Source organism: Niveibacterium sp., assembly GCF_041909475.1.
Taxonomy (GTDB): domain Bacteria; phylum Pseudomonadota; class Gammaproteobacteria; order Burkholderiales; family Rhodocyclaceae; genus Niveibacterium.
Genome location: NZ_JAYRDJ010000015.1, coordinates 57,301 through 105,918 on the forward strand (window position 1 = coordinate 57,301; position 48,618 = coordinate 105,918).

46 protein-coding genes and 1 tRNA gene (1 of these 47 only partly in view) are annotated in these 48,618 nt (G+C 63.9%); 21 read left to right on the top strand and 26 right to left on the bottom strand.

Annotation, left to right across the window (positions count from 1 at the left end; translation table 11 throughout):
* Together rlmM and ACE3P0_RS11510 are read left to right on the top strand one after the other, a co-directional pair.
* Positions 1-178 carry the 3' portion of a 23S rRNA (cytidine(2498)-2'-O)-methyltransferase RlmM gene (gene rlmM, locus ACE3P0_RS11505; protein WP_374402763.1) on the top strand. The gene continues 893 nt to the left of window position 1, outside the view, so only the last 178 of its 1,071 coding nucleotides appear in the window; the start codon falls outside the window, past its left edge; the stop codon is at positions 176-178.
* Positions 175-558 (top strand): YchJ family protein, encoded by a 384-nt coding sequence (locus tag ACE3P0_RS11510; RefSeq protein ID WP_374402764.1) that lies wholly within the window; start codon positions 175-177, stop codon positions 556-558. Before rlmM ends, ACE3P0_RS11510 begins: the two co-directional genes overlap by 4 nt.
* A gap of 358 nt (positions 559-916) precedes the next feature.
* Here ACE3P0_RS11510 and gltX read toward each other — a convergent pair whose 3' ends face one another.
* The gene (gene gltX / locus ACE3P0_RS11515; protein WP_374402766.1) at positions 917-2,314 is read right to left on the bottom strand and encodes a glutamate--tRNA ligase; all 1,398 of its coding nucleotides are present in this window, start codon (positions 2,312-2,314) and stop codon (positions 917-919) included.
* Positions 2,315-2,432: 118 nt separating this feature from the next.
* Between gltX and ACE3P0_RS11520 the strand changes: the two genes are divergently transcribed.
* Positions 2,433-2,507 (top strand) — tRNA-Val (locus ACE3P0_RS11520).
* 120 nt (positions 2,508-2,627) lie between these two features.
* On the opposite strand, the gene tal is transcribed toward ACE3P0_RS11520, so the two are convergent.
* From tal to xylB, 4 genes are all read right to left on the bottom strand, one after another.
* Positions 2,628-3,695 carry a transaldolase gene (tal, locus tag ACE3P0_RS11525; RefSeq protein WP_374402767.1) on the bottom strand — a complete coding sequence of 356 codons (1,068 nt, stop codon included), beginning with the start codon at positions 3,693-3,695 and terminating at the stop codon, positions 2,628-2,630.
* Positions 3,692-5,689, bottom strand: a complete 1,998-nt coding sequence (gene tkt, locus ACE3P0_RS11530; RefSeq protein WP_374402768.1) for a transketolase — start codon at positions 5,687-5,689, stop codon at positions 3,692-3,694. The genes tal and tkt overlap by 4 nt, the downstream gene beginning before the upstream one ends.
* Before the next feature lie 181 nt (positions 5,690-5,870).
* Positions 5,871-7,184: a xylose isomerase gene (xylA, locus tag ACE3P0_RS11535; RefSeq protein WP_183632858.1), complete on the bottom strand. Its 1,314-nt coding sequence runs from the start codon at positions 7,182-7,184 to the stop codon at positions 5,871-5,873.
* A 36-nt stretch (positions 7,185-7,220) separates the two neighbouring features.
* Positions 7,221-8,687, bottom strand: coding sequence for a xylulokinase (gene xylB / locus ACE3P0_RS11540; RefSeq protein ID WP_374402769.1), 1,467 nt, complete (start codon positions 8,685-8,687; stop codon positions 7,221-7,223).
* A 250-nt stretch (positions 8,688-8,937) separates the two neighbouring features.
* Between xylB and ACE3P0_RS11545 the strand changes: the two genes are divergently transcribed.
* Complete coding sequence (locus ACE3P0_RS11545) at positions 8,938-10,047, top strand: AIR synthase-related protein (RefSeq protein ID WP_374402770.1); 1,110 nt, start codon at positions 8,938-8,940, stop codon at positions 10,045-10,047.
* Between the two features lie 11 nt (positions 10,048-10,058).
* On the opposite strand, the gene ACE3P0_RS11550 is transcribed toward ACE3P0_RS11545, so the two are convergent.
* Positions 10,059-10,847 carry an NAD-dependent deacetylase gene (locus ACE3P0_RS11550; RefSeq protein ID WP_374402771.1) on the bottom strand — a complete coding sequence of 263 codons (789 nt, stop codon included), beginning with the start codon at positions 10,845-10,847 and terminating at the stop codon, positions 10,059-10,061.
* 3 nt (positions 10,848-10,850) lie between these two features.
* On the bottom strand, positions 10,851-11,585 hold the full coding sequence (locus ACE3P0_RS11555) for an MgtC/SapB family protein (RefSeq protein ID WP_374402772.1): 735 nt from the start codon (positions 11,583-11,585) through the stop codon (positions 10,851-10,853).
* A gap of 168 nt (positions 11,586-11,753) precedes the next feature.
* Between ACE3P0_RS11555 and ACE3P0_RS11560 the strand changes: the two genes are divergently transcribed.
* From ACE3P0_RS11560 to ACE3P0_RS11590, 7 genes are all read left to right on the top strand, one after another.
* Entirely contained in the window at positions 11,754-12,443 is a 690-nt protein-coding gene (locus ACE3P0_RS11560) for a DnaA regulatory inactivator Hda (protein ID WP_374402773.1), read from the top strand.
* Positions 12,440-13,105 carry an HAD family phosphatase gene (locus ACE3P0_RS11565; RefSeq protein ID WP_172199179.1) on the top strand — a complete coding sequence of 222 codons (666 nt, stop codon included), beginning with the start codon at positions 12,440-12,442 and terminating at the stop codon, positions 13,103-13,105. The genes ACE3P0_RS11560 and ACE3P0_RS11565 overlap by 4 nt, the downstream gene beginning before the upstream one ends.
* A gap of 58 nt (positions 13,106-13,163) precedes the next feature.
* Positions 13,164-14,522 carry a polynucleotide adenylyltransferase PcnB gene (gene pcnB, locus ACE3P0_RS11570; protein ID WP_374402774.1) on the top strand — a complete coding sequence of 453 codons (1,359 nt, stop codon included), beginning with the start codon at positions 13,164-13,166 and terminating at the stop codon, positions 14,520-14,522.
* Positions 14,519-15,007: a 2-amino-4-hydroxy-6-hydroxymethyldihydropteridine diphosphokinase gene (gene folK / locus ACE3P0_RS11575; protein WP_374402775.1), complete on the top strand. Its 489-nt coding sequence runs from the start codon at positions 14,519-14,521 to the stop codon at positions 15,005-15,007. The genes pcnB and folK overlap by 4 nt, the downstream gene beginning before the upstream one ends.
* A gap of 94 nt (positions 15,008-15,101) precedes the next feature.
* Positions 15,102-15,737 (top strand): deoxynucleoside kinase, encoded by a 636-nt coding sequence (locus ACE3P0_RS11580; protein WP_172199173.1) that lies wholly within the window; start codon positions 15,102-15,104, stop codon positions 15,735-15,737.
* Between the two features lie 114 nt (positions 15,738-15,851).
* Positions 15,852-16,667 carry a 3-methyl-2-oxobutanoate hydroxymethyltransferase gene (gene panB, locus ACE3P0_RS11585; protein WP_374402776.1) on the top strand — a complete coding sequence of 272 codons (816 nt, stop codon included), beginning with the start codon at positions 15,852-15,854 and terminating at the stop codon, positions 16,665-16,667.
* Between the two features lie 16 nt (positions 16,668-16,683).
* Positions 16,684-16,833, top strand: coding sequence for a hypothetical protein (locus ACE3P0_RS11590; protein ID WP_374402777.1), 150 nt, complete (start codon positions 16,684-16,686; stop codon positions 16,831-16,833).
* 139 nt (positions 16,834-16,972) lie between these two features.
* On the opposite strand, the gene ACE3P0_RS11595 is transcribed toward ACE3P0_RS11590, so the two are convergent.
* From ACE3P0_RS11595 to glpD, 4 genes are read right to left on the bottom strand one after another with little or no spacing between them, the layout of a single operon-like run.
* Entirely contained in the window at positions 16,973-17,725 is a 753-nt protein-coding gene (locus ACE3P0_RS11595; protein ID WP_374402778.1) for a sulfite exporter TauE/SafE family protein, read from the bottom strand.
* 1 nt (position 17,726) lies between these two features.
* Positions 17,727-17,942, bottom strand: coding sequence for a hypothetical protein (locus tag ACE3P0_RS11600; protein ID WP_374402779.1), 216 nt, complete (start codon positions 17,940-17,942; stop codon positions 17,727-17,729).
* Positions 17,939-19,426, bottom strand: a complete 1,488-nt coding sequence (gene glpK / locus ACE3P0_RS11605) for a glycerol kinase GlpK (protein WP_374402780.1) — start codon at positions 19,424-19,426, stop codon at positions 17,939-17,941. Before glpK ends, ACE3P0_RS11600 begins: the two co-directional genes overlap by 4 nt.
* A 15-nt stretch (positions 19,427-19,441) precedes the next feature.
* Positions 19,442-20,971: a glycerol-3-phosphate dehydrogenase gene (gene glpD / locus ACE3P0_RS11610; protein ID WP_374402781.1), complete on the bottom strand. Its 1,530-nt coding sequence runs from the start codon at positions 20,969-20,971 to the stop codon at positions 19,442-19,444.
* A 315-nt stretch (positions 20,972-21,286) separates the two neighbouring features.
* Between glpD and pabB the strand changes: the two genes are divergently transcribed.
* On the top strand, positions 21,287-23,107 hold the full coding sequence (pabB, locus tag ACE3P0_RS11615; RefSeq protein ID WP_374402782.1) for an aminodeoxychorismate synthase component I: 1,821 nt from the start codon (positions 21,287-21,289) through the stop codon (positions 23,105-23,107).
* Positions 23,108-23,266: 159 nt separating this feature from the next.
* Positions 23,267-24,682: a DEAD/DEAH box helicase gene (locus tag ACE3P0_RS11620; RefSeq protein ID WP_374402783.1), complete on the top strand. Its 1,416-nt coding sequence runs from the start codon at positions 23,267-23,269 to the stop codon at positions 24,680-24,682.
* Positions 24,683-24,745: 63 nt separating this feature from the next.
* On the opposite strand, the gene ACE3P0_RS11625 is transcribed toward ACE3P0_RS11620, so the two are convergent.
* Genes ACE3P0_RS11625 through ACE3P0_RS11635 form a run of 3 tightly spaced genes read right to left on the bottom strand, consistent with a single transcriptional unit; the run spans position 24,746 to position 27,558 of the window.
* Positions 24,746-26,125, bottom strand: coding sequence for an NAD(P)(+) transhydrogenase (Re/Si-specific) subunit beta (locus tag ACE3P0_RS11625; protein ID WP_374402784.1), 1,380 nt, complete (start codon positions 26,123-26,125; stop codon positions 24,746-24,748).
* A complete protein-coding gene (locus ACE3P0_RS11630; protein ID WP_172199144.1) occupies positions 26,122-26,424 on the bottom strand; it encodes an NAD(P) transhydrogenase subunit alpha in 303 nt (100 codons plus the stop codon). Before ACE3P0_RS11630 ends, ACE3P0_RS11625 begins: the two co-directional genes overlap by 4 nt.
* 12 nt (positions 26,425-26,436) lie before the next feature.
* Entirely contained in the window at positions 26,437-27,558 is a 1,122-nt protein-coding gene (locus tag ACE3P0_RS11635) for an NAD(P) transhydrogenase subunit alpha (protein ID WP_374402785.1), read from the bottom strand.
* Positions 27,559-27,789: 231 nt separating this feature from the next.
* On the opposite strand from ACE3P0_RS11635, the gene corA reads away from it, so the two are divergent.
* Together corA and ACE3P0_RS11645 are read left to right on the top strand one after the other, a co-directional pair.
* Positions 27,790-28,896, top strand: a complete 1,107-nt coding sequence (gene corA, locus ACE3P0_RS11640; RefSeq protein ID WP_374402786.1) for a magnesium/cobalt transporter CorA — start codon at positions 27,790-27,792, stop codon at positions 28,894-28,896.
* Positions 28,897-29,062: 166 nt separating this feature from the next.
* Positions 29,063-30,151: a trypsin-like serine protease gene (locus ACE3P0_RS11645; protein WP_374402787.1), complete on the top strand. Its 1,089-nt coding sequence runs from the start codon at positions 29,063-29,065 to the stop codon at positions 30,149-30,151.
* Positions 30,152-30,229: 78 nt separating this feature from the next.
* On the opposite strand, the gene ACE3P0_RS11650 is transcribed toward ACE3P0_RS11645, so the two are convergent.
* The 5 genes from ACE3P0_RS11650 to ACE3P0_RS11670 all read right to left on the bottom strand — a co-directional run bounded on the left by ACE3P0_RS11650 (position 30,230) and on the right by ACE3P0_RS11670 (position 35,837).
* Positions 30,230-30,979 carry a PP2C family serine/threonine-protein phosphatase gene (locus ACE3P0_RS11650; RefSeq protein WP_374402788.1) on the bottom strand — a complete coding sequence of 250 codons (750 nt, stop codon included), beginning with the start codon at positions 30,977-30,979 and terminating at the stop codon, positions 30,230-30,232.
* A gap of 97 nt (positions 30,980-31,076) precedes the next feature.
* A complete protein-coding gene (locus ACE3P0_RS11655; RefSeq protein WP_374402789.1) occupies positions 31,077-31,937 on the bottom strand; it encodes an HDOD domain-containing protein in 861 nt (286 codons plus the stop codon).
* Between the two features lie 57 nt (positions 31,938-31,994).
* A complete protein-coding gene (glcF, locus tag ACE3P0_RS11660) occupies positions 31,995-33,236 on the bottom strand; it encodes a glycolate oxidase subunit GlcF (protein ID WP_374402790.1) in 1,242 nt (413 codons plus the stop codon).
* 7 nt (positions 33,237-33,243) lie between these two features.
* On the bottom strand, positions 33,244-34,326 hold the full coding sequence (glcE, locus tag ACE3P0_RS11665) for a glycolate oxidase subunit GlcE (RefSeq protein WP_374402791.1): 1,083 nt from the start codon (positions 34,324-34,326) through the stop codon (positions 33,244-33,246).
* The gene (locus ACE3P0_RS11670; protein ID WP_374402792.1) at positions 34,326-35,837 is read right to left on the bottom strand and encodes an FAD-linked oxidase C-terminal domain-containing protein; all 1,512 of its coding nucleotides are present in this window, start codon (positions 35,835-35,837) and stop codon (positions 34,326-34,328) included. The genes glcE and ACE3P0_RS11670 overlap by 1 nt, the downstream gene beginning before the upstream one ends.
* Before the next feature lie 559 nt (positions 35,838-36,396).
* Here ACE3P0_RS11670 and ACE3P0_RS11675 point away from each other — a divergent pair.
* The 4 genes from ACE3P0_RS11675 (at position 36,397) to ACE3P0_RS11690 (ending at position 41,686) form a co-directional block, all read left to right on the top strand.
* Positions 36,397-39,240, top strand: a complete 2,844-nt coding sequence (locus ACE3P0_RS11675; protein ID WP_374402793.1) for an alpha-amylase family glycosyl hydrolase — start codon at positions 36,397-36,399, stop codon at positions 39,238-39,240.
* A gap of 196 nt (positions 39,241-39,436) precedes the next feature.
* Entirely contained in the window at positions 39,437-40,480 is a 1,044-nt protein-coding gene (locus tag ACE3P0_RS11680; protein ID WP_374402794.1) for a LacI family DNA-binding transcriptional regulator, read from the top strand.
* 289 nt (positions 40,481-40,769) lie between these two features.
* Positions 40,770-41,018: a glycine radical domain-containing protein gene (locus ACE3P0_RS11685; protein ID WP_374402808.1), complete on the top strand. Its 249-nt coding sequence runs from the start codon at positions 40,770-40,772 to the stop codon at positions 41,016-41,018.
* A gap of 110 nt (positions 41,019-41,128) precedes the next feature.
* Positions 41,129-41,686, top strand: a complete 558-nt coding sequence (locus ACE3P0_RS11690) for a cob(I)yrinic acid a,c-diamide adenosyltransferase (RefSeq protein ID WP_374402795.1) — start codon at positions 41,129-41,131, stop codon at positions 41,684-41,686.
* Between the two features lie 29 nt (positions 41,687-41,715).
* Here ACE3P0_RS11690 and ftsB read toward each other — a convergent pair whose 3' ends face one another.
* The 6 genes from ftsB to gcvA form a co-directional block, all read right to left on the bottom strand.
* Complete coding sequence (ftsB, locus tag ACE3P0_RS11695) at positions 41,716-41,991, bottom strand: cell division protein FtsB (RefSeq protein ID WP_374402796.1); 276 nt, start codon at positions 41,989-41,991, stop codon at positions 41,716-41,718.
* 118 nt (positions 41,992-42,109) lie between these two features.
* On the bottom strand, positions 42,110-43,399 hold the full coding sequence (gene eno / locus ACE3P0_RS11700) for a phosphopyruvate hydratase (RefSeq protein ID WP_374402797.1): 1,290 nt from the start codon (positions 43,397-43,399) through the stop codon (positions 42,110-42,112).
* 178 nt (positions 43,400-43,577) lie between these two features.
* On the bottom strand, positions 43,578-43,871 hold the full coding sequence (locus ACE3P0_RS11705; protein WP_374402798.1) for a Dabb family protein: 294 nt from the start codon (positions 43,869-43,871) through the stop codon (positions 43,578-43,580).
* Entirely contained in the window at positions 43,868-44,707 is an 840-nt protein-coding gene (kdsA, locus tag ACE3P0_RS11710) for a 3-deoxy-8-phosphooctulonate synthase (protein ID WP_374402799.1), read from the bottom strand. The genes ACE3P0_RS11705 and kdsA overlap by 4 nt, the downstream gene beginning before the upstream one ends.
* A 90-nt stretch (positions 44,708-44,797) precedes the next feature.
* Positions 44,798-46,426, bottom strand: coding sequence for a CTP synthase (locus ACE3P0_RS11715; protein ID WP_374402800.1), 1,629 nt, complete (start codon positions 46,424-46,426; stop codon positions 44,798-44,800).
* 87 nt (positions 46,427-46,513) lie between these two features.
* Positions 46,514-47,419, bottom strand: coding sequence for a transcriptional regulator GcvA (gcvA, locus tag ACE3P0_RS11720; protein ID WP_374402801.1), 906 nt, complete (start codon positions 47,417-47,419; stop codon positions 46,514-46,516).
* An 86-nt stretch (positions 47,420-47,505) separates the two neighbouring features.
* Here gcvA and ACE3P0_RS11725 point away from each other — a divergent pair, with 86 nt between their 5' ends.
* Positions 47,506-47,796 (top strand): DUF2917 domain-containing protein, encoded by a 291-nt coding sequence (locus ACE3P0_RS11725; RefSeq protein ID WP_374402802.1) that lies wholly within the window; start codon positions 47,506-47,508, stop codon positions 47,794-47,796.
* Positions 47,797-47,803: 7 nt separating this feature from the next.
* Positions 47,804-47,929 (top strand): hypothetical protein, encoded by a 126-nt coding sequence (locus ACE3P0_RS11730; protein WP_256378349.1) that lies wholly within the window; start codon positions 47,804-47,806, stop codon positions 47,927-47,929.
* A 29-nt stretch (positions 47,930-47,958) separates the two neighbouring features.
* Here the strand turns inward: ACE3P0_RS11730 and ACE3P0_RS11735 are convergent.
* Positions 47,959-48,618: acyl-CoA dehydrogenase family protein (locus ACE3P0_RS11735; protein WP_374402803.1), on the bottom strand; the 660-nt coding region annotated here is incomplete at its 5' end.

Genomic DNA, 48,618 nt, shown 5'->3' on the forward strand with positions numbered 1-48,618 from the left:
CTCGATGTTCAACCTCAAGCTGCCGATGAAGAAGCGCCACGACGCGATCGAACAGGCACGCAACCTGATCTACAAGCGAATGTCGATATCCGGCCGCGACTGGACGCTGCGCTTCAAGCACCTGTATCACGACCGCGAAGAAGTGACCGGCTACCTCGCGTCGATCAAGCACGGATGAAACCAGCGCTGGACTGCCCCTGCGGCGGAGGCCGCTACGCCACCTGCTGCGGACGCTGGCACGCCGGCGACGCAGCCCCCGATGCAGAGGCCCTGATGCGTTCGCGCTACAGCGCATTCGTGCTGGGCTTGTCGGATTACCTGCTTGCGACCTGGCACCCCGACACCCGCCCCGCAACGCTCGACTTAGATGAATCGCCACGAGCGAAATGGGTCGGGCTCAAGGTGTGCTCGCATACGGCTGAGGGCGACAACGCACACGTCGAATTCATCGCGCGTTACAAAGCCGGCGGCCGCGCCCACCGTCTGCACGAGAACAGTCGTTTTCTCCGCAGCGATGGGCGTTGGTACTACGTCGACGGGGTCATCGACGAGCACTGAGTGCTGCCCCAAAGTGCATCAATGTAAGCCGCGGCAGACGGGGCGGACTATAGGGGGCACTACCCACAACTTACCCACAGACTCATGCACAACTTTTGTGGATAAGCCAAACGAATAGACTGCGAAACATTTCGTCACCTTATCGGACGCTAAAGTCGAGCCGGATACGGCCGTCAATGCACACAGGCAATCATGCATTGCCTGACAGAAATAGACGGAAACGGAAACGATAGAAGCCGGCTCGACCCGGTGAGCAGCAACAGAGCCGCGGCCAACCCCCGCGGCTCTTTCACATTTCGCCACCGCAAATGAAAAAGGGCCGCAAATGCGGCCCAGTCCAGCGTGATGCGCGTGCGTCTCAAGCGAAGCGCGCCAGGCGCGCCAGCACACGCTCGCGCCCGATCACTTCCAGCACTGCGTCGATCGCCGGCGTCTGCGCCACGCCCAGCAGCGCAACGCGCAGCGGGATCGCCACTTGCGGCATTTTCAAGCCATGCTCGGTGCATGTCTCCTTGATCGCTGCGCTCAGCGCTGCCTTGTCCCAGGCGACATCAGCAAGGCGAGCCCGCAGCGATGCCAGCGCGGCCTTCGCCGGGTCGGTGAAGTGCTGCGCCGCCAGTTCCGCCGAGGGCGTCACATCGATGTAGTACGGCTCCACCGAGTCGGCGAGTTGCACCAGCGTGTTGACCCGCTCGCGGTACAGCGCGACAACAGCCTCCAACGCCGGGCCGTCGGCCAGTGAGACGCCGCGCTTTGCCAGGCGACGGGTGGCATCGGCGGCGAGCGTCGCGATGTCGGCCTGCTTGATGTAGTGCGCGTTGAGCCAATCGAGCTTGTCGAAATTGAACTGTGCAGCGGACGGCGTGATGCGATCGAGATCGAACCATTCGACAAACTGCTCGCGCGAGAAGATCTCATCATCGCCGTGGCTCCAGCCCAGGCGTGCGAGGTAGTTGATCACCGCGTCGCGCAAGTAGCCATCGTCGTCGTACTGCATCACGCTGACGGCGCCGTGACGTTTGGAGAGTTTCTGCCCGTCGTCGCCCAGGATCATCGACAGGTGGCCGTACTGCGGCACCTCGGCGCCCAGCGCGCGCAGGATGTTGATCTGGCGCGGCGTGTTGTTTACATGGTCGTCACCACGGATCACATGCGTGATGCCCATGTCCCAGTCATCCACCACCACGCAGAAGTTGTAAGTCGGCGTGCCGTCGGGGCGCGCGATGATCAGGTCATCCAGCTCGGTGTTGTCGAATTCGATTTCGCCCTTCACGACGTCGGTCCATGCCACCTTACCGGATGTCGGGTTCTTGAAGCGCACCACCGGCTTCACGCCTTCGGGCGGTGTCGGCAGCACCTTACCCGGCTCCGGACGCCAGCGGCCGTCGTAGCGCGGCTTGTCGCCACGAGCGCGCTGCGCCTCGCGAATCGCATCCAGCTCTTCGGGTGTGGTGTAGCAGTAGTAAGCGGTGCCCGCTTCCAGCATCTGGCCGATCACCTGCTTGTAACGCTCCATGCGCTGCATCTGGTAGAACGGACCTTCGTCCCATTCCAGGCCCAACCAGTTCATGCCGTCCAGGATCGCCTGCACCGCCTCGGGGGTCGAACGCGCAACATCGGTGTCCTCGATCCGCAGGATGAAGTCGCCGCCGTGATGGCGGGCATAGGCCCACGAGAACAGCGCAGTGCGCGCACCGCCAATGTGAAGGAAGCCGGTCGGGCTGGGAGCGAATCGGGTACGGATGCGTCGAGTCATGGCAATGAATGGCCGGAATCGGAAAAGACCGCCATTCTACCGGAGCGGAGCTGCGCATCACGCAGAGTATTGACCTGCAAATTCGAGCACGGTATAGTCGCTGTCTTCGCTGCACGTTGGGCAGTTAGCTCAGCGGTAGAGCACTGCCTTCACACGGCAGGGGTCACTGGTTCGATCCCAGTACTGCCCACCACCAACTGCACGAAACGCAAAGCCCAGCCTCGCTGGGCTTTTTGCTTTTCTGGTCACCGTCAGCACAAAAGAAGAACGGCAGCGCGAACGCTGCCGTTCTTACGTTCGCGTCAATCAGGGATCAGGCGCCGACGGATCCGAGCAAGGTTTCGAAGGCCTGCTCGAACAGCACCAGCCCCTCGTTCTGCAACTGCTCACCCACGGCGTTGATGTCGACGCCAGCTTCCGCCAGCGCCTTCAGCGTCGCACGCGCCTCAGCCGGATCCTGCGCCAGCGTTGCGGCCGCATTGCCGTGATCACGGAACGCGTTGAGCGTTGCCTCGGGCACGGTGTTGACGGTTTCGGGCCCGATCAGCGTCTCGACGTACAGCACATCGGAATACGCCGGATTCTTGGTGCCGGTGCTCGCCCACAGCAACCATTGCGGATGCGCGCCGGCCGCCGCCAACGCGGCGAAGCGGTCGCCCGTCGCGCTCCAGTGCGCCTGCCAATCAGCGTAGGCGGCACGGGCGGATGCAATCGCCACCTTGCCCTTCAGGGCATCGTTCACCTGCGGGTCGATCTTGCTGTCGACGCGCGAGATGAACACGCTAGCCACCGAGCGGATCTGCGCCACCGGCAAGCCGGCTGCAACGCGATCGGCGAGGCCCGAGGCATGCGCCTGCGCCACGGCTTCCACATGGGCCGGCGAAAACATCAGCGTGACGTTGATGTTGATGCCGGCGGCGATCGACTTGCGAATCGCGACCAAGCCTTCAGGCGTGGCCGGGATCTTGATCATCACGTTTGGCCGCGCGATCGCGTTCCACAGGCGCTGCGCGGCGGCGAAGGTACCGTCCGCATCACGCGACAGGGTCGGCGACACTTCGAAGCTGACGAAACCCTTGTTACCGTGGCTCGCATCGAACAGCGGCAGGAAGGCATCACACGCGGCCTGGATATCCGGCAGCGCAAGCGCTTCGAAGCGGGCTTCCGGATCGGTCAGCGTTGCCGGCAAGGCGGCCTTGGCCGCCGCATAGGCTGGGTCCTTTGCCAGCGCCTGCTGGAAGATCGCCGGGTTGGAGGTCACGCCCGAGATGCCGTCTTCGGCAATCAACCGGGCCAGTTCGCCGCTTTCGATCAGCTTGCGCGAGATCGAATCGAGCCAGACCTGCTGGCCGAGGGCACTAATCGCTTTCAGACGACTCATGCTGCTTCCTTGACGAGTGAGAGCACCGCCTCGACCACGCGGGCCGAGGTAATGCCGAAGTGTTCGTACAAAACGGGCGCCGGCGCCGATTCGCCGAAGGTGTCGATGCCGATCACCGCCCCCTCAAGGCCGACATACTTGCGCCAGCCATCGGTGACACCTGCCTCCACCGCCACCCGCGGCACGCCGCGCGGCAGAACGGAGGCACGATAGTCTGCACTTTGCCGGTCGAACGCAAACGTTGATGGCATGGATACGACACGCGCAGCGACGCCTTGTTCCTTCAATTGCTGTTGGGCGTCGATCGCCAGCGCCACTTCGGAACCGGTTGCGATCAGCACCGCCTGCGGCGCGCCATCGCAATCGCTCAGCACATAGCCACCGCGAGCGACCGCCTCGATCTGCGCAGCGCTGCGCGGCTGATGCGGCAGATTCTGGCGCGACAGGATCAGGCAGGTCGGCGATTGCTTGTGCTCGACGGCCGTGCGCCAGGCAACAAAGGTTTCCACCGCATCGCAGGGGCGCCAGACGTCGAGGTTTGGCACCATGCGCAGCGTGGCGGTTTGCTCCACCGGCTGGTGCGTCGGGCCGTCCTCGCCCAGCCCGATCGAATCGTGCGTGAACACCCAGATCGGGTTGGTCTTCATCAGCGCAGCCATGCGGATCGCGTTTCGGGCATATTCGCTGAACATCAGGAAGGTGCCGGCAAACGGCCGGAAGCCGCCATGCAGCGCGATGCCGTTCATGATCGCGCCCATGCCGAACTCGCGCACGCCATAGTTCAGGTAGTTGCCGCCGGCTTCGCGCACCGGCACACAGCCCTTCCACATCGTCAGGTTCGACGGCGCGAGATCCGCGGAACCTCCGAGGAATTCCGGCAGCAGCGGCGCAAGCGCCTGGATCGCGTTCTGCGAGGCCTTGCGGCTGGCGATGGTTTCAGCCTTGGCGTCGATCTCGCGCAGCGCAGCGTCGGCACGCGCGCCGAAGTCCGCTGGCAAGGCGCCACTGGTACGGCGCAGGAATTCGGCGGCCTCGGCCGGGTAAGCGGCCTGGTAGCGCGCGAACAGCCCGGCCCACGCGCTTTGCGCTGCGCCACCCTGCTCCCGCGCGTTCCAGATCGCACGCACCGAATCCGATACCTCAAACGGCCCGGCGGTGATACCCAAGGCTGCACGCGTCGCCGCGATTTCGTCGGCGCCGAGCGGTGAGCCATGCACGTCGTGCGTGCCCGCCTTGTTCGGCGAGCCCTTGCCGATCACGGTCTTGCAGCAGATCAGTGTCGGCCGTTCGTCCTGCGCGCGCGCCTGGCGCAGCGCAAGGTCCACCGCGTCGATGCTGTGACCATCCACATCGCGGATCACGTTCCAGCCGTAGGCTTCGAAACGCTTGGGGGTGTCATCCGAGAACCACGGCTCGACATGGCCGTCGATCGAGATGCCGTTGTCGTCGTAAAGCGCGATCAGCTTGCCCAGCTTCCAGGTGCCAGCCAGCGCACAGGCTTCGTGCGACACGCCTTCCATCATGCAGCCGTCGCCCAGGAACACGTAGGTGCGGTGATCGACGACCGGGAAGCCCTCGCGGTTGAATTCCGCCGCCAGCAGGCGCTCGGCCATCGCGAAGCCCACTGCATTGGCGATGCCCTGCCCGAGCGGGCCGGAGGTGGTTTCAACGCCGGGCGTGTAGCCGTACTCGGGGTGACCCGGCGTCTTGCTGTGCAACTGGCGGAAGCGCTTGAGCTCGTCCAGCGGCAGCTCGTAGCCACTCAGATGCAGCAGCGCGTAAAGCAGCATCGAGCCATGGCCGTTCGACAACACGAAGCGGTCGCGGTTGGCCCACTTCGGGTCTGCGGGGTTATGGCGCAGATGGCGGTGCCACAGCGCAACGGCCACCTCGGCCATGCCCATCGGCATGCCGGGGTGGCCCGAGTTGGCGGCCTGCACGCCGTCCATCGCGAGGATGCGAAGGGCGTCGGCGAGAGATTGGGATGTAATCATCGGGAGCGTCTTTTCAGGTTCGGCGTCAGAAGCGTAGCGCAGCCCCACCCGCCGGAAACGCCGCCCAGCCGGGATCAGCTTTTCCGTCCATCGATTCGGGAAAGGAATGCAGCCAACATCGTTGGCGGCGGGCCAAGGAACCCCGGCCCGCCCCTTCACGCGGCCCTTAGCCGCGTGCGACTCAGATGTAGCTGTTGAGCAGATTCTCGATCAGTTCCTGACGGCCAGACTTCGGCGCGACGTCGACATTGCGGTCGATCACGCGCTGCGCCACGGCATCCAGGCCCAGCTTGCCCGCCAGCACTTGCTGGCCGAACTCGTCGCGCCAGCCGGCGTAACGATCCTGGGTGATCTGCGCGAACTTGCCATCGGTGATCATCTTCTCGGCGATCAGCAGCGCGCGGGCCGACACGTCCATGCCACCGATGTGGCCGTAGAACAGATCCTCGGCATCGATCGACTGACGGCGCACCTTGGCGTCGAAGTTCAGGCCACCGGTCGTGAAACCACCACCCTGCAGGATGTAATACATCGCCAGCGCGGTTTCCGGGATGTTGTTCGGGAACTGGTCGGTATCCCAGCCGCACTGCATGTCGCCGCGGTTCATGTCGATCGAACCGAAGATGCCCAGCGCGATCGCGGTGCTGATCTCGTGCTCGAAGCTATGGCCCGACAGAGTGGCGTGGTTGGCTTCGATGTTGACCTTGACGTCGTTTTCCAGACCGTACTGCTTCAGGAAGCCATACACCGTCGCGGTATCGAAATCGTACTGGTGCTTCGACGGCTCACGCGGCTTCGGCTCGATCAGGATCGGGCCCTTGAGGCCAATCTTGTGCTTGTAGTCGACCGCCATGCTCAGGAAGCGACCCATCTGCGCCAGTTCGCTCTTCAGATCAGTGTTCAGCAGGGTCTCGTAGCCTTCACGGCCACCCCACATCACATAGTTGGCGCCGCCCAGCTTCACCGTGGCGTCCATCGCCTCCTTCACCTGCAGCGCGGCCATCGCGAAGATTTCCGGATCCGGGTTGGTCGAAGCGCCGGACATGAAGCGACGGTGGCTAAACAGATTAGCCGTGCCCCACAGCAGCTTCATGCCGGTTTCCTCCTGCTTCTGGCCGAGGATGTCGACGATGCGGTGCAGGTTCGAAACACTCTCGCGCGGTGTTGCGCCTTCCGGGGCCACGTCGCGGTCGTGGAAGCAGTAGAACGGCACGCCGACCTTGCTGAAGAAGTCGAACGCGACGTCGGCCTTCACCATTGCCGCTTCCATGGCGTTCGGGATCTGGTGCCAGGGGCGCTGGAAGGTGTCACCGCCGAACGGGTCAAGCCCGTTCCAGCAGAAGGTATGCCAGTAGCAGGCGGCAAAACGCAGGTGATCTTCCATGCGCTTACCCAGCACCAGGCGGTCCTTGTCGTAGTACTTGAATGCCAGCGGATTCTGCGAATCCGGGCCCTCGTATTTGATCTTGTCGATGTTCTGGAAGTAGGCAGCCATTTTGAGTCTCCTTTTGCTTTGGTGTAGGGGGCCGCGTCAGCGTGCGAAGAGGTCGCGAATACGCGGGTAGAGCTGAGTGAATCGTTGATAGCGTGGCAACAGGCGCGCGCGTTGGTCCATGTTCGAGGTATAGCGCGCACGGATCGCCGGCGCGCGGCAGACTTCCGATTCGGCGCCGCCGGCGGCAAGCCAGCCGAGGCGTGCCGCGCCGAGCGCCCCGCCCGTCTCGCTGCCTTCGAGCGTGACGATTTCAGTATCGAGCAGGCTTGCCAGCAACTGCGCCCATTCGGCACTGCGCGAACCGCCGCCGACCAGCGCAAGCCGGCCAACCTGGGTGCCAGCTGCTTGCAGCGCGGCAAGGCCATCCATGGTGCCGAAGGCCACGCCCTCGATCACCGAGTACGCGAGGTGCGCGGCCGTCGTGTCGTGATTGAGGCCGAAGAACACGCCCTGCGCCTGGGCGTCGTTGTGCGGCGTACGTTCGCCCGACAGATAAGGCAGGAAGATCGGTGCGGCGTCGCGCTGCGCATCGGTCAGCGCATTGGCCTGCGCGAGCAATTCGCCCTCGTTGGCCGCGCCCACCAGATGCGTGACCCAGCTCAGGCAGCTCGCCGCCGACAGCATCACGCTCATCTGGTGCCAGCGCCCCGGCACCGCGTGGCAGAAGGCATGCACGGCGGAGGCCGGATTCGGGCGGAACTTGTCGGTGACGACAAACAGCACACCGCTGGTGCCGAGCGACAGGAAACCATCGCCGGGCGCGACCGCGCCGATGCCCACGGCGCTGGCGGCGTTGTCGCCACCGCCGCCGGCAACGATCACGTCGCGCGACAGCCCCCAGGCTTCGGCCACTGCGGGCAGCAGTTTGCCGGAGGCCGCACTGCCTTCCACCAGGCGCGGCATCTGCGCGCGGGTCAGGCCGGTGACGGCGAGCAGTTCGTCCGACCAGTCGCGCTTGGCCACATCCAGCCACAGCGTACCGGCCGCGTCGGACATTTCCGAGACCTTCTCGCCGGTCATGCACAGCCGCAGGTAGTCCTTCGGCAGCAGCACGCTGGCCACTTTCTTGAATACGTCCGGCTCATGTTTCGCAACCCACAGCAACTTGGGCGCGGTGAAGCCCGGCATCGCGAGGTTGCCGGCGATCTGCGGCAGCGCCGGCAAGCGGCTCATCAGCTCGGCGCATTCAGCGGCGGAACGGGTGTCGTTCCACAGAATGGCTGGGCGCAGCACCTGGTCTTCGGCACCCAGCAGCGTCGCGCCATGCATCTGGCCCGACAGGCCGATCGCCTTTACCGCGGCATATTCGTTCGGCACGAGTTTGCGCAGCGCCGCCATCGCGCGGCCGGTGGCCGACCACCACTCCGCCGGATCTTGCTCCGACCAATGGGGTTGGGGGCGCGAGAGCCCGATCTTCTCGCCCGCTGTTGCGACGATGCGGTGATCGTCCGCCAGCAGCAGGACTTTCACTTCCGAAGTGCCGAGGTCAATGCCGAGATACATGGTCCAAGCGTCCTTTCATGCCGGTGCAACCCTGCACCGGTGCCGTTGATTGAAATCTAGACCTATTTTGTTCGACCGTCAAACTAATTGTTCGAGCATTTGTAAAAAGTCTGGAACAGCCGCTCAGAACCCGCCCCGATCTGCCTCAAAGCTCGAGTTAATTTGCATAGCCTAGCGCCATCCGGCGTGTTGCTGGCTGCGGCGGTGCCGGTCGCGATAGAATCGCGGCCTTATTTGCGCAGGACCCGCCATGAGCCAGACCCCCCTCGACTACACCGCCGCCGGCGTCGACTACAGCAAGATCGACCCGCTCAAGATTCTCGCCCAACAAGCCGCCAGTGCCACAAAGGGTAACCTCACCGCGCACGGCGTGAGCGAAATCCCCGCTTCGCGCGGAGAATCGGCGTACGTGATGGATGTTGGCGGCGTGCTGATCGCGTCGATCACCGAGTGCCTCGGCACCAAGGCGTTGGTCGCCGATGCGGTGCGCCCGATCACCGGCAAGACGCACTACGACTCCATCGCGCAAGACACGATAGCGATGGCGGTGAACGATTTGATTACGGTCGGCGCGACACCGATGTCGATCCACGCTTACTGGTCGGCCGGCGGCAGCGACTGGTTCGCCGACGAGCAGCGCATGCGCGATCTGGTCAACGGCTGGCAGCGCGCCTGCGACGTCTGCAAGGTGAGCTGGGGCGGTGGTGAAACCCCGGCGCTGGCCGGCGTCGTCGAAGCGGGCCGCATCGACTTGGCCGCTTCGTCCGTCGGTATCGTGCGCTCGCGTGAACACCTGACCCTGGGCGACAAGCTCGCCGACGGCGACGCGATCGTGTTCCTCGCGTCCAGCGGCATCCACGCCAACGGCGTGAGCCTCGCGCGCAAGCTGGTCGAGCGCCTGCCGGAAGGCTACGCAAGCAAACTGTCGGATGGCCGCCTCTACGGCGAGGCCCTGCTCGACCCGACCGCGCTTTACGTGCCGGTGACCGAGGCGCTGTTTGCCGCCGGCATCATCCCGCACTACTGCGCGAATATTACCGGCCACGGCTGGCGCAAGATCATGCGTCACCCGGGCAGCTTCACCTACCGCATCCACACCTTGCCGCCCGTGCCACCGGTACTTGCCTTCATCCAGGAAAAGGCCGGCATCGACGACCGCGAGGCCTACGGCAGCCTGAACATGGGCGCGGGTTTTGCGTTCTACGTGGCAGCCGCCGATGCCGAGCGCACCGCCGAAATCGCGCGCGCGGCGGGTATCGACGCTTGGGTTGCCGGCCGCGTTGAAGCCGGGCCGAAGCAGGTCGTCATCGAACCGCTGTCGCTGACCTACGCGGCCGACGAGCTCCACCTGCGCGCATAAGCGCGGAAGGCTCAGTCAGCCTCGTCAGATCCGGGGGCGCTGCGCGCAAGCAGCGCCCTCATTGCTTCTGCGGCCCGCAGCGGCAGCCGATACCGCACATACGGGCTGATCTGCGTCTCCTGCGGGTTGATCTCGACCGTGGGCACGCCGGCCCGTATCGCCCACGCCACCGGCTCGACGACGTACGGAAACGTACTGGTGGTGCCGATGCTGAAGACCAGATCGAAGCCCTCGACCAGCTCCGCATACAGCCGCTCCAGGTTGCGCTCGTCGAGCCGTTCGCCGAACAGCACCACTTCCGGCCGCATTAGCGCACCGCAACCGTGACACACCGGCGGCAGCGGCCGCCCGGCCAGCGACTCGACCTGCTCGCGCGTACCGCATTGCGTGCAACGCAGCCGGCGCAGATTGCCGTGAATTTCGATCAGGTTCCGGCTGCCCGCCGCGTGGTGAAGGCCGTCGATGTTCTGCGTCAGCACCAGTACCTGAGTACCACCGGACTCGATGTGGCTGAGTGCATGGTGCGCGTCGTTCGGCATGGCACCGCGGCAGGCGGCTTCGATCTGAGCCAGATACTTCCAGGTCAGATCCGGGCGTTGGCGGAGCATCTCGCCGGAGAGCATGTCCTCAATATCAAGGCCTTCCTCCGTCGCCTGATCCTCGTAAAGACCGTTGATGCCGCGATAGGTCGGCAGCCCCGAATCCGCCGAAATGCCGGCGCCCGTAATGAACAAAACGCGTTGCGCACGGCGCAGATGCGCCGCGACGGCGCCGAGTTCGGGTTCCAGGTTCGACAGCATGCGTCAGTCCCGCTGCGGCGAAAGCCGGAATTCCAGCACATCGGCGTTGGCGGCCAGATCGTGTGCCAGGTCCGCGCTGCGCCCCTTGCCATAGGATTTCAACGCAACCTGATATTCGAAGTAATTGCCGCCATCGCCTAGACGGTAGGAGGTTTCAAGCAGCGAGAAGCCGTGCCGCTCGGCGAGCAACCGCAAAGCCGTCTCGTCGGGAATGCGTGCGCGTGGGAAGCGGACGTTTAGGTGAGTCAGGGTCTGGCGCGGCAGGCGCCGTTCCAGCCAGTGCATGCCGCTGAGCAAGGACACCGTGAGGATCGCCGAAACCCCCGCGGCAAGGTGAAACCCCAGACCCAACAACACGCCGACGGCCGAGGTCACCCAGATTGACGCCGCGGTGGACAAACCCTTGATCGTCAGGCCCTCACGAACAATCATTCCAGCGCCCAGGAAACCGATGCCGGTCACGATGCCCTGGATCACGCGCGTCGGATCGCCTCCACCAACAAGGGGAAACTTGCCGCCGTACCAGACCTCGGGGAATCCCAACACCGCGGTCAGTGCCGTCGAGGCCAGGCACACCAGTGCGTAGGTGCGCATACCGGCCGCGCGGCCATGAAACGAGCGCTCGTAACCAATCAGCGCGCCAAGCAAACAGGCGGCAACAAGGTGCAACAGCACGAACACGTTTGCGCTGATAAATGCGGCCGACCAGTGATGACTAAGGAGTTCCATGCCCGTCATCCTAAACACTCGCAAGCGCGCTGGCGAAATGGCTCACTGTTTTCCGCGGCGATCCGCTGCGCGGCGAAGGTTCAGGTTGAGTCGGCGGATTCGCCCGTCTACAGTTACGGGTTTTCCGTCGCCAGCATCTTCCAACCTGTCGCGGCCTCGCCGCACCCTGCCCCTGCCGTGAGACAACTCACCCTGGATCTGCGCCCCGAACGCACGCAGCGTTTCGACAATTTTGTTGTCGGCGCGAATGGCGAAGCGCTCGACACTGTCCGCCTGCTTGCAAGCTATGGTCAGCCAGCGGCCGTGTACTTGTGGGGCGAGTCCGGCAGTGGTTGCAGCCATCTTTTGGCGGCAGCACTCGCCGAAACCCGCGCAGGCGGGCGCGAAGCAGCAATCGCCGGCCAGGTGGTCCAGGACGGCGACTTCCCGCTGCCCGAGCGCGGGCTGCTGTGCATCGACAACGCGCAGGACCTCGACGCCGCCGGCGCCGCCGCGCTGTTTCGCGCCTTCATCCGCGCCCCGGCCCGCCAATGCGCCTTGCTGATCGCCGGCAAGGTGCCGCCCTCGGCCCTGCGGCTGCGCGAAGACGTTCGAACGCGCATCGGCCAGTGCTTGATCTTCGAACTCAAGGCGCTCGATGACGGCCAGAAGCAAGAGATGCTGGCGCTCTACGGGCTGAGCCGAGGCCTGATGCTCGAGCCGGACCTGATCGGCTGGCTGCTGCGGCACGGGCGCCGCGATCTGCCCTCACTGCTCGCGGCCATCGATCAGCTTGACGACGTGTCGCTGGCCCGCCACCGCAACCCCACCCTGCCCCTGCTGCGTGACCTGATGCAGGGCGAGCAGTACCCGCCGGAGGATTCATGAATCTCGCGCTGTTCGATCTCGACAACACACTGCTCGCTGGCGACAGCGACTATGAGTGGGGTCAGTTCATCGTCGATCACGGTCTGGTCGACCGCACCGAGTACGAAGCGCGCAATGCCGAGTTTTACGAGCAGTACAAAGCCGGCACGATGAACATCTTCGAATACCTCGCGTTCGCGCTCGGGCCCCTTGCCAAGCGCCCTCGCGCTGAACTCGAAGTCTTGCACGAACAGTTCATGCGCGAGCGGGTCGACGGCATGTGGCTGCCCGCAGCCCAGGCGCTGGTCGACCAGCACATCGCCGCGGGCGACATGTGCGCGGTGGTCACAGCCACCAATGCCTTCGTCACCGGCCCGATCGTGCGCAAGCTGGGCGTACCGCACATGGTTGCCACCACGCCGGCCCAGGAAGCTGGCGAATTCACCGGCGCGCCGCGTGGCACACCCGCCTTCCAGGCAGGCAAGATCGAGCGCGTGGAACACTGGCTCGAATCGATGGGCCTGCACTGGGGCAGTTTCGAGCGCACCTGGTTCTACAGCGATTCGCGCAACGATCTGCCCCTGCTGGAGCGCGTCAGCGACCCGGTCGCGGTTGATCCGGACCCAACCTTGCGCGCACACGCCGAGCGCCATGGCTGGAAGATCCTAAGCCTGCGTGGTTAATCCGCCCCAGCTGTTACAATTAGTGGATTTTTCAAAGAAAAAGACGAATAGCCACCCAATGATCCGCAAGCTTCTGCGCCGTGTTTTCCGCCGCGACCCGGTGACCGCCACCGCGCTTCGCTCCATCGAACCGGCCATCATTCCGGTTGCCCAGCACGGCATTACGCGCGATCGCATTTCGCCGGCGTCCCGGCGTGTATGCGGCACGCTGCAGGAAGCGGGTTTCAAGGCCTTCGTTGTGGGCGGCGCAGTACGCGACCTGATCGCCGGCATCACGCCGAAGGATTACGACGTCGCCACCGATGCCACGCCCGATCAGGTGCGCGAGTTGTTCCGCCGCTCGCGCATCATCGGCCGCCGCTTCCGCATCGTGCATGTGATGAGCGGGCCAGAAACGATCGAAGTCTCCACCTTCCGCGCGTCGCAGAGCGAAGACACCAACACCGACGAACACGGCCGCATCCTCGCCGACAACGTGTGGGGCTCGCAGGCTGAAGACGCGACGCGACGCGATTTCACGATCAACGCGCTGTACTACGACCCGAGCAGCGAAACGGTGATCGACTATCACCACGGCGTCGGCGACCTCAAGCAGAAGACGCTGCGCATGATCGGCGACCCGGTCACCCGCTACCGCGAAGACCCGGTGCGCATGCTTCGCGCAGTGCGCATGGCGGCCAAGCTGGGCTTGGTCATCGACCCTGCCGCGCGCAAGCCGATCCTGGAACTGGCCGAGCTGCTCGAAAACGTACCGCCGGCACGGCTGTTCGACGAGATGCTCAAGCTGCTGACCAGCGGCCACGCCGTGGCCTGCCTGAAGCAACTGCGCGAGGAAGGCCTGCACACCGGCCTGCTGCCGCTGCTCGATGTGATCCTGCAGCAACCGATGGGCGAGCGCTTCGTGTGGCTCGCGCTGGAAAACACCGACGATCGCGTACGCGCTGGCAAACCGGTGTCACCCGGCTTCCTCTTCGCTACGCTGCTCTGGCATGAGGCCCTTGCGAGCTGGGAAGCACGCAAGGCACGCGGCGAGCCCTCGCAGGCCGCACTGTTCGATGCCATGTCGGAAGTGCTGGAGCAGCAAGCCGAGAAGCTCGCGATCACGCGCAAGATTTCCGCCGACATCAAGGAAATCTGGGCCCTGCAGCCACGCTTCGAACGGCGCGCCGGTAAGGCACCGCACCGCCTGCTCGAGCAACCGCGTTACCGCGCCGGTTACGACTTCCTGCGCCTGCGTGCGCTGAGCGGCGAAGTGCCGATGGAACTCGCGGACTGGTGGAACGATTTTGCCGACGCCAATCCGGATTCGCGCGAAACCATGCTGGTGCCGGACCGCGATGGTGCGGCCAAGAAACGCCGCCGGCGTCGCCGCAAACCCGGCGGTGGCGCCGACGGCGCAGCCTCGGGCACCGAATGATTCCGCTGGTGCGCGCCTGGGTCGCGTTGGGCGCCAACCTCGGCGAACCCCGCGCGGCGCTCGATCGTGCCTTCGAGTCACTTGCCCGCCTGCCGCAGAGCCGGCTGGTGGCGCGCTCCTCGCACTATCGCACCGCGCCGATCGATGCGCCGGGCCAACCCGACTACTGGAACGCGGTCGGCGCACTGGATACCGCGCTGGAACCGCTGTCGCTGCTGCACGCGCTGCAAGACATCGAAACCAGCAACGGGCGCGAACGCAGCTTCCGCAACGCACCGCGCACGCTCGACCTCGATTTGCTGCTGTACGGCGACATCACGCTCGACACGCCGGATCTGATCCTGCCGCATCCGCGCATGCATCAGCGTGCCTTCGTGCTGGTGCCACTGGCCGAAATCGACCCCGACCTGCGCCTGCCGGGCCACGGCCGGGTGTCAGCCTTACTGCCGTCGGTGCGGGACCAGCGGATCGAGCGGATCGAGTAAGCACGCCGCATGGCGCCAGCATGTCAAAGCAGCGAACGGCTGGCTTGTGTATGCTTGGCACGGTCTAGATAAACAGTTCAGGACGCAGGACAGCATGCTCGACAAGGCACGCCATATCGTCGTGGAAGGTCCGATCGGTGCAGGCAAGACGAGCTTCGCGCAACGCCTTGCGCGCCGGCTCGATGCCGATCTGATGCTCGAACAGCCCGAGCTCAACCCATTCCTGGAACGCTTTTACGACAACATGGATCGCTGGGCGCTGGCGACTCAGGTGTCCTTCCTGTACCAGCGCCACGACCTGCTGACGCAGTTCGCCAACCATCCGGCTGATCGCCGCGTGGTGTCTGACTTCCTGATCGAGAAAGATCCGCTATTCGCTGGCCTCACCTTGGGCGCTGACGAAGAGCGCCTCTACCAGCGGCTGTACGCCACCTTGCAACCGCAGATTCCGCGCCCGGATCTGGTGATCTACCTGCAGGCGCAGCCCGAGATCCTGATGGACCGCGTACGCAAACGCGGCGTCGGCGCCGAGCGAAACATCACCGAGAGCTACCTCGCCAACGTGTCGGAGCGTTACGCGAGCTTCTTCCATCAGTACGACGCTGCACCGCTGTTCATCGTTAACGCCGAAGTGCTGAACCCGGTCGATCACGACGATGATTTCGAACTGCTGGTCGAACGCCTCACGGCCATGCGCAGCTACCGCGAATTCTTCGGCTACGCCCAGTAATCCACCTACCGCCCTAACGCAAGGACGCAGGCTACCGGCCCGACCGGCGGGCAGCCCTCCGGAGCCGGCAATCCGCATCGCTTCGCACCGCGTCCGCAGCCAGGAAGTCCCACGATGACCTATCTCCAGAATGACCGCCCCGTTACCCTGCACGAGCTTGCGAAGATGCGCGCCGAAGGCCGCAAGATCGCGATGCTGACCTGCTACGACGCCAGCTTTGCCGCGCTACTAGAGCGGAGTGGCGTCGACGTTTTGCTGGTCGGCGATTCACTCGGCAACGTATTGCAAGGCCAGAGCAGCACGTTGCCGGTAACGCTCGAGCACATGGTCTATCACACCCAGTGCGTCGCGCGCGGCAGCAAACGGCCGATGATCGTGGCCGACATGCCATTCGGCAGCTACCAGGAGAGCCCGCAGCAGGCGCTGCGCAACGCGGTGCCGCTCATGGCCGCCGGCGCGCACATGGTGAAGTTGGAAGGCGGCGCCTACATGGCGGAAACCGTGCGCTTCCTCGTCGAACGCGGCATTCCGGTGTGCGCCCACATCGGCCTCACGCCGCAGGCAGTGAACCAGCTTGGCGGCTACCGGGTACAAGGCCGCACCGAAGAGAGCGCACGCCAGTTGATCAGCGATGCGCTGGCGCTGGAAGCAGCCGGAGCCGCCATGGTCGTGCTGGAAATGGTGCCGGCAAGCGTGGCAGCCGAGCTGACCGCGGCGCTCACCACGATGGCAACGATCGGCATTGGCGCCGGCAAGGACACCGACGGCCAGGTACTGGTGCTGCACGACATGCTGGGCATCTTCCCCGGCCGCAAGGCGCGTTTCGTACGCAACTTCATGGACGGCGCCACGACCATCGATGACGCCGTGGCGCGCTATGTGACGGCGGTGCAGGACGGCAGCTTCCCCGCACCGGAACACATCTACTGAGCGTTCACGGGTACTGATGCCCCAACAAAAAGGGCCGCAAATTGCGGCCCTTTTTGTTGTTGCGAAGATCAAGGTTCAACTCTTCTTCGCCTCGGTTTTCTTGTCCGCGGTTTTACCCGGGGATTTGGTCGCGCCGGATTTCTTCGTCTCCGCGCTCGCCTTGTGATCCGCCATGTCACCACCGGGGCAGGCAAATGCTGGAGCCGACAGCAGCAGCGCTGCAACGCAAGCAAGGGAATACATTGATTTCATCGGCTGGCTCCTCGGTGAACAAGTGTCCAATCTAGCAGGCCGGCGAGCCGAAGTCAGCCACCTGCGAAAAACAGCGCGGCCATCACGAGCCCGGTCAGCACGATCGCCGAGCGCAACATCACAGGCGGTATCCGCCGGCCGAGGCGCGCGCCGAGGTAGCCGCCGGCCACCGCCGCCAGCATCATCGGCAGCGCCTTGTGCCACACGACGGCACCGCCAATCGCGTAGAGCGCCGCCGCAATCGTCGTCAACACCGCGGACACCAGGTTCTTCAGCGCATTGGCGCGATTCAGGCTGCGCTCGCCCAAGAGGCCGTACAGCGCCAGCAACAGGATGCCGAGCCCGCCGTTGAAGTAGCCGCCATAGACCGACACCAGGGCAACGCCGGCCGCAGTGGTGGCAGTTCCCGCCTCGGCGTTGTGGCGCGACGCAAGCCGGGCCAGCAGCCAAGGCGCAAGCGCAAACAGCAGTGTGGCCGCCAGCAGCAACCACGGCACGATGCGCCGGAACACGGCGTTCGAGGTGATCAACAGCAACGCGGCCCCGGTCGCGCCACCCACAAGGCTGAGCGCCAAGGTCAGCAGCAGGCGCCGGCGGTCAATGCCGCCCAACTCATGGCGAAACCCAAGCGTGCTCGCCACATAGCCCGGCAGCAGCGCGAGCGTGCCGGATGCGTTGGCGGCAACCGGCGGCACGCCCGCGAACACCAGCGCAGGCAGGGTCAGGAAACTGCCTCCCCCCGCTACGGCGTTCAACGCACCGGCGAAGAATGCTGCCAGCAACAGCACCACCCACTGCAGGCTCATTTCAGCGCCCGCCTTCGTTGCCGCGACGGAAATTGCCCGTCGCTCGCGCCATCAGGCCTTGAGCAGTCGCCGAATCAGCACCTGCGATACGCGAGAGGAAGCGGCCGGCATCGATCCCAGCCAACACGGTGACGGTGCGACCGTGCCAGTCGATGAACACGCGATCGTCGGCCGTCTTGCGCCAGGAGAAGACTTGCCCGCTCTCGCGATCGCTCATTCCGCGCTGGCCCAGGCACGGCTACGCGAAACGGCCTCGCGCCAGCGCGCCATGCGCTGCGCCGCCTCGTCGCGCGAAATGGCCGGTGCAAAGGCTCGTTCGATCTCGCCAGTCGACGACCCGTGAGCTGCGTTGATGCCAACGAAACGCGCGGCAAGGCGTGCGGCACCGAGCGCGGTGCTCTCGGTGATCCGCGGCCGTAGCACCGGCACGCCGAGCAGGTCGGCCTGGATCTGCATCAGCAGGTCGTTGGCGCAGGCACCGCCATCAACCCTCATCGCGTCGATCTTCAAACCAGCGTCCGCTTCCATGGCGGCAAGCAATTCCGCCGACTGGAAGGCGATCGAATCCAGCGCCGCCCGCGCGATGTGAGCGCGTGTGCTGCCGCGCGTAAGGCCGAACAGGCTACCGCGAGCGAGCGGATCCCAGTAGGGCGAGCCGAGCCCGGTAAACGCCGGCACGAAGCAGACGCCGTCCGCGTCCGCCACGGAACGCGCCAACGCTTCCACTTCGGTTGCGCTGCGAATGATGCCAAGCCCGTCGCGCAACCACTGCACGACGGCCCCTCCGACAAAGACGCTGCCTTCGATCGCGAACTGCGGGCGCGCGTCGGTTTGCGCCGCCGCCGTCGTCAGCAGCCCGTTGCGCGAAGGCGTAGGGGTTTCGCCGGTGTGCATCAGCATGAAACAACCGGTGCCGTAGGTGTTCTTGACCATGCCCGGAGCCGTGCAACCCTGCCCGAACAAGGCTGCCTGCTGGTCGCCCGCCACACCGCCGATACGCACCGGCGCACAAAGCCACTCGGGCAGCGCCTCGCCGAAATCGGTAGCCGACGGCAGCACTTGCGGCAACACGGCTTGCGGCACGTTCAGATGGGCCAGCAAGGCGTCGTCCCAGCGATGTTCGCGGATGTTGTACATCAGTGTGCGCGAGGCGTTGCTGACATCAGTGGCATGCACGCGCCCGCCGGTGAGCCGCCAGATCAACCAGGTATCGACCGTGCCGAAGGCCAATTCGCCGCGCTGCGCCCGTTCTCGGGCACCGGGCACGGCATCAAGAATCCACGCGAGCTTGGTGCCGGAAAAGTAAGGGTCGAGCAGCAGCCCGGTCCGCTCGCGGAAAAGCGGTTCGAGGCCAGCCACTTTCATCCCTTCGCAGCGCGCAGCCGTGCGTCGGTCCTGCCATACGATCGCCGGGTGAATCGGCTTGCCGGTGTCGCGCTCCCACACCAGCGTAGTCTCGCGTTGGTTGGTGATGCCCATCGCGGCAATGTCGCGCCCGCTGATGCCCGCTTTGGACAACGCTTGCCGGGCGGTATCAAGCTGGCTTTGCCAGATCGCCTCCGGGTCGTGCTCAACCCAGCCGGCCTGCGGATAGCTTTGAGGAAACTCCTGCTGCGCCATCGCGATGATGGCACCGCCCTCGTCGAACACGATCGCGCGGGAACTCGTCGTCCCCTGGTCCAGCGCCAGCAGATACGCCATGCGTTCTTCTCCCCCTCAGGAGCCGCGATCGTACGCGGCAGTGGAGCCAGCGCCCAGCCCCTCTCCATGCAGATCAATCCAGCGTTGCAAGGCTGCCGCGGCTTCGCTGCTCTGGCCAAGGCCGAGCTTGTTGCGTCGCCACAGGATGTCCTCGGCCGTGCGCGCGAACTCTTCACTCAACAGATAACGCAGCTCGGTCTCGAACAGGCCGCTGACGATTTCGCCACCGAGATCCGCCATCGTTTCGACGCCGGCCAGCAGCGCGTCCATGCGGCTACCGTAGCTGCGGGCATAGCGTTCGACCAAGGCGGGCGCCAGCGACGGCCGCCGTTCCAGCTGGCGCCTGACAAACGCCTCGATATCGGCGTCGGGCAGATCGCCGCCCGGTAGCGGCACATGTTCAGTCCAGGACCCCGCCGCGCTTCCGAGCAGCGGCGCGACGTGCTCGAGCACCTCCTCCGCGAGCTTGCGGTAAGTGGTGAGCTTGCCGCCGAACACTGAGAGCAGCGGCGCGCCCGCCTTGTCGAGCTCCAGCGCGTAGTCGCGCGTCACGCTGGCGGCCTCGCCGGCGTCGTCGTCCAGCAGCGGACGCACGCCGGAGAACTGCCAGACGACCTCTTCCGGGCCAACCGGATCGCGGAAGTAGCGATTGGCCATGCGGCACAGGTAGCCCACCTCATCAGGTTCGATTGCCACGTCCGCCGGGTCGCCCTGGTAATCCAGATCCGTGGTGCCGACGAGGGTGTAGTCGTGTTCGAACGGGATCGCGAAGATGATCCGCCGATCCGGGTTCTGGAAGAGGTAGGCATAGGGGTGCTCGAAGCGACGGCGCAACACGATGTGACTGCCCTTCACCAGCCGCACGGTCTTCTCACTGCCGACGCGCAGTACGCGTTGCAACAAGCGCTCGACCCACGGGCCGGCGGCGTTCACCAGCACACGCGCGGCCACCGTTTCGCGCCGCCCATGCTGATCCTGCAGCGTCAGCAACCAGGCGCCCTCCTCGCGCTTCGCCTCAACCAGGGTGGTGCGTGTGGCTACACGGGCGCCGTGTTCGCGGGCGGCCATCGCGTTCAGCACAACGAGACGGGCGTCCTGCACCCAGGCATCGGAGTATTCAAAGCCGCGCGCAAAGGCGGGTTTCAGGGCCGCCCCTGCAGGGTGCTTTCGGAGATCGACGCCGCAGGAGCCGGGCAAACGCTCGCGCACTGCCAGGTGATCGTAGAGGAACAGCCCGGCACGAATCATCCAGGCGGGCCGCTGGCCTTCGTCATGCGGCATCACGAAACGCATCGGGCAGATGATGTGAGGGGCTGCGCGCAGCAAGATCTCGCGCTCCTGCAGCGCCTTTCGCACCAGGCCGAACTCCCGGTATTCGAGGTAGCGCAAACCGCCGTGGATCAGTTTCGTACTGGCGCTAGAGGTGTGCGCTGCAAGGTCGTCCTGCTCACACAACATCACGGACAGGCCGCGCCCTGCGGCATCGCGCGCAATGCCCGCTCCATTGATGCCACCGCCCACCACGAACAGATCGTAAGCTGCCAATTCGCCGCCCTCCGATATGCCGCGCCGCAGATCCACACAGGCCCGGCAGTTCTGCTGCGTGTAAGGGTTAACGGCCTCGGTCCGGCGATGCTGAGTACCCCGCGCGCCCCGACCGGCGGCAAAGCTGCGCCAGCGCAACATCCGCGCAAGCCACTGGCGAGCTTTGCGGTTTACCGCTACAGGATTGGCACTTTCGCAACAATCCCACCGCTACACGGCGCCAATCCTGCCGCACTGATTGTTGTGTAACAGCCCCCTCGGTAGAGTCGCCCGCACCCCCCGATCACCTCGGGACTCCAGCCACACAGCAATCCGGTGCCGACACCGATTTCATCCTCCCAGTCCGAACTCGCGAGCATCCTCGCCAGCAACGTTCCGATTGCGCTGTTCGAGAACAACCTCGACGCCGACGGCGTTACGCGTGTGTTTTCGCAGCCAGCAGGCATCGTGCTGGCATGGGACGGTGCGTCAGTACCCGGCGCGCTGGCTGCGATCGAGGCGGCCGTCGCGGCCGGAGAATGGGTCACGCTCGCGGCGGACTATGAGCTCGGCTACGCGCTGGAGCCCAGCCTGGCCGCGCGACACCCGCAAGCCGGGAGGCCCTTGCTGCGTGCCTGGCGCTGGCGGCGCTACGACGAACTGGACCGTGCTTCGACCGATGCGCTGATCGAGTGCGCGTTGGCGCTGCTCCCGCTCGACGCACGGGTGGCCGGCCTCGGCGAGCTGACGTTCGGCCTTGATGAACGCGAATATCGCGCTGCGCTGGAGCGTATCCGTCAGTTGATCGGCGCAGGCGACTGCTATCAGGTCAATTACACCTTTCCCGTCCATGCGCAGGCTTATGGCCATCCACTCGCGCTGTACAGCCGCCTGAGAGCGGCCCAGCCGGTACGGCACGGCGCTTACCTGCAGCACGCCGACGGCGCAATCCTATCGCGTTCGCCGGAACTGTTCGTGGCGCGCGAAGGCGAACGGCTGATCACCCGGCCAATGAAGGGCACTGCGCCACGCGGCCAGGCGCAGGCCCTGGCGGCATCCGACAAAGACCGCGCCGAGAACCTGATGATCGTGGACCTGATCCGCAACGATCTGGGGCGGCTCGCACCCAAGGGCGGCGTGCGGGTCGAACGTCTGTTCGAGATCGAGGACTACGCAACGCTGCATCAGATGACCTCCACCGTCGTCGCAGCCCCCGTCGACGCGGGCCTCGGCGAGATCTTCAGCGCGCTGTTCCCGTGCGGCTCGGTCACCGGGGCTCCGAAGATCCGCGCGATGGAGATCATCCGCGAACTGGAAACGGCCCCGCGCGGCCTGTACTGCGGCGCCTTCGGCTGGTTCGCGCCGGGTGGCCGTTTCAGCCTCAACGTGCCGATCCGCACGATGGAGCTCGACCACTGCGGTGCGGCCCACATGGGAATCGGCAGCGGCATCGTCGCCGATTCCGACGCCGCCGCCGAATGGGCGGAATGCCACGTCAAGGCGCGCTTTGCCACGCAGCTCAAACCCGACTTCGCGCTGTTCGAAACCCTGCGCTGCGATGGCGGAAAGCACCCGTACCCCCTGCTCGAACGGCACCTGCGCCGCCTTGGCGATTCCGCATCGGCGCTGGGGATTTCCTTTGATGCCGGTACCGCGCGAGTGATGCTTGCACGCACGGCTGCGGCACTCGCCGACGATGGCCCGCCCCATCGGGTGCGACTGGCCCTGTCGGCCGACGGTAGCCTGGCAATCACGCACGCGGCGCTCGATCCCTTGCCCGCGCGGGCAACGGTCTGCCTCGCCAAAGACACCCTGAGCGCCGACGACTACCTGCTGCGCCACAAGACGACGCGCCGAGAGCGCTACGACCTCGCCTTGCAGCAGGCAATTGCCGCCGGACATTTTGATGCGCTGTTCTTCAATGACGCTGGTGAGCTCTGCGAAGGCGCTCGCAGCAACGTGTTCCTGAAGATTGACGGCCGCCTGCTCACGCCATCGCTCCGATGCGGACTGCTTCCCGGGGTGATGCGCCAGACGCTGCTCGACGCCGGCGAGGCCACCGAAGCGCGGCTCTACCAGCACGATCTTGAACGTGCGGAAGCGATCTACGTCAGCAACGCTTTGCGTGGTCTCGTTGCTGTCAACCTCGTCGATTGAGAGCCAGACGTGGTTTGCGGCCAACGCAAAGCGGCGATCTGGCTTGACAAGCTGAAATACATCGGGCAATGCGCCCGCCTTCGGCCTATAATCGCGCCCTTCTTGAATCCGCGCGGCAAATCTGCAGGCACGTCCTGCTACTGCGCTTGATGGGTAACTATGTCGTTTTCCGAACTCGGTCTGATTCCTGAACTGCTTCGCGCCGTTGAAGAGGCGGGCTACAGCGAGCCAACGCCAATCCAGCGTCAGGCGATCCCTGTTGTACTGGAGGGGCGCGATGTCATGGGCGGGGCACAGACCGGCACCGGCAAGACGGCAGGCTTCACGCTGCCGCTGCTGCACAAGATCTCGCGCTGGGCCAACACGAGTGCATCACCCGCGCGCCACCCGGTGCGCGCGCTGATTTTGGCGCCGACCCGCGAATTGGCAATGCAGGTTCACGAATCGGTGCAGACCTACGCCAAACACCTGCCGCTGCGCGCGGCCTGCATCTACGGCGGCGTGGATATCAAACCGCAGCTCGACGAACTGCGTCGCGGCGTAGAAGTCGTGGTTGCCACCCCGGGCCGCCTGCTGGACCACGTCGAACAGCGCAGCATCGCGCTCGGCCAGGTCGAGTTCGTCGTGCTCGACGAAGCCGACCGCATGCTCGACATGGGCTTCATCCCGGACATCCGTCGCATTCTCGCGCTGCTGCCGTCGCAACGGCAAAGCCTGCTGTTTTCGGCCACCTTCTCGGACGAGATCAAGAAGCTCGCCGACTCGATGCTCAAGAGCCCGCAGTTGATCGAAGTCGCTCGCCGCAACATGGTCAGCGAAACGATCACGCACCGTGTTCACCCGGTGCCGGGCGCAGTGAAGCGCGACCTGCTGACCTGGCTGCTGCTTGAAGACGTTGCCGCGCCCCAGGTTCTGGTGTTCTGCAGCACCAAGCTCGCGTGCGCCCGCCTGGCGCGCCAGTTGCAGAAAGATGGTATCGCAGCGGACGCGATCCACGGCGACAAGAACCAGCAGCAGCGAACCGAAGCCCTCGAAGGTTTCAAGAGCGGCGCGATCCGCGTGCTGGTCGCAACCGACGTAGCGGCGCGCGGGCTCGATATCGACGACCTGCCCTGCGTGATCAACTACGAACTGCCGCCGACAGCGGAAGACTACATCCACCGTATCGGCCGAACCGGCCGCGCGGGCAAGCAAGGCAACGCGATTTCGCTGGTGTCACCCGACGAACACGTGCGCCTTGCCGCGATCGAAAAGCTCATCAAGCTGAAGATCACGCAAGAAGTCGTACCAGGTTTCGGCAACGACGCTACGGCCGACTCGGCCCGGCGGATCCTGCGTAACCAGAATGCCGATCGTCGCGCCCATTCGTCCCCCGATCGCGAACGGCCGCGCCACACGGCCCCCGACACGCTGGAGCGCAAGCCGAATCTTGCAGCGGATGGTTTTGACTTCAACCGCCCGTATTCCGAGAGCGACGCCGCGCAGGTCGTCGCCGGCAAGGCGATCAGCCAGCCGAGCGCGCCGCGCAAGGCAGGCCGCCCGATACCAGTGCTGCTGGGTGGCAACGGGCGCTGAACAAGCGCCTCAGTGCAAAAGAAAAGGCGCCTTTCGGCGCCTTTTTCATTGGCTCAGCGAAGATCAGCCAGCCATTTCCTTCACATGGGCGATCACGTCCGCCACGGCCTGCTGCGCGCTGCCGTAGAGCATGCGGCAGTTGTCCTCGTAGAACAGCGCGTTCTCGATACCCGAGTAGCCTGCGCCCTTGCCGCGCTTGATCACGATGACGTTCTGCGCCTTGTCGGCATCCAGAATCGGCATGCCGTAGATCGGGCTCGACTTGTCGGTGCGCGCCACCGGGTTCACCACGTCGTTCGCGCCGATCACCAGCGCCACATCCGCCAGCGGGAACTCGGCGTTGATCTCTTCGAGGTCGAAGATCTTGTCGTACGGCACACCCGCCTCAGCCAGCAGCACGTTCATGTGGCCCGGCATACGGCCAGCCACCGGGTGAATCGCGAACTTCACCTCGACGCCCTCTTTTTCGAGCAGCTGCGCCATTTCCCAGACCTTGTGCTGCGCGCCCGCGACCGCCATGCCGTAGCCCGGCACCACGATCACCTTCTGTGCGTAGCGCATCATCGCCGCCGCATCGAGGCCGGACACTTCCTTCATCGATCCGGCGATCGCGCCACCCGCCTGTGCCTCCCCGGTAATCGGCTGGAACAGGATGTTGGTGAGCGGGCGGTTCATCGCCTTGGCCATCAACTGGGTCAGCAACGTACCGGCAGCACCCACGACGATACCGGCGATGATCAGTGCCGGGTTACCGAGCACATAGCCTTCAAAGCCCACGGCAAGGCCGGTGAACGCGTTGAACAGCGAGATCACCACCGGCATGTCGGCGCCACCGATCGGCAGCGTCAGCACGGCACCGAGCAGCAAGGCCAGCGCAAAGAACAGGATGATGTGCAGCGGCGACGGATGGCCGCTCAGCACGATGGCGACGCCAAACCCAATCGTCACTAGGCCGAGCACCACGTTCACCGCGTTCTGCGCGGGCAGGCGGAAGGCCTTCTGCATCACGCCCTGCAACTTCGCCCAGGCAACGCAGGAACCGGAGAATGACACCGCACCGATCAAGGCACCGAGCGTCGCGAGCGTCGTGACAACCGGGCCGGTGACATGGCCACGAGCGAACTCAAGCGCAGCAATTGCCGCCGCGGCGCCGCCACCCATGCCGTTGTATATCGCAACCATCTGCGGCATGTCGGTCATCTTGACGACCTTGCCCGACCACCAGGCCAGCGAGCCGCCGAGCGCCAATGCCAAGACGATCAGCAGCATGTTCTGCATGCCCGGCGTCAGGAAGGTGACGACCGTAGCCAGCACCATACCGGCACCCGCCCAGACGATACCCTTGCGCGCCGACACCGGCGACGCCATCGCCTTGAGGCCCAGGATGAACAGGACCGCAACGACGAAGTACGAGATATTGATCAACCAAGTTGCGCCGGTCATTTGGCCGCCTCCTTGCGGTCATCGCGCTTGAACATGGCGAGCATGCGTTCGGTCACCACGTAACCGCCGGCCGCATTCGCCGCGCCGAGCACCACGGCAACAAAACCGATTGCCAGTTGCAGCGGATCATTCGGGTCAGCATTGCCAAGTGCCACCATCGCACCGACCAGCACCACGCCGTGAACAAAGTTGGACCCCGACATCAGCGGGGTATGCAGGATCACCGGCACGCGCGCGATGACCTCGTAGCCGGTAAATGCGGCCAGCATGAAGATGTAAATTGCCAGAAAGCCTTCCATTGCGGCGCTCCGTCAAAGTCCGAGAATCTTTTTCACGCCTTCGTGGCGCACCGCGCCGTCGTGCGTGAGACAGGTACCCGCGATCACCTCGTCGCTCCAGTCGATCGCCAGCGATGCATCCTTGATCATCGGCGAAACGAAGTTGTAGAGGTTTTTCGCGAACATCTCCGACGAGTGCGCAGCCATGCGACTGGGCAGATTGGTCGGGCCAACGATCAGCGCCGGGCCGACGCGCACCACCTCACCGGCGACCGTGCCAGCGACGTTGCCGCCCGATTCAGCGGCCATGTCGACGACGACTGCGCCCGTCTTCATCTTCGCGACCATCTCGGCCGAGATGATTTGCGGCGCCTTCTTGCCCGGGATCGCGGCCGTCGTGATCAGGGCGTCACACTGGGCGACTGCCTTGCCAAGACGCTCCGCCTGCTGGCGCTTCTCGTCGTCGGTCAGTTCGCGCGCATAGCCGCCGGTACCGGCAGCTGAAACACCGGTGTCAACGAACTTGGCACCGAGGGATTCGATCTGCTCCTTGGTCTCCGGACGCACGTCGTAGGCTTCGACCATCGCGCCCATACGGCGGGCGGTCGCGATAGCCTGCAGACCGGCGACACCTGCACCGATGACCAACACCTTTGCCGGGCGAATCGTGCCGGCAGCGTACGTGAGCATCGGGAAGAACTTGGTGCAGTGGCTGGCGGCTATCAGCACGCACTGATAGCCGGAACACGCTGCCTGCGAAGACAGGATGTCCATGCTCTGCGCACGCGAGATACGCGGCAGCAGTTCCATCGCGAAAGTCGTGATCTTGCGTTCGGCGAACAGCCGCGCACGATCCGCACTCTGGTAGGGTTGCAGGCCGGCAACCAGAACGGCACCCGGTTTGAGTTTGCCGATCAGTTCGTCGGAGGGCGGCTGGATCGCGAGCACCATGTCTGCCGCGAGCACTTCGTCGACACCCTCTGCCCAGCGCACCTCGGCGAAATCGCCCTCGGCGATGCTGGCAGCGTCGGCGGCGCCGCGTTGAACAACAAGCTCGACTCCGAGCGCCCTGAAACGTTTAGCCACCTCGGGGACCAGCGCTACGCGCCGTTCGCCGGTGACACGCTCGGCCAAAACGCCGATCGTCAGTGCCATGAAGCCTCCTGGTCAGATGTTGCCCGTGCAGGGCAATGGCGCAGTTGCGCCGGAGTTGCCGGAAGCCTCTGCCCGCAAACGGACGAGCGTCGCCATCCAGGGCGCGCCGAACGTTGGGGGGAGTGCTGCGGCAACGACGAGCCGGCATCATACTGACTGCTGCCGTAATCTGAGAAGCGGAACCGCGCGCGAGTCCGATTACCAATGAGTTGGATCAAACTGGAGCAGTCCATGCCGATCAAGTCAAAACCCGCCACCCGCCCCCGAAAGAAGGCGCGCCCGGATTACCGCAGAAAAATTGGCCAACCGCCTGGCTCGCTGATTCATCTCGGCGACATCAAGACGCCCTCACCTGCAATCACGCTGTTCGAATACGACGAAACCGGTTTCAAGGAATGTCGATTCGGCTCAGTCGCGGAGTCGCGCAACTTTGAGCCGGAACACCGGGTGCTATGGCTCAACGTATACGGGCTACAACAGCCTGAAGTGATGAGCGAGATCGGGCGCCGCTTCGGCCTGCACCCACTGACGCTGGAGGACATCCTGAACACGCATCAGCGCCCGAAACTCGACGACTACGGGAGCTACGTATTCTTCGTCGCGCGCGCGTGGCGCACGGCAGAGGACAGCGGAGAGCTGGTGTCCGATCAGGTCAGCGTCGTACTAGGCGAGCGCTTTGTGCTGAGCTTCCAGGAACGCCCGGGCGGCCTGTTCGATCCGATCCGCGAGCGGCTGCGGCAAGGCAGCGGCCTCGCGCGCGAACGCGGGCCGGACTACCTCGCCTACTCACTGCTTGATGCCGTCGTCGACCGATACTTCAACGTCCTTGAATCGCTCGGCGCCCAGATCGACCGGCTCGAAGACGAGATCGATCAACCTCGTGCGGCACATCTGATCACCGCGATCAACCGGCTCAAACACGATACGCGCGAACTGCGCCGCACCGTCTGGCCCTTGCGTGACGTCATCACCAGCCTGCAGCGTGTCGACGAGCGCTTCGTCAAACGCAGTACCGATATCTACCTGCGCGATGTCTATGACCACATCGTGCAGGTCGTCGAATCGCTCGACAGCCTGCGCGACGCAATCGGCGATTTGCTAGACCTGCACATATCGCTCGACAGCCAGCGACTGAACACGGAAGTACGCGCGCTCACGGTGGTGTCGATGCTGTTCATGCCGGCAACCCTGATCAGCGGCATTTTCGGCATGAACTTCCAGATCATGCCCTGGCTATCGCTGAGCAACGGTTTCTGGCTCGCACTCGGATTGATGCTCGGCATCGCCAGCTTCATGGGGCTGATTTTCTGGCGTCGGCAGTGGTTACAGAGCACTTAGATTTGTCGGCAGCTTTTACAGTCGCAAGCCGGGCATATTTCCCAGTTGTGACGAATTCTTTGCAAACAAGGCGATGCGTGAATTTTTCACGTACAGGCACGTTTCCTGCTGTCGTGGCAGTTGCGCCCATAAGGCGCGACCAACCCGACAACAGGAGCACTCAAGAATGACTTCAAGCAAGCTGTTCCGTGCGATCGCAGCAATCGGTTTCGGCGCTGCCGCCTCGATGGCTTACGCCGTCCCGATGTCCATCACACCCAGCATCACGCCGTTGATTGCCTCGGGCGCGCCGCCCGATAGCCCGGCCGCACGCGTTGATGCAAATGAACCGACCTCGCCGTTCTCGGGCGTCGTCAGCATCAACATCCGCTACAGCAATGGCGATAGCTTCATCTGCTCCGGCGCGATGATCGATCGCTGGCATGCGGTATCTGCCGGCCACTGTGTCGATTCCGACGGCAACGGTTCGCTGATCAACATCAACCAGCCGGGCAATGATGTTCGCGTTGTATTCAACGCCACCAGCGCGGTCGGAAGTGCCGGTCGCGCAATCATCACCGCCAACAAGGTCGATATGCATCCGGACTACGCCGGCTTCGGCAATTGCCCCTCGGGCGTGCCGGGTTTCTGCGTGAACGATGACGTCGCAATCATCCGCCTGTCATCCCCGGCGCCTGACGAGGCGAAGACCTACAAGATCTTCCACGGCCCGGTCAGCGAAGGCACCCAGTTCACCATGGTCGGCTACGGCACCAGCGGCGACGGGTGGGACGGCTACTACGTGAGCCCGGCCTTCCGTGTGAAGCGCAGCGGCAAGAACGTGTTCGACTTTGCTGAAACCGATGACGAAGCAGGCTTCAGCGCAGGCAGCTCGAAGGAAGTCTGGTACGCCGACTTCGACGGCACGCTGCGCGACGGCACGACGGTGGACACCTTCTGCGATCCGTCGGTACTTGGCGTTGCGGTTTGCGGTGCCAGCCTCGGTAACGACGTCGAAGCAAACATCGGCGGTGGTGATTCCGGCGGCCCGTCCTTCGTGCTGGTCGACGGCGAGTATCAGCTCGTTGCGAACAACACTTTCGGCTTTGCGATGGGCTACTCGCCGAAGGGTGGCTTCGGTGACGGCATGGGCGGCATTTTGCTCGACTCCTATCGCAACTGGATCGAAACAACGGCAGTGCCGGAGCCCGGCTCGCTCGCGCTTGCCGCGCTCGGTCTGGCAGGCCTCGTCGGCGTACGTCGTCGCCGTCGCTGACCGCAGAGCATCCCAAATGAAAACGCCCCGCAAGGGGCGTTTGTCTTTTTACGCTGCGGGTCAGCAAAGCGACAGCGGCTACGCAGCTTCGACCAAACGGATGATCGCCATCGAGATGTTGTCGCCAGTGCCCCGCCCGCGCGCACGCGCCGTATCGATCAAGCCTCGCGCGGCCTGACGCGCCGGCTCATGGCTGATCGAGCGCGCCAATTCCTGGTCGCTGCAGTGGCCCCAGAGCCCGTCGGAGCACAGCAGAAAACCGTCGCCGGCCTTGAGGCCTTCCACGCTGCAAACCTCGATCTTGGGCTCACGATCAGCACCCAGGCACGACAGCAGAAGGTTGCGATGGGGATAGGTCTCGGCCTCCGCTTCGGAAATCTGTCCGGTGCGCACCAACTCCGCCACGAGGGAATGATCGTTGCTGCGCAACGCAACGCCGCCGTCGCGGAAATGATAGATGCGCGAATCGCCGCAATGCGCCCAGTGCACTTTTCCCGGCTGCATCAGCAACACGCAGGCGGTGCTGTGCGGATCCTGTTCGCTGGTGAAGCGCGTCAGCTTGATGACGACGTGCGCCTCTTCGATGATCGCCCGAAGCAACTCCTCCGGCGACTCTGATGCGGGCGAGTAGGCCTCGAAGTTCTGTTTGGCCTTGATGACGACCTGCTCGGCAGCCATCGCCCCGCCTGTGTGCCCGCCCATCCCGTCAGCGAGTACGGCAAGCAGCATGCCTGGGCGCGACGGATGCGGAAACAGGCCCACGCGGTCCTGTTGCTCCTTCCGGTCCCCTTGATGCATTGCAACGACGGTATCGATTGTCAGGGCCACGTTTTTATCGCTATTAACACTTATGACAATTCTAGCGGTGTTTCCACATCACCGATAGCTTGATTCCGGAACGCTGCGGCGGCAGTTTTGCGGCCGCTCAATGTTCCAGAACATGGAATTGCTCAAGCACCTGCTCACACAACTCGCTCAACTCGTGCGCATTGATTTCCAAGCGTTCAAGAAGCATCGTTTCATCGTACTCCCCACTCGGTTCGGTCAGCCCCAACTCACACGCATAGAGGTGCATCGCGAGCTGCAGGATGCTGACCAGCATACTCGTAGGGCGGGAAGGGATACATACACCTTCATGGTGAAAGCGTACCGCTTGAGCAACAAAATCAGGAAGCCGCCAATGACGCGCAAGCAGGAAGCCGATCACGGCGTGATCGGAAGAGAAGAGCCGATCCTCGGTCCGGATATCGGCCCACTTGTTCATGTAGCCCTCGATGCCCGTGCTGCGACAGTAAGCCGGGAAGCGTTGCATGAGGATCGGAACGCCGCAGTCGTGGAACATCCCGGCAAGATAGGCCTGCTCACCACGCACTCGATGGGCCCCCGGCAGGTTGTTGGCAATCAGCATCGCGAGCTGCGCAATGGCTGTCGAACGTGCCCAGAAGCGCGCAAGCACCCGCGCATTCCCGGGCATGGAACGCTGCACGCACAGCGCCTGGGCCAGGGCCAGGGTGCGCGGCAAACCGAGCAAGAGTACGACCTGATCAACCGTCTGCGGCGGCGACGGCCTCGCGAACAGCGGCGAGCGCGCCATACGATAAAGCCCCGCAGTCAGCGCGGCGTCGCTGGCAATCACTTCTGATACATCCCGCATCTCGGGGTTTTCGGTCAACGCCAGCATTTGCAGCGCTTGCAGGGCCGCCGGCTGAGGCGGTAACTGCAAGCCGCGCGCAAGCAGGGCTTCGGGCTCGTCTTCCGCAGAGACTGTAAGGCCGACTTGGGTCATTCGGGCGTTAACGGCCCCGCCGTGAACAAGTTGAGCGTTTTACGTGTAGCGAGGCACTCAGTCGGCGAGTGCGTCGTCCAGCCACTCGATCCAGTGCCTTACCGGCACCGCCGCCGCGCCCGCAAGATGTGCGATGCAGCCCACATTGGCACTCGCGACCCCAGCGGGCCCACCAGCACTCAACGCGGCCAGCTTGTTGTCGCGCAAGCGCGCGGCAATCTCAGGCTGCAGCAACGAATATGACCCGGCGGAGCCACAACACAGATGCGCATCCGCGACGGGCGTCAGTACATACCCGGCAAGCCGCAGCAAACGCTCGACCACGCCACGGATCTGCAAGCCGTGCTGCAAGGTACACGGTGAATGAAATGCGATCGCGGTGCCGTCAGCGGACGGCCGTGCGGCGAGAAGCGCTTCCAGGGCATCGGCATGGCGCGATACGAGCCCTGCAATGTCGAACGTCTGTGCCACAACCTTCGCGGCCTGCGCGAGCATCGGCGCATCGTCGCGGAACAGGTGGCGGTAGTCACGGATGAAGCTGCCGCAGCCCGAGGCAGTGACTACCACGCCTTCAACCTCACCGCGCTCAAGCGCTGGCCACCAGTGCTGCAACAGGCGGGCCGCATCCTCGCGCCCGCCTTCGTGGTCGTTGAGGTGGCTACGCAGCGCGCCACAGCAACCGTCGCGCCTGATTTCGACGAGCGAGATGCCGATTCGGTCCAGCACGCGTGCGGCTGCGGCGTTCACATCAGGCGTCAGTGCCGGCTGAGCGCATCCGCCGAGTACCAGCCACTTGCGGGCGTGGCGAGGTTCCGGCCAGAGCCCACGCTGCCGGGCAGGCGCAAACTTGTCGGCGAGCGCAGCAGGCATCAGCGGACGCAGCGCGCGCCCTGCACGGTAGGCCGCTCCAAAGAGCGTAGGCTGCGAGATCGTGTTGGCGAGCAGCCAGCGCTTGACCTGCTGTGGCGCAGAACGAGGCGGCGCGAGTTGCTCCGCCCACTTGCGCCCGATATCGACCAGCCGCCCGTATTCCACGCCGGACGGACAGGTCGTCTCGCACGAACGGCATGTCAGACAACGATCCAAATGCAGCTGCGTACGCGCCGATACCGGCTCGCCTTCGAGCATCTGCTTGATCAGGTAGATGCGCCCACGCGGGCTATCGAGCTCGTCGCCCAACAACTGGAAGGTCGGACACGTCGCGGTGCAAAAGCCGCAATGCACGCATTTGCGCAGGATCGCTTCGGCTTCGGTGCCGTCGGCGGTATCGCGGACGAAATCGGCAAGTTGGGTCTGCATTACGGTGTCACCAGTCCGGATACATGCGAGTGCGGTTGAAGATGCCAGCGGGGTCGAACGCGGCCTTCAGCCGACGGTGCAAGCCGCCCAGGGCCGGACTCAGACGGCCGAAGGGTGCGTCGCAGCTCGCGCCGTCACCGGTACGAAAACACACGGCACTGCCATGTTGGCGCGCAACATGATCGGAAAGCGCGGCGCCCTCCTCCATGGGCGCGCGTAACCAGCGCAGCGCCCCGCCCCACTCGATCAGCCCCGCGTCGGCGGCGCCGATGGTTTCTTCGCAGCTGGGCACCGACAGTCGCCAGAGCGGGTGGCCGCCGGCAAAGAATGGATGTGTCTGTTCCCGCAGCGCACGCCAGAACGCCTGCTGGGCCGCAGGTTCGAGTACCACCCCGCCGATCTTCACTGCAGCCGCTTCAACCGCCGATGCCGCGCCCGAAAGCCGCACATGCAGCAAGCCATCCACCCAGCACGTTGCCGACACCGGCAGCGGTTGGCCCGCCCAGCGGTTCATCGTGCGCAAGGCCTCGGCCTGGCTCATCGACAAGCGCAAGGTTCGCTCGGTCGCAGGCAAGGGCATGACCTTCAAGGACACCGCAAGCAGCAGCCCCAGCGTACCCATCGCACCGGCCATCAGACGCGAAACGTCATAGCCGGCAACGTTCTTCATCACCTGGCCGCCGAAACGCAGTACGTCGCCGCGCCCGTCCATCAGCGTCACACCGAGCAGATGGTCGCGCACCGCCCCCGCGCTCGCCCGCCGCGGCCCGGACAAGCCGGCGGCAACCATGCCACCCACGGTCGCCGCGCCAAAATGCGGCGATTCGAAGGCCAGCATCTGTCCGCGCTCGGCAAGCGTCGCTTCAAGTTCGGCGAGCGCGGTTCCGGCCCGCACGGTGACGACCAGTTCGGTCGGTTCATAGCTCTGAATACCGCGCCAGTCGCGCGTGTCGAGCACATCACCAACGGGCGGCCGGCCCAGAAATCGCTTGCTGCCACCGCCCTGCAACACGAGGGCTTGCCCGCTGGCGGCAGCGCGGCGCACGCGCGCCCGCCAATCCGCCAGAACCGGGGCGAGAGAGTCGGTCATCAGAAGCGCTCCAATCCGGCGTAGCGCGCTTGGCCACCTTGCACATGCTCGCGGCCGCCCTCAGCACAACGGTTCAGTGTCGGGATTGCCTTGCCGGGATTCAACAGCCCCGCCGGATCGAATGCCGCTTTCACGCGATGGAACATGCGCAACTCGTTCTCGCTGAACTGGATGCACATCTGATCGATCTTCTCGACCCCGACGCCATGCTCTCCGGTGATTGAGCCCCCCAGTGCAACCGACAGCGCAAGGATCTCCGCTCCGAATGCTTCGGCACGCGCCTGCTCGCCCGGCGCACTGGCATCGAACAGGATCAGCGGATGCAGGTTGCCGTCGCCAGCGTGGAACACGTTGATGCAACGCAGCGCGTAGCGGCGCTCCATCTCGGCGATCGCGTTGAGCATTTCGCCGAGCCGTTTGCGTGGAATCGTGCCGTCCATGCAGTAGTAGTCCGGCGAGATGCGGCCCGCTGCAGGGAATGCCGCCTTGCGCCCGGCCCAGAAGCGCAGGCGCTCCGGCTCGTCGCGCGAGATCCGGATTTCGCCGGCGCCGGCTCGCTGCAGTACCTCGCTGACGCGGGCGACTTCCTCGGCCACCTCCTCCGGCGTGCCGTCACACTCCACCAGCAGGATTGCCGCAGCATCAAGCGGGTAACCCGCATGCACGAAGGCCTCGACGGCCGCCGTCGCCGCTTGGTCCATCATTTCCAGCCCCGCCGGAATAATCCCCGCGGCGATGATGGCCGCAACGGCCTCGCCCGCCACGACGACATCCGAGAACGCCGCCAGCACGCAGCGCGCGAGCTGCGGTGTCGGCAGCAGGCGGACCGACACCTCGGTCGTCACCGCCAGCATGCCCTCGGAACCGGTCAGCAGCGCAAGCAGGTCATAGCCTGGTGAGTCGAGCGCATGGCTGCCGAACTCAACCAACTCACCGTCCATCGTTACACCGCGCACCCGCAGTACGTTGTGCACCGTGAGCCCGTACTTCAGGCAATGCACGCCGCCGGCGTTCTCGGCAACGTTGCCGCCAATCGTGCAGGCGATCTGCGAGCTGGGGTCTGGCGCGTAGTAAAGCCCGTAAGGCTCCGCCGCCTCGGATATCGCTTTGTTGCGCACGCCCGGCTGTACCACCGCGATCCGCGCCACCGGATCAATGCGGACGATCTTGCGAAACTTGGCCATTGCCAGCAGCACGCCGAACGCATGCGGCATCGCACCGCCCGACAGGCTCGTGCCAGCCCCGCGCGCCACCACCGGAACGCCCATGCGCTGGCAGATCCTCAGAATATCCACCACCTGTGCTTCGGTTTCCGGCAAGGCGACCAGCATCGGCAACCGCCGCATTGCTGCCAATCCGTCACATTCCCAAGGCCGCAGGTCTTCCAGTTCGCTCAACAGGCATGCCGGCGGAAGCACGGCCGCCAGCGCCTGCAGCACCGCGTTGCGGTCGACGCCCGAAAAGTCAGCCGCGATCTCGCCTGGCACGACCCCATCCCTGTTCGTCCCCATTACCGCCCCCAAATCAGCGCTGCGATGCGAAATTCCCGGTGGGTGCGCACGGCGAATCGAACCGCGCTCGCCCCATCGAAAATCACCTGATGGCCCGATGATGTCCGGTCTGCCGCGAAGCGACCAGCCCCGCGCAGGTCGCCTTCCCCAAAAGCGACGCTGCATCGGTGGAACTCTACCGGAGACAACTGTGCGCTTGGCATTGCCTTGTCGATCAAGCGCAGCCGGATTCGCCCCCCCGCCTGGTCTGGACAAGCAAAACAGCTTGCAGCGCTGACCCAGCTCGCTGGTCGTCATATGCCAAGGGGTTCAGCAGGGCGGAGCACCGGGCAAGCACACGACGTCACACGGCCACAAAGCGCCTCGCACAGTCACCAGCCTGACGTTCCGCGATTCCGCACCTAGGGCAACCCGCCGGCGAGGCGGAATTCACCCATACGGATTGATTGTTTTAAAACGTTTCACTAGCATAGTGAAACGTTGCAATAAAAATGTGCTGCAACGAATTGGCGCCCCCCCCACTTCCCGGGCCCCAAAACACACCTAAGGAGGTTGAACAATGGAACGTACAAACAGCCGCACCAGGCTGACAACGGCTCGCAGCACCCTCGCGGTGCTCGTGCTGTGCGCAGCCGGCGGCTTGCTGTCGGGTTGCGGGTCAAACGACGATACGCCGACAACAACAAGCCCCACCACACCGACAACCCCGCCCCCCGTTACATCCGAATGCGTCGCCAGCCCACTCGGCGACCGTGCGTTGTACCTGCGCGGCGGCTTCAACTCGTGGGGCGTGATCGAAGACCACAAGTTCACTTACAGCTGCAATCACTACGAGCTCGTCACCGAGATCAGCGGCAGCAACGATTTCAAGGTTGCCGACGAAAGCTGGTCGAGCGATGCAGACTTCGGCGGCGCCAAGCCCAGTTCCGGCGTTGCTGCGGATTTGGCGCTGGGCGGCGGCAACATCAATTACAACTTCTCCGGCCAGCAACGTTTCGTGCTGGACTTCACCAAGTCCAAGACCAGCCCGACGCTCACCATCACCGATTGCCCCGCCGCACCGCTGGGGGCGACGGCGCTCTACATCCGTGGCGGCATGAATTCGTGGACGGCCACCGGGGAATACCAGCTCAAATACAGTTGCGACGCTTACTACGCGAACGTGGCTGTCACCGGCACCAACGAATTCAAGATCGCCGACGCCGGCTGGACCGCGGCGACCACGTTCGGCAAACCGACCGCAGCGACTACCGGCCTTGTCACCGCTGAAACCGCGTACACGCTGGCTGCGGACAGCGATACCGGCGGCGCCGGCAACCTGAGCTTTGCGTTCACCGGCGAACACACGGTGAAGGTCGCGTTCAATGGCGCTGGTGTCGGTTCGCTGACGATCGGGCCAAAGACCTTCGTGGACCACGGCGCCGCTGCAGTGACCGATCCAATCGCTTTGAGCGTGAACTTCGACTCGCGCGACACGAGCTACAAGGCACCGTTCGGCGCCGTTACGAGCGGCACCGCCGTCAAGCTTGGATTCACCGCCAAGCCTGGGGTCACCAGCGCCAATCTCGTGATCGAGAAGCGCGCCATGGAGGGCAACTACGACAAGCTCTCTTACACCGAAGTCACCCGCGTGCCGCTTACTAAGGCCACGGAAGGTGATCTGGAGCGCTGGGCCGGCAGCTACACCTATCCGGAGATCGGCGTCTTTGGCTACTACTTCGAAGTCACCGTCGGCGACAAGGTGTTCCTGTATGGCAACAACAAGAACCCCGTCTACTGGACTGCAGAAAAGGGCAGCAACGGTATCGGCCTGATCGTCAACAAACCGGGCGAAGCCAAGAGCATCCGGCGCTATCGGCAAACGGTGTACAAACCGGACTTCGCGGTGCCGGACTGGGCGCAGGACGCGATCTACTACTACATCTTCCCGGAGCGCTTCCGCAACGGCGATAAGTCCAACGACCCGACCCCGAAGAACGACAAGTATCTGAACACCGCCATCGAGTTCCACAGCAACTGGCTCGACAAGCCGTACCTGCCGGGCTCCGGAGATGGTTCGGACGCGACCTACAACAACGACTTCTTCGGTGGCGATATCGCCGGCATCATCGAAAAGCTCGACTACATCGCGTCACTCGGCGCCAACACGCTCTACATCAATCCCGTGTTCGCAGCCGGCAGCAACCACAAGTACGACACGGCGGACTACAAGACCATCGATCCGCATTTCGGCACCAACGCGGACTTCGTGAAGCTCACCAGTGAGGCTGCCAAGCGTGGGCTGCGAGTGATCCTCGACACCTCGCTGAATCACTCAGGCAGCGACTCGATCTACTTCGACAAGTTCAGCCGTTACCCGACGCTGGGCGCATTCGAAGGGGGCTCGATCAACAGCAGTTCGCCGTACGCCTCGTGGTACAGCTTCTCGACGGCCGACCCCGCCAAGCCGTACGACGGCTGGGGTGGCAGCCTCGATATGCCGAATCTCAACAAGAACTCGCCCTCATTCCGCGACTACGCCTATGGCGCATCGGATTCGGTAGCGAAGCTCTGGATGGATCGCGGCATCGCCGGCTGGCGCATGGACGTTGCACCATGGGTGCCGGACGACTTCTGGCGTGAATGGCGCGTTGCCGTCAAGGGCAAGGACGCCAACGCGCTGACAGTGGCGGAAACCTGGTTCGACGCATCGAAGTTCTTCCTCGGTGACGAGTTCGATACGACGATGAACTATATCTTCCGCGATGCGATCCTCGCCTACGCCAACGGCGGCAACGCCAAGGACGTGTACGAGAACATCGAGCTGATGCGCGAGAACTACCCGCAACAGGTGTTCTTCGCACTGATGAACCTCGTGTCATCGCACGACGTCGCCCGCGCACTCGATCAGTTCGGCTACACCAGCAGTACGCAAAGTGCGGCGAGCATCGCCGCAGCCAAGCAGAAGCTGCGTCTCGCGACCTTTGTCCAGATGGCCTACCCGGGTTCGCCGTCGATCTACTACGGCGACGAAGTCGGTGTAACCGGCGGCGCGGACCCCTACAACCGCGCCACCTACCCGTGGGCGGATGTCGGTGGCACGCCGGATACCGCGTTGCTCGCCGACTTCAAGTCGCTCACTAAGATGCGGCAGGACAATGCCGTGCTCAGGCGCGGCAGCTTCGGCGCGCCCTTGCTGATCGACAGTAACGTGATCGTGCATGGTCGCACTCTCGGCAGCACCTTTGCGGTCGTCGCCACCAACAACAGCACGAGCAGCAAGGAAGTCACCGTGCCACTGCCTGCTGGCGTTACCGCAACACGCTTCCGCAACGCGCTTGACGGCTCCACCGTCAGCGTCGCGGCCGGCAGCCTCAAGCTGACGATACCTGCAACCTACGGCGTCGTGCTGGTCAGTCAGTAAAGACCCGCGCCCCAACCAAAACGCCGATCATCCGATCGGCGTTCTTTTTTGGCACGACCAAGCGTCGATCCCCACATCGCTCCGCAGCCGCGGACAAACTATCGCCCCTCGGTTCTTGTAAGCTGATCGGACTCTGCATTGCATGGGAATGGTTCATCCATTCGCCGTGCGGGCACCGAAACGAAAGCACTCCCCGATGGCGAACCCGACCCTTAATGATGTTGCCGCCCACGCGGGTGTATCGCTAACCACGGCATCAATGGTGCTGGGTGGCAAGAGCGCGCGCTTCACGCCCGAAACGCAGGAACGGGTTCGCGCTGCGGCCGCTGCGCTGGGCTACGAACGTAACGCGGCCGCTGCGGCCCTGCGCACCGGTACGGGCGAACACATCGCAGTGCTGATGCCAGCACAAGAGCTTGCGGACAGCCCACGTAACCTGTTGTTCGATAGCCCCTTTTTTTCCGACTTCTTCGCCGGATTCGAGTTCGCCGCAGCATCCAAGGGCATCGCCTTTTCGTTGAACCGGATCTCCGAACCGTCGAAGCTCGGCGCCCTGACACGCATTTATCGCCCCCGCGCTGCGCTGGTGCTGGGTAGCATGCCCGCCGCGGCGATGGCGGTCATCGGCGACTGGGATATCCCCACCGTGGTCGTCGACGACTCGGAGGCCTGTCAGCCGTACCGCAACAACCCGGCGCTGATCGATTACAGCCTTGACGATGCTCAGATGGGTTTTCTCGGCATGTCCCACCTGATCGAGCGCGGGCATCGAAAGATCGCGTTGCTGTTCGGCCGACTGGCATCCAGCAGCGTGCATCGCAAACGCCATGAAGGCGCGCTCAGCGCCTTGCGCCAAGCCGGGCTGGATCAATCATCGATCGAGCTGATCGAATCTCCTGATGTATCGTTCGGCGCAGTCGACGCCGTCAGCGGGCAGCTTGTTGCTGCGATCGCCGGTGGTGCCACAGCCATCCTCTGCATGGCCGACATTCTCGCGTTGGGCTGCTATGCCGCACTCGTCAAAAACGGCCTTGTGGTGCCGAAACAGGTGTCGCTATGCAGCATGGATGGCCTGCGGCTGCTCAGCTATCTGCCCTACCGTCTGACTACCGTCGACCAACGCATCGTCGAACGCGGCATCGCGGTGGCTGGCTTGCTACTCGACGGAACCACCCCCTTGACGCTGTCGCCCGTCGTCAGGGAAGGCGACACAGTGGCGACACTCGCCGCCGAGGGCTGACGCCCCCTTTTGATCAGCTGCCGCGCGCGCTTCCGCAGCGGCTTTCACGTCGCACTTTCACTGCTCTCGCTCAAGCTCGGTCCAGTGGTTAAACCGCGCCTGGCGCTAACGACTCACCCGCGCCGGCCTCGATGACGAGCGCCCCGCACCCCATTGCTGCAAACGCGCTCACCCCATATCTGATTTCAATCAACGGAATCTAATTTCTTATTGCGAAACGTCGTTTCACAGATCACAATAGCCATGCTGCTAACAAGGACGAAGACGCAGCGCTGATCAACATCGATTTCTGGAGACAGACATGGCCTCGACCGAACAAGTACAAAATCTCGTCGGAATGCTGGACGCCTATTTCGGCTGCGAAGGTTTTCACGTGAACATCAACGTGCTCAACCGCGACATGCTGATCGACGCCATGGAAAACCCGGAGAAGTACCCGCAGCTGACGATTCGTGTGTCGGGCTACGCGGTGAACTTCACCAAGCTGACGCGCGAGCAGCAGCTCGACGTGATCAACCGCACCTTCCACTCGCACTGACCTGGCGGGCCGGGCGAGCAGGCGAGCACGGTACCGCCGCCCAGTCCCGTTTGATCCTCCGGCAACGGCAAGCGCCTATAATCGCGCGCTCGATTGACTGGGGGATTTTGATGGGACATCGCCTTTCGCGCATTGCCACCCGCACGGGTGACGATGGCACCACGGGCCTTGGCGACGGCAGTCGCGTCGCCAAGGATTGCCCGCGTATTCACGCGCTGGGCGAAGTGGACGAACTCAATTCGCTGCTCGGCGTCCTGCTTGCCGAGACACTGCCGGATGACGTGCGAAGCTTGCTGGACCACATCCAGCACGATCTGTTCGACCTTGGCGGCGAAGTCTGCATTCCGGGCTATACGATGGTCACCGAAGGCCACGTACTGCGGCTCGACGAAGCGCTCGCGCACTACAACGCGGCATTGCCTCCGCTCAAGGAGTTCATCCTGCCCGGCGGCTCGCGCCCCGCGTCGCTCGCCCATCTGGCACGTACCGTCGCACGACGGGCTGAGCGCGCCATCGTCACGTTGGCCCATCAGGAAAGCATCCATCCGCCGGTGCGTCAGTATCTGAACCGGCTATCCGATCTGCTCTTCGTGCTTGGGCGCCATCTGAACCGCGTCGCGGGCGGCAGCGATGTGCTGTGGAAACGTGCGAAGGCTGGCGAAGCCTGAAAAACGAAAGGGCCGCGATGCGGCCCTCGTCATTTTTGCTGTGGCAACTGGACGTAGGTTTCGTTCGGTTTCACCAGCCCCAAGTCGTATCGCGCACGTTCCTCGATCGCCTCGTAGCCGGTCTTCAAATCGCGGACTTCCGCCTCCAGGCCGGCATTGCGCGCCTCAAGCTTGGCGTTGCTTTCACGCTGCGACTGAACCTGCTGATCCAGCTCCCTGACGCGGGTCCATCCCCCTTTGCCGAACCACAACGGGTACTGCAACACACCGAGCAGTGCGACAAGAATCAGGGCTGGCCACTTCATGTGGAACCGATCGTCATGAATAACTGAAAACGCGCGAATTCTATCGGAATATCAAAGAGAAAGGGCCGCGAAGCGGCCCTTTCCAGCGATTCGGCAGCCGGCTTTCGCCGGCGCGCGATCAGCGGTTACGCAGGTTGTAGAAAGCCGACAGACCCGGGTAGAACGCGACATCGCCCAGATCTTCTTCGATGCGAAGGATCTGGTTGTACTTGGCGATACGATCGGAACGCGACAGCGAACCGGTCTTGATCTGGCCAGCGTTCAGGCCGACCGAGATGTCCGCAATCGTCGAGTCTTCAGTTTCGCCCGAACGGTGCGAGATCACGGCGGTGTAACCAGCGCGCTTGGCCATTTCGACCGCAGCAAAGGTCTCGGTCAGGGTGCCGATCTGGTTCACCTTGATCAGGATCGAGTTGCAGATGCCCTTGTCGATGCCCTCTTTCAGGATCTTGGTGTTGGTCACGAACAGATCGTCACCCACCAGCTGAATCTTCTTGCCCAGGCGATCGGTCAGGAGCTTCCAGCCTTCCCAATCTTGCTCGGCCATGCCGTCTTCGATCGAGATGATCGGGAACTGGTCGACCAGGGTTGCCAGGAAGTCGACCTTCTGGGCAGCGGTCATCGACAGCTTCTCGCCTTCCATCTCGTACTTGCCGTTCTTGTAGTACTCGGACGCAGCACAGTCCAGACCCAGCAGGATGTCCTTGCCCGGCACGTAGCCAGCCTTCTCGATCGCTTCAACGATCAGTTCCAGCGCTTCCTTGGCACCGGAGACGTTCGGGGCAAAGCCGCCCTCGTCACCAACGGTCGTCGGGTAGCCCTTCTTGTGGAGGATCTTGCTGAGGTTGTGGAAGACCTCAGCACCGTAACGCAGCGCTTCCTTGAAGGTCGGCGCGCCCACCGGCAGGATCATGCATTCTTGGAAGTCGAGGCTGTTGTTAGCGTGCGCGCCACCGTTGATGATGTTCATCATCGGCACCGGCAGGCTCATGCCACCCGAACCACCGAAGTAGCGATACAGCGGCAGGCCAGCTTCTTCAGCAGCAGCACGGGCCACGGCCATCGACACGGCCAGCAGCGCGTTGGCGCCCAGGCGCGACTTGTTTTCGGTGCCGTCGAGGTCGATCATCGTCTTGTCGATGAAAGCCTGTTCTTCGGCATCCAGACCCACGAGCGCTTCGCAGATCTCGGTGTTGATGTTGTCGACAGCCTTCTGGACACCTTTGCCCAGGTAGCGAGCGGCATCGCCGTCGCGCAGTTCGATCGCTTCGCGCGAACCGGTGGAAGCGCCCGACGGCACCGCAGCGCGGCCCATCACGCCGGATTCGAGCAGCACATCCGCTTCAACCGTGGGGTTGCCGCGCGAATCAAGGATCTCGCGGGCGACTACATCAACGATAGCACTCATGGTTTTTCCCTTTTCTCTATCAAGACTGTGCCGCCTATGGGGGCGGCATCCCTCTCATCCGCCGGATAACCGGCGGTGCGGCGCCCGCTGACGGGGGAGTGTCCCGGACGCGCATGACCGATGAAACTTTTTAATTTTAAGCTGCCGAGTGTGTCGGCGCTTTGACCGTGCGCAGACTTCAGCCGTCGAGATCTGCGAAAGCGAGATCCGAAATCGGCTCCCACAACGCGACGACCTTCAGATGCTCCGGATGAACGAAGTAGGCCTCCAGCGCCTCGCGGCTATCGAAGCCCGACACCAGCACATAGTCCCAACCGCAGACGTCCGGCGTCGTATTGAAGCCGCACTGCCATGTGCGGATCTGCGGCACCTTGGCCGGCAGCTCGCTCATTGCCACATGGGCTGCGCGGGCGGCCGCCGAATCAGCCGCCACCCCCTGCTTGAGCTTCAGCAGTACAACGTGCGTGATCACAGCGTCGTTTCGATGAAACCGTGACGCTTCACCAGCAGGTCGATTTCCTTCAACGTTGCCAGCAGCGCGCGCATCTTCGGCAGCGGCCACGCGTTCGGGCCATCTGACAACGCCTTGGCCGGGTCCGGATGCGTTTCCATGAACAGGCCGGAAATGCCCGTTGCCACGGCGGCACGCGCCAGCACCGGCACATGCTCACGCTGACCGCCACTCTTGTCGCCCTGCCCGCCCGGCAGCTGCACCGAGTGCGTCGCGTCGAACACGACCGGGCAGTTCGTTTCGCGCATGATCGCCAGCGAGCGCATGTCAGACACCAGATTGTTGTAGCCGAACGACGCGCCGCGTTCGCAAACCAGGATGGTGTCTGCGCCGCCAGCCGCTTCCTTCGCCTTTGCGACGACGTTCTTCATATCGCCCGGAGCAAGGAACTGGCCCTTCTTGATGTTTACCGGCTTGCCCGTCGCCGCAACGGCGCGGATGAAGTCCGTCTGACGGCACAGGAAAGCTGGCGTCTGCAGCACGTCGACATACTGCGCGACGATGGGGGCTTCCTGCTCGGTGTGCACATCGGTCACGACCGGCACCTTCACCGTCTCACGCACCTCGGCAAGGATCTCAAGACCCTTCATCATGCCGAGCCCGCGGAAGCTGTTGCCCGAGCTGCGGTTGGCCTTGTCGAAGGACGACTTGTAGATGAACGGGATGCCCAGATCGGCCGTGATGCTCTTGAGCTCGGCTGCCGTGTCGAGCGCCATCTGGCGGGACTCGATCACGCACGGGCCGGCCATCAGGAAGAAGGGCTTGTCGAGACCGACTTCGAAACCGCAAAGATTCATTGTTGTTTCCTCGCTGCCCGCTGCGCATGCATCTGCCATGGCAGTGGGCGAAAAAATGGCCGGCTTGAAGCCGGCCATCTGATTTTCGGCTTACCGCTTTGCCGCCTGCGCCATCGCGGCGCGAACGTAAGCGGTGAACAATGGATGCCCCTGGCGCGGGTTGGAGGTGAATTCCGGATGGAACTGCACGCCCACGAACCACGGGTGATCCGGCAGTTCGATCATCTCACACAGGTCGGTACCAGGCGCGCGACCGGATACACGGAGACCCGCTTCTTCCAGCTTCGACAACAGGGTGTTGTTGACCTCGTAGCGATGGCGGTGACGTTCCACGACTTCCGGCTTGCCGTAGATCTCGCGAGCGAGCGTACCTTCGCCCATCAGGCAGGTCTGGCCACCCAAGCGCATCGTGCCGCCGAGGTCGGAATTCTCGTCGCGTTTCTCGACCTTGCCGGTGCGATCTTGCCATTCGGTGATCAGGCCGATCACCGGATACGGCGAGTTCTTGTCGAACTCGGTCGAATGCGCGCCGGCCATGCCCGCAACGTGGCGGGCAAACTCCACCACCGCCAGCTGCATGCCAAGACAGATACCCAGGTAGGGCACCTTGTTCTCGCGCGCGAATCGGATCGCCGCGATCTTGCCTTCGGTACCGCGGCGACCAAAGCCACCCGGAACGAGGATCGCATCCATACCGGCCAGCACGCCGGTGCCGTCCTTTTCGATCTGCTCGGAGTCGATGTAGTGGATGTTCACCTTGCTCAGCGTGTGCATGCCGGCATGCGACAGCGCTTCGGTGAGCGACTTGTACGACTCGGTCAGGTCGACGTATTTGCCGACGAAGGCCACGTTGACCGAATGCTCGGGGTTGTCGCGCGCGAAGACGAGCTTGTCCCACAGCGACAGATCAGCGGCACGTGCCAGGATGGCAAGCTTGTGGCAGACGATCTCGTCGAGCATCTGGTTGTGCAGCATCGCCGGGATCTTGTAGATCGAATCGGCGTCCAGCACTTCGATGACGGCTTCCGGCATCACGTTGCAGAACAGTGCGATCTTGCGGCGCTCGTCGACCGGAATTTCGCGGTCGGAGCGGCACAGCAACACGTCCGGCTGAATGCCGATTTCGCGCAGTTCCTTGACGGAGTGCTGCGTCGGCTTGGTTTTCAGCTCGCCGGCCGTCGCGATGTACGGCAGCAGCGTCAGATGCATGAAACAGGTGTTGTTGCGACCTTCTTCGATGCCCATCTGGCGGATGGCTTCGAGGAAGGGGAGCGACTCGATGTCACCCACGGTACCGCCGACTTCGATGATCGCCACGTCGGCGCCTTCAGCGCCGCGCTTGACGTAGCGCTTGATCTCGTCAGTGATGTGCGGGATGACCTGAACGGTCTTGCCCAGATACTCGCCGCGGCGTTCCTTCTTGATCACGGCGTCGTAAATCTGGCCGGTCGTGAAGTTGTTGCGCTTGGACATCTTGGCGCTGGTGAAGCGCTCGTAGTGCCCGAGGTCGAGATCGGTCTCAGCGCCATCCTCAGTCACGAAGACTTCCCCGTGTTGGAACGGGCTCATCGTGCCTGGATCGACGTTGATGTAGGGATCGAGCTTGAGGTGGGTAACCCGGAGGCCGCGGGATTCGAGGATGGCCCCCAGCGAAGCAGCTGCAATGCCCTTGCCTAGCGAGGACACCACGCCGCCGGTGACGAAGACGTACTTGGTCATGGCGAAACGGGATGCTGGTAAAAAGAGATGATAGCGCATCCAGCCCTCCCCTCCAAACCGGACGTCTTCGAGCCCGCGCGCTTAGGCCTATAACGAGCGCCTGACCTCTTCCAGCAACCAGACGCGGAAACGCTGTACTAGGGGCAACTCCGCCGAGGCTGGCGTCGTGACAATCCAGTAGCTGGACGGCAAAGGGCGCACCCGATCGAAGAGTTGCACCAGGCGACCCGCGGTGAGATCGGTGATAGCCAGGCTTCGCCGCGTCAGCACAACACCAGCGCCTTCCACCGCAGCTTGCAGCGCCAGACTCGAATCGTTGTAAGACAGCAGCTTGGGCGGCGCTGCCAAACTCAGCCCCTCGGCGGCGAACCAGTCTGGCCAGTCCTCGCCCTGCCCGTGCAGGAGCTGCACATCGCGCAAATCGGCCGGCGCCGCAGGAAGACGCCCACCGCGATAAGCCGGGCTCACCGCAACGAGCAACTCATCAGCCATCAGGAACTCGCTGAGCAAGCCCGGATAGCGGCCTCCGCCGAAGCGGATCGCGACATCCACCCCCTCTGACACGAGATCCACCAGCGCTTCAGACGACCGAATGTTCAACTCGATGTTGAGCTCCCGTTCGAGGAAGCGGCCGATGCGCGGCGACAACCAGCGCGCGGCGAAGGAAGGCATCGTCGTCACCGTCAGACGGCGCGGGTTGGTACGGCGCCGCAACGCTGCCGCACGCTCGGCGATGCTTAGCAGTGCATCGTGCGCCGTATCCCACAAAGCGGCGCCGGCAATCGTCAGCGCGACACCACGCCCCTTTCGCTCGAACAGCGCGACACCGATCCATTCCTCCAAAGCCTTGACCTGCTGGCTGACCGCACCGTGAGTCACCGACAGTTCTTCGGCCGCGGCAGTGAGGCTGCCCAAGCGCGCAGCCGCTTCGAAAGCACGGAGCGCCCCGAGGGGCGGCAGCGGCGGCAGCGCCGATCTGTTAGTTGGTCTCATAGCTCAGTTAGAAAGTATCGGAGCACGTATTTGCCCGAAACAGCAGACTTCGAGCTACCGAATCGACGCTTCAGGAGCCCCCAATCATGAAAGTCAATCTAACACAGACCCAGCTGAGTCTTGAACCGGGCAGCGTGCTCGCACTGACCGACGCTGCCGGGGTGGCCCTGCACTGCGAGGCAGGTCGGCTGTGGCTCACCACGCCAGACCAGCCCGGCGACCACATTCTCGATGCCGGCATGAGCTTCCCGATAACCGGACGCGGAAAGCTGGTGCTTGAAGCGATGGAGGCGAGCCGCCTTTCGATGCAACGGCCTGCCCGCACAACGGAACACCTTATCCCCCAAACGCCCAGTCTGAGCTGGGCAGAAAGCTGAGGACATCATGGCCTTCGAACTCTTCCTCGCACCGGTCTTCGTAGTCGTTGTCGCCGCCGCGGCCGACGCGGTCATCCGCACGACGAAGTACCGCCTCCCCCGCGCAGACCAACCGCGTCCGCGCGCTGACTGAAGCCGCCGCCCGGCACGGTGCCGGGCGGTTTACAGCGCCCGCGCGATCAGCTCTTTCATGATCTCGTTGGTGCCACCGTAGATCTTCTGCACCCGCGCATCGGCCCACAGGCGCGCGATCGGGTACTCGCTCATGTAGCCGTAGCCGCCGAAGAACTGAAGGCACTCGTCGAGCACCTTGCACTGCTGCTCGGTACACCAGCTCTTCGCCATGTAAGCCGCGGTGGCATCAAGCCGGCCGTCGAGCAGGCGCTGAACGCAGTCGTTCACAAAGACCCGCATCACATGCGCAGTGGTGGCGCATTCGGCGAGCTTGTGGCGGGTGTTCTGGAAGTCGAACACCGTCTGGCCGAAAGCCTTGCGTTCCTTCGTGTAGTCGATCGTCAGTTCCAGCGCGCGTTCGATCACCGCAATGGCCAGCACTGCAAGCAGCATCCGCTCGTAGGGCAGCTGGCTCATCAGCTGTGCGAAGGCCTGCCCTTCGACGCCGCCCAGCAGGTTGGCCGCGGGCACTCGCACCCCATCGAAGAACAACTCGGCCGTGTCGGAGCCCTTCTGCCCGATCTTGTCGAGGATGCGCCCGACGCGGAAGCCTGGCAGGCCCTCGGTCTCCAGCACGATCAGCGATAGGCCCTTGCCGCCCTTCTCGGCGCTGGTGCGCACCACGACCACAAGAAGGTGCGCAGTAGC

What these genes read in the sequence shown, in the direction of transcription:
- ACE3P0_RS11510 (WP_374402764.1), top strand. Translation starts at nt 175, where the DNA reads ATGAAACCAGCGCTGGACTGCCCCTGCGGCGGAGGCCGCTACGCCACC.
- gltX (WP_374402766.1), bottom strand. Translation starts at nt 2,314, where the DNA reads ATGACTCGACGCATCCGTACCCGATTCGCTCCCAGCCCGACCGGCTTC.
- tal (WP_374402767.1), bottom strand. Translation starts at nt 3,695, where the DNA reads ATGAGTCGTCTGAAAGCGATTAGTGCCCTCGGCCAGCAGGTCTGGCTC.
- tkt (WP_374402768.1), bottom strand. Translation starts at nt 5,689, where the DNA reads ATGATTACATCCCAATCTCTCGCCGACGCCCTTCGCATCCTCGCGATG.
- xylA (WP_183632858.1), bottom strand. Translation starts at nt 7,184, where the DNA reads ATGGCTGCCTACTTCCAGAACATCGACAAGATCAAATACGAGGGCCCG.
- xylB (WP_374402769.1), bottom strand. Translation starts at nt 8,687, where the DNA reads ATGTATCTCGGCATTGACCTCGGCACTTCGGAAGTGAAAGTCCTGCTG.
- ACE3P0_RS11545 (WP_374402770.1), top strand. Translation starts at nt 8,938, where the DNA reads ATGAGCCAGACCCCCCTCGACTACACCGCCGCCGGCGTCGACTACAGC.
- ACE3P0_RS11550 (WP_374402771.1), bottom strand. Translation starts at nt 10,847, where the DNA reads ATGCTGTCGAACCTGGAACCCGAACTCGGCGCCGTCGCGGCGCATCTG.
- ACE3P0_RS11555 (WP_374402772.1), bottom strand. Translation starts at nt 11,585, where the DNA reads ATGACGGGCATGGAACTCCTTAGTCATCACTGGTCGGCCGCATTTATC.
- ACE3P0_RS11565 (WP_172199179.1), top strand. Translation starts at nt 12,440, where the DNA reads ATGAATCTCGCGCTGTTCGATCTCGACAACACACTGCTCGCTGGCGAC.
- pcnB (WP_374402774.1), top strand. Translation starts at nt 13,164, where the DNA reads ATGATCCGCAAGCTTCTGCGCCGTGTTTTCCGCCGCGACCCGGTGACC.
- folK (WP_374402775.1), top strand. Translation starts at nt 14,519, where the DNA reads ATGATTCCGCTGGTGCGCGCCTGGGTCGCGTTGGGCGCCAACCTCGGC.
- ACE3P0_RS11580 (WP_172199173.1), top strand. Translation starts at nt 15,102, where the DNA reads ATGCTCGACAAGGCACGCCATATCGTCGTGGAAGGTCCGATCGGTGCA.
- panB (WP_374402776.1), top strand. Translation starts at nt 15,852, where the DNA reads ATGACCTATCTCCAGAATGACCGCCCCGTTACCCTGCACGAGCTTGCG.
- ACE3P0_RS11590 (WP_374402777.1), top strand. Translation starts at nt 16,684, where the DNA reads ATGCCCCAACAAAAAGGGCCGCAAATTGCGGCCCTTTTTGTTGTTGCG.
- ACE3P0_RS11595 (WP_374402778.1), bottom strand. Translation starts at nt 17,725, where the DNA reads ATGAGCCTGCAGTGGGTGGTGCTGTTGCTGGCAGCATTCTTCGCCGGT.
- ACE3P0_RS11600 (WP_374402779.1), bottom strand. Translation starts at nt 17,942, where the DNA reads ATGAGCGATCGCGAGAGCGGGCAAGTCTTCTCCTGGCGCAAGACGGCC.
- glpK (WP_374402780.1), bottom strand. Translation starts at nt 19,426, where the DNA reads ATGGCGTATCTGCTGGCGCTGGACCAGGGGACGACGAGTTCCCGCGCG.
- ACE3P0_RS11620 (WP_374402783.1), top strand. Translation starts at nt 23,267, where the DNA reads ATGTCGTTTTCCGAACTCGGTCTGATTCCTGAACTGCTTCGCGCCGTT.
- ACE3P0_RS11625 (WP_374402784.1), bottom strand. Translation starts at nt 26,125, where the DNA reads ATGACCGGCGCAACTTGGTTGATCAATATCTCGTACTTCGTCGTTGCG.
- ACE3P0_RS11630 (WP_172199144.1), bottom strand. Translation starts at nt 26,424, where the DNA reads ATGGAAGGCTTTCTGGCAATTTACATCTTCATGCTGGCCGCATTTACC.
- ACE3P0_RS11635 (WP_374402785.1), bottom strand. Translation starts at nt 27,558, where the DNA reads ATGGCACTGACGATCGGCGTTTTGGCCGAGCGTGTCACCGGCGAACGG.
- corA (WP_374402786.1), top strand. Translation starts at nt 27,790, where the DNA reads ATGCCGATCAAGTCAAAACCCGCCACCCGCCCCCGAAAGAAGGCGCGC.
- ACE3P0_RS11645 (WP_374402787.1), top strand. Translation starts at nt 29,063, where the DNA reads ATGACTTCAAGCAAGCTGTTCCGTGCGATCGCAGCAATCGGTTTCGGC.
- ACE3P0_RS11655 (WP_374402789.1), bottom strand. Translation starts at nt 31,937, where the DNA reads ATGACCCAAGTCGGCCTTACAGTCTCTGCGGAAGACGAGCCCGAAGCC.
- glcF (WP_374402790.1), bottom strand. Translation starts at nt 33,236, where the DNA reads ATGCAGACCCAACTTGCCGATTTCGTCCGCGATACCGCCGACGGCACC.
- glcE (WP_374402791.1), bottom strand. Translation starts at nt 34,326, where the DNA reads ATGACCGACTCTCTCGCCCCGGTTCTGGCGGATTGGCGGGCGCGCGTG.
- ACE3P0_RS11670 (WP_374402792.1), bottom strand. Translation starts at nt 35,837, where the DNA reads ATGGGGACGAACAGGGATGGGGTCGTGCCAGGCGAGATCGCGGCTGAC.
- ACE3P0_RS11675 (WP_374402793.1), top strand. Translation starts at nt 36,397, where the DNA reads ATGGAACGTACAAACAGCCGCACCAGGCTGACAACGGCTCGCAGCACC.
- ACE3P0_RS11680 (WP_374402794.1), top strand. Translation starts at nt 39,437, where the DNA reads ATGGCGAACCCGACCCTTAATGATGTTGCCGCCCACGCGGGTGTATCG.
- ACE3P0_RS11690 (WP_374402795.1), top strand. Translation starts at nt 41,129, where the DNA reads ATGGGACATCGCCTTTCGCGCATTGCCACCCGCACGGGTGACGATGGC.
- ftsB (WP_374402796.1), bottom strand. Translation starts at nt 41,991, where the DNA reads ATGAAGTGGCCAGCCCTGATTCTTGTCGCACTGCTCGGTGTGTTGCAG.
- eno (WP_374402797.1), bottom strand. Translation starts at nt 43,399, where the DNA reads ATGAGTGCTATCGTTGATGTAGTCGCCCGCGAGATCCTTGATTCGCGC.
- kdsA (WP_374402799.1), bottom strand. Translation starts at nt 44,707, where the DNA reads ATGAATCTTTGCGGTTTCGAAGTCGGTCTCGACAAGCCCTTCTTCCTG.
- ACE3P0_RS11715 (WP_374402800.1), bottom strand. Translation starts at nt 46,426, where the DNA reads ATGACCAAGTACGTCTTCGTCACCGGCGGCGTGGTGTCCTCGCTAGGC.
- gcvA (WP_374402801.1), bottom strand. Translation starts at nt 47,419, where the DNA reads ATGAGACCAACTAACAGATCGGCGCTGCCGCCGCTGCCGCCCCTCGGG.
- ACE3P0_RS11725 (WP_374402802.1), top strand. Translation starts at nt 47,506, where the DNA reads ATGAAAGTCAATCTAACACAGACCCAGCTGAGTCTTGAACCGGGCAGC.
- ACE3P0_RS11730 (WP_256378349.1), top strand. Translation starts at nt 47,804, where the DNA reads ATGGCCTTCGAACTCTTCCTCGCACCGGTCTTCGTAGTCGTTGTCGCC.